The sequence below is a fragment of the Candidatus Zymogenus saltonus genome (assembly GCA_016929395.1).
Taxonomy (GTDB): domain Bacteria; phylum Desulfobacterota; class Zymogenia; order Zymogenales; family Zymogenaceae; genus Zymogenus; species Zymogenus saltonus.
Genome location: JAFGIX010000046.1, coordinates 57672 through 115342, shown reverse-complemented (window position 1 = coordinate 115342; position 57671 = coordinate 57672). Strand labels below are relative to the sequence as shown.

Sequence of the window (57671 nt, the reverse complement as noted above, 5' to 3'; positions counted from 1 at the left end):
TGTAACCAGGGACGGGAAGGTAACCGGGGGGCTGGGTCTGGACATCAGGACGGGTGGGTTCATCCATTTCACTGCCAAGGCCGTAGTCATGGCGACGGGCGGCTGGCACAAGGGCTTCTGGCCGAACACGGGGATGCGCGACCTCTCCGGCGAGGGGATCGCGATGTCGAACAGGGCGGGCGCCGACATCGGAAATATGGAGTTCATAACGTTTTGCTGCAACGTCTTTTACGAGCCGCCGATGTGGCTGGGAAGCATCGCCCCCTACATGGTAAGCCTTATATGCGGGGGGCGCCTCACCAACAGCCGCGGGGAGGATATTCTCGAGGGATACGACCCCTACGTCGTTAAGACCGGAACCATGACGGAGTGGAACAAGAGCTTTATCTCCTACGCCAGCATGAGAGAGATTCGGGATGGAAGGAGGTTCAAAAATGGCGGCGTCCACTACAGCAGGGGCGACGCATCGTGGGATTACATGAAGATGGTCGCCTCCTTTGTCTTCCCCGACTGGAGGTACAAGAGCATCGACCTCTCCCCCTGGGCAAAGATGCTCGAAAACGACGAGCCGGTGGAGGTGGGCCCCGCCGTGGAGTACTTCGAGGGGGGCATAGTCGTAAACGAGCGCTTTGAAACGGGGATTACGGGACTCTTTGCGGCGGGCGAGTGCGCCCTCGGGGCATTCGGCGCAAACCGCGTCTTTTCCGCCATAACCGAGATGCTCGTTCACGGCAAAGACGCAGGAGAAAACGCGGGAGAATACGCTATTGATTCAAAAGCCGGGGAGGCGGACGGCGGCCTTCTCGCATCGCTCATGGAAAAGGCCGAGCAACCCCTTTTGAAGAAAAAGGGCGAGAGTCCCCCATGTTTGAGGAGGCATATCCAGGAGATGGCCCATAAACACCTGGGCCCGATCAGAAACGAGGCCGAGCTTAAGGAATTCATCGGTTTTCTCGAAGACGTCAAAAATAGCCAGCTTAAAGACCTCGCGACCGCGGGAAAAAGCAGGACATACAACAAGGAGTGGCTGGACGCCCTGGAGCTCCCGAACATCGTCCATCTCCTCGAGGCGGCGGCGAGAAGCGCTCTCGCCCGAAAGGAGAGCCGGGGCGTCCACTTCCGGGAGGATTATCCCGATACGGACAACGACAGCTGGCTCGTCGAAAGCATCGTTAAGCTCAAAGACGATACCATAGAGGTCGGAAACCGCCCGGCGACCGTCACGAAAATGACGCCCCCGAAGGGGAAGATACCTTATCTTGACATGATGAAGAAGATGATGAAGGAGCACTCTGACACCGGCGGCAAGCATTAAAGGACGATTTGCAAAAAGAGGAATTAAGGGGTATATTATGACTGAGAAGAGATTAAAGGTTAAGGTTTTTCGATACAATCCCGAAGTGGATAAGGAGCCCTATTATCGGGACTATGAAATTCCGCATGAAAAAGGGATGAGCGCCATGGACGCCCTCGACTACATCTATCAGAACCTGGATTCCACCATAGCCTATTACGACCACGCCGGGTGTTCCCTCGGTATATGCGCTAAGTGTACCGGCAGGATAAACGGGGTGGCCGGACTTTTGTGCCAGACCGAGATCTTCGATGAGACAGTCCTCGAGCCGACCAACAAGGAGAGGGTGCTCAAAGACCTCGTGATGAAGAGGGATCAATGAAACAGACCGTCGTTATCTATCCATAACGGCTTTCTCGCCCCAAGCAACAGAAAACTGTTACGGTAACCAATAAGAGGAGATGTTATGAAAACCGCCGACCGATTGGAAAATTTCAGGGCCTATCTCGGCCCCGCCATGAACCAGAAGATCGCCCTTATGAAAGCCGACGGGAGGGACGTCATCAACCTTGGCCTGGGCGACCCGGACACCACGCCGCCCGATCACATCCTCAAGGCACTGGGGGAGGCGGTCGCCGACCCTGGCAACCACCACTACCCGTCCGCCTACCCGATAAATCCGTTCTACAAAGCGATAGCCGGCTGGTACAAAAAACGCTACAACGTGGAGGTCGATCCCGAAACCGAGGTCCTCTACCTCATGGGCGCGGCGGAGGGTCTCTACCAGATACCGAACTGCCTCCTCGACACAGGAGACACGGCCCTCGTGGCGGACCCCGCCTACCCCTCCTACGAGGCGGGGATCAAGATAGCGGGGGGCGAGGTGATCTTCTATCCCCTCACCGCCGAAAACGATTTCCTCCCCGACCTCGATAATATCCCGGCTGACACGGCCAAAAAGGCAAGGATGATCTGGGTGAACTTCCCGAACAACCCGACGGCGGCTGTCGCGGACGAGAAATTCTACAGGAAGCTGATCGAGTGGGCAAGGGAGTACGACGTCTGGGTGATGAGCGACAACCCGTACATGGAGATCTCCTTCGACGGATACAGGCCGGCAAGCTTCCTCTCCATCCCCGGGGCGAAGGAGGTCGGCGCCGAGCTCAACTCCATGAGCAAGTCCTTCAACTGCTGCGGGTGGCGGGTCGGGATGCTTCTCGGCAACAGGAAGATTATCGAGGGGATGGCGAAGATCAAGTCCCAGGCGGATAGAGGCATATTCTACCCCCTCCAGGCGGCGGCGACGGCTGCCCTGACCGGGCCGGTTGACTGGATGGAGGAGCGAAACAGGATATTCACCGAGCGGAGGGACGTAGTTCACGAGGCATGGACGAAGATGGGCCTTGCGATGACAAAGCCGAAGGCCACCTTCTACTGCTGGGGGAAGATCCCCGAGGGATTTAAATCAAGGGATTTCTCCATGAAACTCCTCGATGAACAGAATGTCTGGATGATACCCGGCTCCACCTACGGAGAAGGGGGCGAGGGGTATGTCCGCATCTCCAACGCCCAGCCCGTGGAGCGTCTCTCCGAGGCGATGGAGAGAATCAAAAAATTTATCTCTTAACCATTTATGTATTGCGAGCAACAGGGAGACTTGAATCAAAATAGTGAGTCTTGACAAGGCCGAAAAGATTAGGCCCCGGATTGAGGGGGCGAAAGACGTCTTGAAGCAGCTTCCGATCGGGAGCGCGGACGGAACCCCGATTTTTTCATTTCGAGTATTCACCATAGAGCCGGGAATGAGGGGCTTGTCGATCAGCCCTTCAAGGCCATGCTCCTGAAACGCCCGCTTGTACTCGTAGAACTGACTGCGGGAAACGTTGTGCATTCTGCAGACCCTGGAAACATTGCCAAGTTTTTCAGCTAATTGTAGCAATCTGAACCTCTTTTGTGCTAACTTCTTCTTTGCGGTCATAATGTCCTCCTTAAGGTATAAGGTTTTCTGGGGTTAAATACTTTTATACCCAAGAGGATGGCCGTACGCCATCCCCGAATAAATAATGTTCGGGGATGGCTTTTTTTTAAAGAATATCGTATCTCTAAACGACTAAACTGTCAGGGAAAATCGTAACTTTTTCATTCGGGGGAAAGGGGATGCACGAAACTATCTTCTTTGTCATAGGCTCACTCCTTTTTAGTCTTTACTATTTTAAAAACCTTTAGAATAGTATATAATTATTCTATTACAGGTGAATTCTAAGTTCGGTAACTTCAGTAAAGGCAAGGCTTGTTTTTATTTTTTAAATAATATGTGATCCAATCTATGCGTTATACAGTTTATAATACTCCAATTTTAAGTTATTTTCTACAAAGACTATCTATATATATTTTTAGAATCTTTGGTTGGCGTGTTGAGGGTCGATTACCGAATATTCCAAAATTTGTTGCCATTGCAACCCACACGTCCAACTGGGATTTTCTGGTCATGTTGTTCCTTGCCTTTGCGTTAAGGACTAATATATCTACATTGGGAAAAGACAGCTTATTTCGTTGGCCGTTTGGTGTGTTTTTCAGATGGTGTGGATGTATACCTGTTGATCGTTCAAAATCCAGTAATGTAGTCGAAGCAATGATTCAAGTCTTTGGCAATAGCGAAAAACTAATTCTGGTCATTACTCCCGAAGGAACGCGTAAGAAGGTAAAGTATTGGAAAACAGGATTCTATTATATTGCGCAAGGCGCTCAAGTTCCGATTGTACTTGCTTTTATCGATTATCGTCGCAAAACTGCCGGAATCGGTCTTGTGATTACACCGACCGGAGATATTGAGGCGGACATCGAGTTAATAAAATCTTTTTATGCGAACGTATCCGGGAAGTTTCCGGAAAAAGCAGGGGATGTAGAAATTGAACAAAAAAAGATAAAGAGATAAAATTGGTAGATTTGAAGATTATCAATTCATCCTACTAATTTAGTATTACCGCTTAACTCTAAAATATTTGGACCTCCCACCCCATGAACTCCGGTCATATATACTTATTTAGTTCTATTAGTTCCCGCTCCGCTCATTTATCAGGGAGATTCTTACTATCTCCGGGTGCGTGAGGATCCTAACGGGCGGCCCCCATGTGCCAATGCCGCTGGTAACATAGACCTGCATCTGGCCGATCCGGGCGTAACCGTAACTCACCTTATAGACAAAATCGGTCACGATCGTGAGAGGGAAGAACTGGCCGTGATGGGAATGACCGGCAAGCATGAGGTCGATCCCGCTTTCGGCGTATTCTTCCATTTTTGTCGGACGGTGCGTCAACAGGATCGTGGGGAGAGATGCGTCGCATTCTGCCATAAGGTCCGGGATCGACGCCGCCTTAACTCTTGACCTCGGGTCGTCGAGCCCCACGAGGTTAGCAATGCCCGGAAAGGTCACAACCTTGTTCCTCAACACAACAATTCCAGCGGACTTCATGAAAACCTCCGCTTTTTCCACCCCTCCGTGGTATTCGTGGTTTCCAAACACCGCATATACGCCATGACGCGCCCTAAGCTGGGAGAGAATTCCCGAAAAACGACCCAGACCGTCGACGCTCCCTTCAACGAGATCGCCGCCGATGAGGATTATATCGGGGTTTTCTGCATTGATTTCTTTTACGAATTTCTCCACTTGTTTCCCGTGTGTGGTCGGCACGATGTGAGAGTCGGAGACAAATATTACGGTCGTGGAATTATGGGCCTCCGGGAGTTTCGCAAGATTTACCTTTACGTTTTCGACCCTGATAAACCGCGTGTTGAGCCAGCCGAGAAAGATAATTAGGACGACGACCGCAACGGATCCGAAAAAGGCCGCTTTACCCGTTCGTTTTTGGTTTGCCTTGAACCGGGAAGGTATTACGGGCACAATGTGATCTATGAGTTTCACTACGTCCGACAACAAGACGATCAAGAAGAAATAGACCATCGCCACAACCCAGAACGAGCCGATCATACTTACAGTATTCCAAAAGGTACCGTATAGGTTATCCTCCAGGGAGTGCATGACCGGAAAGGCGACGACCAGGAAGACAAACAGGAGTCTTAGGCCGATGACCCATCTGCCCTGGCCTGAAATCGCGGTAAAACCGCGGAAATAGATGTAGGCATTCATCAAAATGTAGATCGTCATGAATTTCAAAAAAAACATGAAGGCGCTCCCTGTTTTATGGTATATCCCGTCCTTTCATCTTGGCTCTACCATTATACTATACTTTTCTGTTTCATTACTTTAGATTTGCAATATCAACCGTTTCAACTTCTTGCATAGGAGTCTATTGCGGTTCGTCTTGGAGCGCTGTAGAGCTTAAGTGGCGGGCCGATTCCATTGTTGATTTGCATCAACAATTTTAAAAACGGCGTAAGCGGATTCCAGATTAGATCGGATTTTTGAAGAGGGAGGCGTAGGCACGACCCCCCCCTCCCATAGTATGATGTAAACGGTCCTGTTTTAACTCTCCCCGCTTCAAATGCTTGTTTTGGTCTTGCTGAAGCTGTAAAGCATCTGAACGGTCTCTTTAGGGATCTCGCTTATCGGCATGCCAGTTGTCAGGGCGTGGTAATAGACGTGGGCGACCTTTTCGAGAAACGCCACGTTCTTGGTGGCCTTTTCGATAGTGGCCCCGAGGCAGAGCGCCCCGTGATTCTGCATTATGAACGCCATACAGCCGTTTGTGATGACTCCAGCCACCTTTTCCACCAGCTCCGGGGAGCCGGACAGGGCGTAGGGGACCACCTCGACAACTCCCCCCAGCGCCATGGTGATATCGTCGAAGAGGGGCGGGATCGGCTCGTTGATGACAGATAAGATGCTGGCGTACGGCTGGTGGGTATGGACCACCGCCCCCACGTCCTCCCTCGCGCGGTAGACGCCGAGGTGCATCCCCGCCTCGACGCTGGGATAGTGGCTTCCTGAGACCATGTTCTGGCCGAAGTCGACGATTGATATGTCGTCCGGCACAAGATCCTGGTATCTGCGCCCGGAAGGTGTTATGGCGATCAACTCCTCCCCTTCGATACGCACGGACACATTCCCGGCGGTGCCCAGCTCCGGCCCGAAGTATCCCTGGGATAACAGCCACTGGGCGGAATCTATGACCGACCGGCACTCTTTCAAAAATTGGGTCATTTTTCTACTCCTGAGGGGGCCGGCCGTTTTATCTGGCGGGCCGCGTTCATTCGGTAAAAGAGCTTTTTGTTCTGTTTGTAAAGGTCCTGAAACAGACTGTAATTGCGGTCGTACATCTCCTTGTACTCGGCTCTAGGCTCGTAGGTTCGGGTCACCTTGATAAAATCGGAGGCGTCCGTAAAGCTTTTTATTATCTTGAGCCCCACCCCGCAGACCACCGCGGCGCCCATGGCGCCCGCATCCTGGGGCCTCTCGATGGTCTCGATCTTCCGGCCGGTCACGTCCGCCATGATCTGGCACCAGGCCTCCGACTTGGCCCCGCCGCCCACCAGCCTGACACTCTCCCTTTTGGGGATTGCCCGCTCCACCGCCTCCAGCATCCACCGGTCGTGGTACGCGACCCCCTCCAGCACCGAGCGAATCAGCATCCTCTTTCCGGTGGTCAGACCCATGTTGAAGAACATGCCGCGGGCGTGGGAGTCCTCCCTGGGGGCGCGGTTTCCGTGGAGCCACGGGGTAAAGATCACCCCCCCGGCCCCCGGTTCCGTCTCGTCCACTGCCCTGTTGAGGAGCGTAAACAGCCGATCCTTTCTCGCCTCCGGGTCTTTCGCCGGGTGCTCCTTTAAGTATATCCCTATCTCGTCCATTGCGAGGTGATCTCGCACCCACGCCAGGCAGGCGCCCGCCGTCTCGGCCTCGGCTATGTAGCAGTAAAGCCCGGGGATGGGCCCCAGAATGGAGGCGATGAAGTTGCTTACGTCAACCTTTCGCCTGTCGAGGTTCGCGCCTACCCATCCCGATGTCCCTATGTAGATGTGGGTGTCGTGGTTTCTGACGCAGCCGGCGCCGATGGAAGTCATCGAAGTGTCCCCCCCGCCCCCGAAGACCGGGATTCCGGGTGCAAGGCCCATCTCCTTTGCGGCCCCATCGGTGAGATGCCCCACCACGTCCGTGGAGCCGACCACGGGCGGCAGGTGATCCGTATTTACCTGAAACGTGCGGCACAGACCCTCGTGCCAGCCCAGTTTTTTCGGCCTCGTGTCGTACACGAAGGTGAGGTGGGCGGAGTCGTAGGTCATCCCGTAGTTGCCGGTGCAACGCAGTATCAGGTAGTCCTTCACATCGAGCCACTTGTGGGCCCGCTCGAATATATCGTGGCGGTTGTCCTTGACCCAGTGGTATTTCCAGAGCGGATCCTTCGGCGTTGCGGCGAGCCCCCCGGTGTAATAAAGGGATTTCAGGGTCAGCGGCGCGTTCCACTTCTCTATGCGGAACAGCCCGTGGTAAAGGAACCGCTCGATCTGCTCAACGGAGCGGCTGTCCATGTATATCATCGGGTTGTGGAGCGCTTTGCCCTCCTTGTCCACGAGGATGGAGCCCTGCATCTGGCAGCTGAAGGCCATCCCGGCGATGCCATCCTTCCTGACCTTTTTTCGCTTCAGGACGATCTTCGTGGACTTGCAGAGGGCCTCCCACCACTCGTCCACCTTCTGCTCCACGCCGCCGCCCTCCGTCATGTAGAGGGGATATTCCACGACGCAGGAGTCGAGCTGTTCCACCCTCTTCTCGATTCTATAAAGACAGGTCTTGCATCCGGTTGTCCCAACGTCAAATACCAGAACCAGTGTTTCCGAACCTTTCATTTTGGATCTATCGGTCATAACGCCGCCTCCCCTCTACGTAGTCGAAAGTTTAATATCAAAACGGGCCGCCGTCAACGCTAAATATCCTTGAAAATCCGGTCGAAGCGCTCGAGGGCGTCGTCTATCACGTCGTCGGTGTCCGCCATGGAGGTGTAGAGCCGGCTTCCCGCCAGTGTCACGATCCCCTCCGCCATAAAGGCGGCCCCCATCTCCTCCATCATGTGTTTTCTATGCTTGGCTTCATCCAGAAGATTCGGGTGGTCGATGTTTAGAAGCATCACCCCCGAGGTCTCCAGGTGGCATATCGAGCCGTGGTTGAACGCCACGAAGGGAAGTCCGTGCCTCTCGATGATCTCGTTGAGCCCCTGAGCTAAGCGATCGCCCGCCTGACCGGCGACCACGTGGGCCCGGTTTTCCTCGATCGCCAGGATCGAGTAATAACCCGCGACACAGCTCAACGGATTTGCCGCCAGCGTCCCCCCCACATAAACCCTCGGCTTTCCCGCCTCCAGGCCCGCCGCCAGGGTCAGCATGATGTCCCTGCGGCCGCCCAGCCCCCCCGCCGCCGGGTAGCCCCCGGCGACGCATTTTCCGAAGATAGTGAGGTCAGGCTTTATCTTGAAGTAGCCCTGCGCCCCGCCGAGCCCAACGCGAAAGCCGGTGACCACCTCGTCGAAGATTAGGAGCGCCCCGAACCTGTCGCAGAGCTCCCTCACCCGCTGGTTGAAGTCCCGGGTGACCGGACGGGTGGCGCTCTCCGGCCCCAACGGCTCCACGATGACCGCCGCGGTTCCCCCGTCCGTCTCGTTTTTCTCCATGATGGCGGTAAGCCCGTTCGGCCCGTCGATGTCGTTGGGGAAAAACTCCTGTGTGTGCTCGATGCACTCCGGGGGAATGCCGTGCGCCTCGAAGCCGGCAAGCCCCGGTATGTGGAGGCCGTAGACCATCTGGTCGCTCCAGCCGTGGTAGGCGCCGCCCACCTTGATGACCTTCTTCTTCCCTGTGAAGTTCCTTGCGGCGCGGATCGCCGCCATCACCGCCTCCGTGCCGGAGCCTAGCATCCTGAACATCTCCACCGCCGGCATGTGTCTGCTGATAAGCTCCGCCAGCTTAAGCTCGTACTCGTGAAACAGCCCGGTAACCGGGCCGCAGTTGGTTATCAGGTCGAATACCTTTTCCCGGACCTCGCCGAAATTGCTTCCCAGGAGGGTTGGCCCGCCGGCCTGAAGGAAGTCGATGTAGCGGTTGCCGTCCACATCCCAGAGATAGGGGCCTTCCGTTTTTTCTATGGCGATGGGAAAGGGGTAGTTGAAGGCGAGGTTGTGCTGAACACCGCCGGGGATGTACTGCCGGGCCTTCTCGATCAATGACTTCGACTTCTTGCACTTATTCTCAAAATAGGCCAGATACTCTTCCATCTTGTCCCTGGGGATTGGACGCATCGGCTGATGGGTCAGTCTGTCCAATTTTGCGAGTATCTCTTCCGTATCGGGCCAGTGGGAGATTGCGTATTCCTGAGCTGTCATGGTGGGTGCCTCCTTTAAACTTGGATGGTTATTGTACGATGAAGTGCGGTATTTTCCTATTTACCCTCAATTCAATACAGTATTTCAACACGGTTGTCAACAAAAAACTGACCGGTCAGTACAATTTTTTTATTGACTATTTACTCCCGAGCCTGTATCTTAAGGTGGAAGACAAGAAGATAAACAACCACTTTAATAATACAGATGAAAGAGACGAGAGAAAAGATACTTAACGCCGCGGTCAGGGTCTTTTCCAGAAACGGTTTTCACCAGGCAAAGATGGACGACATAGCCGAGACGGCCGGCGTCTCCAAGGGAACCCTCTATTACAATTTCGAGAGCAAGTCCCTCCTCTTCTCCGCCACGGTGACCGAGGGAATGGAGGCCGTGATGGGGGAGATAAGGACGAGCCTGAAGTCCGACCTTCCCTTCATAGATCACTTCAGGAAGCTGATAGACATCAACGTGGACAGGTACATTAGATACAGTGACCTCGCTCAAATAGTCTTCAACGAGGTGAGCTCAGGCATAGACGAATCTGTGCTCAGAAACATCGAAGAGGTCCGCGGCCGTTTCATAGATCTGGTGGCGGAAGAGCTTGAGGCCGGTCAGGCCGACAACAGGATTCGGCCCTGCAACACCCGTCTTGCGGCGGTGGCTATCGTGGGGATGATGGACAATCTCTGCAACCTCCTTGTGCGCTATCCGGGATCTGTCGACCGCGGGGAGATAACGGACTTTCTCTTCTCCTTTCTGGCCGCAGGTCTTCTCACCCGCTCCGAGGCAGACAAGGCTAAAGGGAGAATCCCGGATCCGCCGATGAAGGAAAAGGCCTGAAACAAACCGGATCGCTCAGGAAATTTATATTTGATATTGGATGGTGCCCCCAGGAAGGCGGACGAGCATAGCGTAAAGACCGAGTTCCATGGAAGAAACCGCCGGCACCTGGGGGTAGTCCTCGTTTCAGATAAGTCAGCCTCCCTTCCTAATTAATCTCTTTAATCAATTCCACTGCACTGCCGGTAATGACCTTTAGGAATCGAATCCATTTAGCCCCTAATTGGCCGGTGACCAGCAAATATCATAGCTGTCGCCGCAATCGGCTTGAGCGTCCGCTATAGAGCTGTAGCAGGTATTCGAACCGCTGCAATACATGTTCATCCCGGACGGACAACAGGCGTTGTAGCTGTCACAGCAGCTCTCACCGTCATCACAGTAGCCACCGCCGCAAACAAATGTGGCAAGAAGGACGCGGTTTTCCGCCGGCCCCGATGATTCAATCTTATCCCCCTGCAAAAGATGCGTACTCACGGGAGGTTCGGCCATGAACGCAGTCGATGCAAAGGCCAGCATCCCCATCACGAACAAACAGGCAACAATTGTCTTTATCACAATTTTTTCACTTTCCTCTCTTTATTCCTCAGAATGCTCACTCTGGGATATTTGTTTTTAAAACTACAGAACGACTCAAACAGCGGGATTTTCCGCGATCTTCATCGTCTGCTCATCTACTTATTCTCTTTTTGAGGTGAGGAAAGCTCCTTATAGACAATCTTCTCCATCACCTCGACAGGAATCGCCCCCCCGATCCTTCTGCCGTTGACGAAAAGGACCGGCGTGCCCTTGATCCCAAGTTTCCTTGCCAACCTGACGTCACGCTGGATGATATAGTCCGTTTTGGGAGATCCCATATACTTCATAAAAAGAATTGAATCCGCAAGAGTTCCCATGTTGACGGTGACATCCTCCAAGGTAAAGTTGTGGTTATATTTATTATACCTTAAATAATGTTCTTCATAGTATTGGGAGAAAACACCCGCATCGGAAGCCGCAAGCATAGAGCGCGATGCGATGCATGAATTTTTATACAACGTCCGGCCCATCGATTCGTTGCACTTTATATCCAGCGGATAATTGTAATGGACGAATCTTATTTGATTATCGAACCGCTTCAGCAGGATTTGCTCATTATTATAAAGCCTGTAACAGGCGCTGCAAAGGAAATCCGTGAAGACATAAACGGTCAGGGGTGCATTCTTGTTCCCAACGACAAGGTCACTTTCGGGGAAATCGATCGCTTCGGGCGGAGCCTTATACAATTCATCAATGTACAATTGAGCATCTGTTTTTACATCCGGCGTCTTGTTTCCAAATGCGTGAGACAGAAAAAAAACGGAAGAAAAGATAAGGGTGACACAAATCATATAAAGCGCGTAGATCGCCCTTCTTTCTCTCTCGTTTTCACCTATTTTCAAGATGTTTTTCAACGTGGCGAAAAACGACACCCCCTCGGCCTTATTCGCTGTTTTGAATGAATAAATCAGAAGCAAGAAAAGAATGATGTTTATTGCATATGTTGCGACGCAATAAATGCAGAGTTCCCCGATGATAATGAGTGTGATTCCCAATCCCAGATCAATAACGAGGGCCAGGGCGCACAGAGGCAGGAGTATGACCGTAGCTTCCCGATAATATCTCCCCCCCGCGGCGTCGGCGGCAATAAGGGTGAATATAACGACAAGATAGAAAAAAAGACCGTATGCCGCGATGGGGATTCCCAGAAACAGGGCATACGGCAATTGATAAATATCAACGCACGATCCCTCCGCCTCTCCGCAGAAGGGAAGCGTTTTACCGAAATCGGGCATATAGTGGGCGGCCGTCAACACAACAGCGATGACGGCCCCCGCCCCCGAAAGCAGAAGCAATATATTGGTAACTTTCTTAATTTTCTGCATATATCCCGTACCCAATCGACCCGTCCCCACAACGATACCGGTTTATACGTAAATCCAAAAGTGTATGTCTCATGCCCGAATTTACAAGATCAAGTGAATAACGCTCCATGAGCCGGCGTGCGATCATAAAGCCCCCTGTGCAAATCAAAGGAATTATGCTCCCTTTGCCGTTTCCAAGTCAAGATTTTTGCTTCCATTATCATATCATACAACTCTTGATTGGGCAATCCGTCCATGAATTTTCCTAAATGCCCCCCGACCAAAGATCACAAAAACCGCCCGAACAACTTTCTGTAACAGGAACAAAATACTATTCAGTAATCGAAGTTGAAGCCTGATCATTCAGCAAAAAAGGGGGGGGCAAAAATTGTCGCCCTCCCCTTGAAACCATTGGTGCCGCAACCCGGAATCGATACTCCTGTATAACCGATCAACCTTTCTTCGCGTCGGGAAAGTCCGTTAAAAAATTCTGCTAATAGACGGTTGAACTTGTCCGCCTTCGTCCACATGCAGAGATGCGAAAGCCCCGGAATGGTTTTCAGCTCCCCCTTGGGCGGAAGCTCCACGAATCGCAGGGCGGAATCATCCGACAAGGCCGGGGATGACTGTATGTTCAACACCGGCATGGTCAAATGCTCGACCGGCGGATCGTAGTGCTCGTACAGTGGGAAGACACCGTTTATCATCGTCGACATTGGGTTTGGGTTTTTGCTCCACAGGTGGGCCACGACAAAACTATCGGGAGTACGAAGCAACATCAATAAAACCACCAGCCGGCCGACAAGCTTTGCGCTCGGATTGCCCGGAAAGTTCCTCCCAAACCAAAATTTGAATGGAGAAATCAAGTTGTCCATCCCGATACAGGTACATATGACAGATCGTATCCGCCGCGGGCCCGTCTTTGCCAGCGCAAACACGGCAATCGCCCCTTCGTTCAGCCGCAGAAATGGGCACGATCGATACCCAGCGCATTCAAGAGATTTCTGATCTCATCCGCGCGCTCGGCCGGGTATATCGGCCGGGCCACCGACTCACGGCGTCTATAGGTAACCACTCTGAATCTTTTCCCAAAATACTTGATATTTGGAACATGAATAACGTCAAACGGCGGCATGACGGACGCAAAGAAAAGCACTTCCCCATCCCCGCCGCTGTCGTAAACCATCGCGTTGGGCCAATCCGGTAAGTCTACGTATCGATAGCGTGATTCGAGCCAGGCTTGATCATCATCTATCCTGCGTAATATTATATCCCTGTTTTACATCTGAACTCCCTCCTTGTTCTCTTATTGGGTGACAAATATATTCCATCGCACTATCCTTACTACGCGGTCGTTGGTACGTCTTTATGATGCCGTTGAAAAATAATTATTCAAATATATTTATTTCATATGAACTAAATATATTTGTAAAAAAATTACTCCTTTATGGTCTTCTTCAAAAGACTCATCAATTGATCGACTTCAGTATCTTACAGATTTTTGATCAGCGTTTCTGCCATCTCCATATGAGATTGCTGATGCATTTTTTCCAATTCTCTTCCTTTCTCGGTAAGCCGAACCCTAAACGATCTCTTGTCGTCTTCCGAGGGCGTTTTTTCAACGAATCCAAGATCGACAAATCTCTTTATAATCGCAGTGATAGAGGGGCTGCTCAGCCCCAATTCCCGTGCAAGATCGCCAAGTCTGGGATTACCGAGTCTTGTAATCGTGCTTAAGTAATCTATCTGTTTTGCGGTGAGTCTCTTTTCCAGTATCATGTTCATAAAAGGGACGTGGCTCTCGCCGAGGAGTATGGTTAGGTCCTCTATTAATTCGACCATTTGTTTTTTCCTGTCCAATGCGCTTACCAATTTAGTTAATATGAACTAAATATGTACCAGCCCCTTTTTATGTCAATCAAAATTCCCAAGTTTTATAGCAGAAATAACATGCGTCTAAATTAAATAAACAAATAGATTACCCTAAAGTATTAATGTAAAATAGTAAATAAAGAGCTTAAAGCGGAAAAAATAAAAAAGCAGGAGCGAGGTATGTAAAATGATCAATAAGGTAAAAACTGCCGCCGAGGCAGCGAAGATGATCAGATCAGGGATGCATGTGGGCGTCGGCAGCGGCATGGAGATGAATCCTATGCCGGTAATCCGTGAGGTGATAAAAAACGGGATTAAAGATTTGACCCTGACTTCCGTCCTGACCGGGGGATACGTGGTGGATTTACTCATCGGCGCGGGCTGTGTCTCAACCGTGCAATTTCCTCAAATAGTTATGGATGAGCTCGGGCTTGCCCCCAATTTCAGGAAAAAAGCCCAGGAGGGGAAGCTCCGGCTCCTTGAAACCATCTGACCGGCCCTGCTCCTTGCGCTCCAGGCTGGAGCCAACGGACTTCCTTTCACCCCGGTGATCGGTTTGCTGAACTCCGACTACATGAAGATACGCCGGGACATCAAGGTCATAAAAGATCCTTACAGCGGCAATGAATATGCCGTCGTCCCGCCCATCGTGCCGGATGTGGCCGTTATCCACGCCTTTAAAGGGGCTCGATCCGGCGCCGTTGTTACGGACAGCTTTCGCAACGACAGACTTCTGGCCACGGCCGCGAAAAAGACGATCGCCGTTGTGGAAGAACTTGTTGACGAAAAAGATGTAGTGGCTGGCAAGTTCGGCGTTTATGTCTCCGCGATACATATCGACGCCGTTGTTCACGCCCTCAACGGCGCTCATCCAACATCGTGCCGGGACAGATATGGACTTGACCTGAAGCACTTGAATGAATATATGGAAGCTTCGAAAACGGAAAAAACATTCGAGGCTTATCTAAAAAAATATGTATTGGAACCAAAAGACCACGAAGAATATATGCAAATTGTTAATGCAGGAGGTATTAGATGAGCGGTACAGAAATTCATCCATTTGAAAGGATGATCGTTATAATATCCCGTCTGGTGAACGACGGCGAGGTCGTGGCGACGGGGACTCTATCGCCCATCCCCGCCGCCGGCGTCCTCCTTGCGAAAAACAGACACGCGAAAAATATCCTATGCATGATATATGGAGATCCCAAGCTGAGGATTACGGATGGCTTACACGAGTTCTTCGGCCTGGCGCACCGCGGCATGCTGGACCTGTTTTTTCTCAGCGGGATACAGATTGACCGGCTTGGAAATATAAATCTCTCGGTTGTGGGTGATTACGAAAACCCGAAGCTCAGGCTGCCCGGGGGCGCAGGCTCGAATATGCTCGGCATGATGGCAAAAAGGATCATACTCTTCACACTTACACACGATACCAGGCTGTTCGTGCCCAGAGTCGATTTTATCAATGCAACGGCCAAAGATGAGACGGTACCCTGGCGAAGAGGTATGCTTTCGCACATAGTTACACCAATGGCCCAGCTGAAATATGACGTAGATAGTGGAGCGGTCGTCCTTGATGCAACCCTTCCGGGCTACTCGGTCGAGGATATTAGGAACAATACGGGCTTTGACCTGGGAGTAAAAGGGCGTTATATTCCTGAAGTCGATCCCATTACTGAGGAGGAATTGTCCGTTCTGCGGGGACTAGTGCTCTCTGAATTGAGACAAATATATCCTCTCTTCTGTGATATGATATGGGGCTCTTAGTGAGAATAAATTAGACAGATATTAAAAAGGAGGGCCGACATCATCGACCCCCCTTGAAATTACTGGTGCCGCAGCCCAGAATCGAACTGGGGACACTCGGATTTTCAGTCCGATGCTCTACCGACTGAGCTACCGCGGCACGTCTGAAAGAAGAATAATAATTTAAATGGGATATTTTGTCAAGACATTTTTGTTTTTGGCGTAAAATAAAAGACTCCCTTACATATCTGTCCGTCTCCACTTTCTCCTTGTCCTGAATACAAAATGTATTATACTTGTCCCATGAAGGACAGCACCCTCATCGCGGTCTCGGTCAAGGTGGTTGAAAACGCCAGGGAGGCCCTTAACGATTTTCTCCTCACCCTCTCACCGGGCGGGATCGTGGAGGAGAGCAAGGGGAAGGGTGAGGAGTGGCTTGGAGAATCCGCCTCGATATATCTCGAAAAAGGGGAGGCCGAAGAGAAGCTGAAGAGATTGGAGGAATACCTCTCGGAGCTGACCTCTATCTGGGGCGAAAAGGCGGTGCTTCGATACGAGGTGGAGGAGATAGGGGACGGGTGGAAGTATGAGTATCAGCGCTTCTTCGAAACCAGGAGGGTAACGGATCGGATAGTCGTGTCGCCGCCCTGGGAGGATTACCTCGCGCGGGAGGGGGAGATAGTAATCAAGATACTTCCGGGGGCGGCCTTCGGCACCGGAACCCACGAGACAACGAGGCTTTCTCTTATTGCGATGGAGAGGGTATTTTCGACTGCAAAGATCGATTCCGTCCTCGACGTCGGGACAGGCTCCGGGATACTTGCCGTTGCCGGCGCGCTCCTTGGAGCCGGTCGGGTCCTCGCCGTCGATTCCGACGAGGAGGCGGTAAACTCGGCCGTGGATAACGTCATCAGAAACGGCGTTCAGGATATAGTCCAGATAAGGCACGAGACCTTCGGGGACAAGGCGGGAATTGAGACCGATGTCCTTGGGGAGAGATTCGACCTTGTCGTGGCAAATATAACCGGTGAGACGATCAGAAGGCTCGCCGCCTTCCTCTTGGCCCTGACAAATCCCGGCGGATACCTCGTGCTTTCTGGATTCCTTAAGGGAGAGGCGGATGAGATTCTCAACATTTTCAGGGACGAAAAACGCTTTTCAACGACGAAAGACTCTCTTAAGGAGTGGAGCGCTGTCACGGTTGAGAGCCGAACACTATAAACAAAAACCTTGAAAGAATTGTTGAAACGTAATAAAATATGTTGTTAAGATATTGTTGAGATATGGAAAAAGCTTATTTATTAGCTCATACTTATATTTATGAAGGGGAGGAGGGTGATATGAAAAGAAATTTATTCATCTCAGTTTTCGCTTTTTTCCTTTTAGCGGTGATTGCAACGGCGGTAATCACTCCGCAGGCGCATGCCCAGAGGGACGATTACATCTACATCAGAACGCCCGATGCCTATCTCTTGAGCGGCCCGGGGACCGAATACAGGATATTGTGCAAGATAACGAGAAGCGATCCCCTCATAGTAATATACTGGAGGGGGGACTGGTTCCAGGTCGAGAAGGTGGACGGCACACAGGGGTGGATCAACCGGGTGGTTCTAAACAGTCACGATTCCGAAAAATATCCCGTATATATCACCGAGACTCCAAACAGAACAAACGAGAGCGTACTCGACAGGCTGAAGCACGGTTTTAAGGGAAGCGGCGACGGCTCCATCACCGCATCGGCGGGGGGGAGAGGGATCGACGAAAGCGACGGATCAGGAGGCTATTATAAGGATTTCGAATCGGTGGGTTTCATGGAATCGATCGTTATTCCCGACTACGAGATACAGAATTTCATCAATGCCGGGGGTCTCAATAGATGAAGCCGAAGATAGGGGTTGCTTCGATTATCCTGATCCTTACCCTGCTTCAGGTATCCTGCATTCCCCTGCACCAGCCCAGCGTCAACGACTTGATAAACGCCGCAATTACCGCCGTGCCCGACATCCTGCCGATAACCGAGGCGGAGGAGATAAGGATCGGCAGATCTATAGCCGCAAACGTCGCGGGGCGCTACGGCGTTTTTAGGGACATGGAGCTTACCCGGTACGTAAGCCTCGTTGGAAACACCGTCGCAAGGAAATCGGACAGGCCGAATCTTCACTACTCCTTTGCCGTTTTGGACACCGACATCATAAACGCGTTCTCCTGCCCGGGCGGATACGTCTTCATTACCATGGGCGCCCTCGAAATCATAGACAACGAGGCGGAGCTTGCGGCGGTTCTGGCCCACGAGGTCGGCCACGTTTCTAAAAGACACATAATAAAGGAGATAGAAAAGAAGAAGTTCTTGAACGTGGGCGGAAAGGTCGTCGGCAACTACCTGAACACCGACCCCGAAATATTCAACAGGGCCACCTCCCACGGGACCGAGCTGCTCTTCAGAGGATATTCCCGTATCGATGAGTATCAGGCGGACAGGCTCTCCCTTATCTACACATCCAAGGCCGGATACGATCCGAACGCCCTTTTGAGCTTCCTTGAGAAGATCAAGGATAAGGGCGCCTCCCCAAACGACGAAAACGCAAGGATCAGAACGGTAAAACTCCTCTTTTCGACCCATCCCGAAGCCGAGAACAGGATCGAAAGGGCAAAGAACATCATTTCGAGACGAGAAACCGACAGTGCAAAGGGTGTCCTCTTAAAGGAGCGCTACAGCGAGAATGTGACTCCCATAGTAACCGAGTATTTCAGATACTATATCGATTACCACGGGGACGATCGCTAAACGCACAGATGACGGGCAGCAGGGGAAAGGCGGTCAGTGGGAGAATGAATAAGGGGGGGAGGGAAAGGCGGTCAACGTAACGGAAGGAACGACGGATATAGCCAAGGCGTTTTTGAACAAGGTCTTGACAATCTGATTTTAAAGATATATTGTTTTGTTTCCCAGATTTTAGAAGTTATAAATGCATCAGGGGGTATCGAAAGCTTTTCTAATCTAAAAGCGGAGAAAGAGACCATAAATTGATAGACCTTCACACCCATACCACCGCATCCGACGGAACCTTAACCCCCGAACAGTTGATCCGACACGCCCATGAGATCGGGATAAGCGCCATTTCGGTCACGGATCACGACACCACCGACGGCGTAGCGATAGCCAGAACCGAAGCCGAAAAGAGAGGCGTTTTTTTCATCCAGGGCATCGAGATAAGCGCCGAATACTCGGATCAGGGCACCATGCACATCCTAGGGTATTTCATCGACGAAAACAACGACCGGATGATCGAGGTCCTCGATTTCCTTAAACGATCGAGACGGCTCAGAAATCCGAAGATGATAAAGCTCCTGAACGAAGCAGGGATTTCGATAACGATGGAGGATGTAGTCAACGAGGCCGGCGGGGGCCAGGTGGGACGGCCGCACTTTGCCAGGACGATGATAAAGAAGGGATTCGCCTCGTCCATCAACGAGGTCTTCGATAAATATATAAAAAAAGGCGGCCCCTGTTACGTAAACAAAGAGAGGCTCTCCCCGGAGAAATCGATCGAGCTGATACTGACGGCCGGCGGCATTCCCGTCATCGCCCACCCGAAGACCCTGGGCGTTTCAGACCACGGTGATCTCAAAAAGCTCATCATCGAACTTATGGACTACGGCCTTATGGGGATGGAGTGCTACTATTTCAGCCACACCAAGGCGGAAACAGAAGGCTATATCGAGCTTGCCGAAGAGCTGGGTCTCCTCGTCACCGGCGGCACCGACTTTCACGGGGAAAACAAGCCGAACATAAGGCTCGGCGTGGGCAAGGGCGACCTGAAAATCCCGGACGATCTGGCGGAGAAGCTGAAGGCCGCCCACGAAAAAATGGTCACCGGGAAAAAAGTAGAGGGCAGAGGGTTGGAAACTGGCAAAAGAAAATAGACGGCATTATTGACCTATTCAACCATCGGAGATCTAAATCCAGCCAAGACGTGACGACATTTCTATCTTTGACACAATCTCAATGGAGGGGATCGGGATAGGCCTGGCAGATCGAGCCCTTTTAGCAGTTTTTAAACCATGTTCAATCAAAAGGACGCGGTGATTTCCTCGATACCCCTTCCTCATAACCGATTGTCATATCGTGATTGCCATACCGTGATTGATTGATATTTCCGTTGACAATTCCAAATGGTATTGTAAAATAAGTGGTTTTATTCTTCAATAAAACCGCGAAAGGGGAGATTTTGAAACTCGAGAGCACCTCCTATTGTGGAGAGATAAGAAACAAGGACATCGGGGCCGAAGTGGTTCTCAAGGGCTGGGTGCACCGGCGGCGGGACCACGGCGGCGTAATCTTTATCGACCTCAGGGACAGGGAGGGGATAGCGCAGGTCGTTTTCAACCCGGATCACGACCCGGACACCCACAAGTCGGCCCACAGGCTCAGAAACGAGTTCGTTATCGGAATCCGGGGCAAGGTCAGAGAGAGGCCGGAGGGGATGATAAACCCGAACCTCCCGACCGGGGACGTCGAGGTTCTTGTGGACGAGCTTATAATATACAACGAGGCGGCCGTGCCCCCCTTTCTTATCGACGAGTACGCCTCCGTAACGGAAAACCTGAGGCTCAAATACCGCTATCTCGACCTCAGGCGGCCGGAGATGCAGAAGAACATCATGGCTCGTCACAAGGCCGCCATGAGCGTCAGGAACCACCTCTCAAACGAGGGATTCATAGAGGTGGAGACGCCTTTCCTTACCAAGAGCACCCCCGAGGGGGCCAGGGACTATCTCGTGCCGAGCAGGGTAAATCCTGGCAATTTTTACGCCCTGCCCCAGTCCCCCCAGCTCTTCAAGCAGATTCTGATGGTGGCGGGCTACGACCGCTACTTCCAGATAGTGAAGTGCTTCAGGGACGAGGACCTGAGGGCGGACCGGCAGCCGGAGTTTACCCAGATAGACATCGAGATGAGCTTTGTTACCGTTGACGGAATAATATCGATGACCGAGGGGTTGATGGCAAACCTCTTTGACGACATCCTCGGCATAAAGATCAGCTCCCCCTTTCCGAGGATGACCTACAAGGAGGCGAGGGACAAATACGGCACCGACAAGCCGGACACCCGCTTCGGCCTCGAGCTCAATGACCTCACCGACATTCTCGAAGATGCGGGGCTCAAGGTCTTTTCGGAGGCGGTCATCTCCGGTGGCGTCATAAAGGCGTTGATGGTTCCGGAAAGCGCCTCCCTCACAAGGAAGGAGCTCGACGACACGGTCGGGTTCGCCCAGGACAGGGGGGCCGGAGGTCTCGCCTGGGCAAGGGTCACCGAAAACGGGTGGCAGTCCCCCATAGCGAAGTTCTTCGCCCCGGGGTCGATAAAGGCAGTGGAGGAGAGAACGGGAGCGAAGATCGGCTCAACAATCTTCTTCGTGGCCGACGACCCCGATATAGCAGACGCCGTCCTCTCCGACCTCAGGCTTAAGATGGGAAGGCGGTTTGACCTCATCGATGACAAGGCCTTCAACTTCCTCTGGGTCGTCGAGTTTCCGATGTTCGAGTATTCGAAAGAGGAGAAAAGATACGTCTCGATGCACCACCCCTTTACCTCTCCCCTCGATGAGGATATGGATAAGTTAGACATAAAGGCAAACGGCGATCCGAAGGGCGTCAGGGCCAAAGCCTATGACATTGTCCTCAACGGAAACGAGATCGGCGGCGGAAGCATCAGGATCAGCAATCCTAACTTGCAGAGGGACGTCTTCAAGTCCCTCGGTATAGGGGATGAGGAGGCCGAGGAGAAGTTCGGCTTTCTGATGGAGGCGCTCTCCTACGGCGCGCCCCCCCACGGCGGGATCGCCCTCGGCTTCGACAGGCTCGTCATGCTCCTATGCGGCGCAGAAAACATCAGGGATGTGATCGCGTTCCCGAAGACCCAGAGGGCGACTTGCCTGATGACCGGTGCCCCGACAGGCGTCGATAAAAAACAGCTTACGGAACTGGGGCTCAAGCTGAGCATCGCGGCTCAAAAGCCCAAACAGGATGGATAGTATTGATATGGGAGAGACGCTGGCGGAAAAAATATTGGGCCTAAAGGTCAAGAAAAGAGTCAGGCCCGGGGAGATAATCGTTGTGGATGTCGACCTCGCCCTTGCCCAGGACGGCACCGGCCCGCTGGCCATCAGGAGTATAAAAGAGCTGAAGGAGGGAAAGATGAGGCTTCCCCGGGAGGCGATATTCTTCATCGACCACGCCGCCCCCAGCCCCAGGAGGGAGCTCTCCAACGACCACATCTTCATCCGCGACTTCGCAAAAGAGTCGGGGGCGACCGTCTCCGATGTAGGCGACGGCGTCTGCCACCAGATAATGGCGGAAAAATACGCCTGCCCGGGCGATATAGTGATCGGGGCAGACTCCCACACGGTGACGGCGGGGGGGCTATCCGCCTTCGCCACAGGGATGGGATCCACAGACGTTGGCGTGGGGATGGCAAGAGGAAAGACCTGGCTTAGGGTACCGGAGACGATGCGGATAGAGGTGACCGGAAGGCTCCAGAGGGGCGTCTACCCTAAAGACCTGATCCTTCACATAATCGGGAAGATAGGGGCGGACGGCGCCACCTACATGGCCCTTGAGTTCGGCGGAGAGACGATAGACGAAATGGAGATGGCGGGGAGACTGACGCTTGCCAACATGGCGGTCGAGGCCGGGGCCAAGGTCGGGCTTGTCGGATCGGACAATATAACGAGAGAGTACCTCAAATCGAGGGGAAGGGAGGATTGCTACAGGGAGCTCTCCCCCGACCCGGACGCCCAGTACGCCGGGGTGGTGAATGTCAATGCCGGAGAAATCTCCCCCACAATATCGTTTCCCCACACCGTAGACAACACGAAGACCATTGAGGAGGTTAAGGCTAAAAGCGACATCAAGGTAGATCAGGTCTTTATAGGCTCCTGCACCAACGGGAGGATCGAAGACCTGAGGATCGCGGCGTCCATATTGAAGGGGAAAAAGAAGGCCCCAGGCTTGAGGCTCATCGTTGTTCCCGCCTCCCGTGAGGTCTTTACAAACGCCCTAAACGAGGGGCTGATCTCGGTCTTCAACGACGCAGGGGCCGCCGTAATGGCCCCGGGCTGCGGTCCGTGCGTGGGCGTTCACGAGGGCGTCCTCGGCGACGGGGAGGTCTGCTTATCAACGCAGAACCGCAACTTCGAGGGGAGAATGGGAAACCCGAAATCCTTCATCTACCTGGCGTCACCCGCAACCGCCGCCGCGACCGCCGTCGAGGGAAAGATAGCCGACCCTAGAAGGTATATGTAGGAATATGTAATCCCTTACCCCTGCCCTCAAGCCGCGACAATTCACCCTCTATCAGGCCGTCCAATCGAAAACCCCACCACAAAGACAGATTTTATTGAAACATAACCTTCGTCCTGCGGCGGGTTCTCGTCTTTAATATCGACAATTCAAGTCCTTGAAAATCAGTTAAAAACTACGCCTTACACAACTGTAGGAAAGAGATCCCTAACGGACGTCTACCATTCCCTGCTCTTTTTTAACTACCATAGTGAATCAGACCTCTCATTCCCCTTGATTTTTGAACCACAGAACGGTATAATTATTATCTAATTACTACAATAACCCGACTATGATAGAGATCTTCCACCACCTCTTTATCGGTACAGACACCGATTACGAAACCATCGTAAAACACCACAACGGCTGGGCGGTCGTACACGCATCCCGGGAGCCGTATCATCTGGAGCTGAACGAATACGGCGACGGCGAGTTCGCCAAGCACTACCCAGACTGGAAGGTCGCCAGGCGGGATAACCGCCTCTTCCTGAATCTCGCCCAGGATCAAGATCCGGACGACATCCCGGACGACCTTCTGGAAACCACCCTCGAGTTCATAAACGAGAGCCTCGAAAGCGGGCTCAAGGTCCTGATCCACTGCACCAACGGGACGTCCCGGGGCCCTGCTATCGGACTCCTTTACCTCGGCTCATTCACCGATAAGTTCAAGGACACAAACCTGGGCGAGGCGGAGTACGTCTTCAAGAAGGTCTATCCGGGCTACAAGCCGAGCCGTGGCATAAAGCGGTTCCTGCGCCGCTCCTGGCACAGGTACTCGAAGGACTGAGGGGCCCCCCGATCAAACGAGCAGAACGATTCCTTATTTCCTTTTTCCCAAATACTTTTAAAAATAGAAAAAGTAATCAGAAGGCAACATTAAACTTGAATTGCTATTATCTGTTGCAATTCCATTTATAAGATGTTATACAAATAGAAATGGTCGGATTTTTTTAAGCCACGTTACATGGTTGGATTTTATCCATTTAAGCATACCTCACTCCTGAGATTTGTGATCAGATATATTCGGGAGACCAGTTAGAATATCTTTATGGCTTTATGGTTTGGACAGATAAAATATTTGGGAAATCATAATGTTGAAAGTATGCAGAAATCCGAAATGTCCCGAATACGGGCACGTTGAAAAAGACCCCGATGCCAAATACTGCGGCCACTGCGGTACCGAGCTGATGGAAAAAGAGAAGAACCCACCTCCTCCTGAGCAATTCGATGACTTCCCCCGTCAAAAGCTCAAAGAGATCATCAAGAAGTATGGAACCTCGGTAGTCAATAATCAACAAAGACTTGAACAAATTGTTAGGGGTTCTCTTGGCGGTTATCAAAGAGAAATCAATATTCTTGTGCTCACACTGAGGGAGGGGATAACCGCGGAGATTCTGTCATCAAAGGAATACATGCTTGACAGTGAACTGGCATCATATTATACAGACCTGTTGGTATACGATCATTCCTTGATTGAAGAGGGGGCGCGCTGGGCGGTGGAGTCCTGGACTTTCGCCTTGGGGATAACCGAAGAAGCAAAAGAGAGAGGTCACGATCAAAAAGATAAGGTTGATGCAGATAAACCCGTGAAAGAAGAAGCTGTATCGGGCAAAGAGCATGTATCCACGAGCAATGTTCCAAAGTGGATTGAAGCGTGGGAGAAGGAAGAAAAAGAGAAATTGAAGAGCACAACCTTGGCTACTAAAGATTCATTACGGGAAAATACTGATAAAAAGAAAGAACGGAAAAACTCGACCGCTAAAACCGAAGTGAGTGATGAACCAGTTTATAAAAGATTTAATATAAAAGGATTACTTATAGCTGGTGTGATCATATATATTATCATATTTATATTTTTTATTTTATTGAATTCTTTGTAATAATGAGAAAATGCGATAATCCAGATTGCCCCAGATATGGGCAGGTTGAAGAAGACCCGGAAGCGAAGCACTGCGGCCACTGCGGAAGTGAGCTTGTAGAGGAAACGGACCCTATCTCTACCAATAAGCTCAGGGACTTCCCACGCGAGAGGCTCAAAGAGATCATCAGGTACTATGGAATTCAGATAATCGAAGATCGAGGCAGGTGTGAAGAGCTTATTGCGAAAGACCTCGGCAAATACCGAAAAGAACTTAATATACTTATTCACGCCCTGAATGATGAAATGCCGAGTATTCTTATGTCGAAAGTTGGAAAGGGCCCTATTGAAGCCCTGATTCCCGAGCTGGCGGAGAGGCTGGCGGATAACACCGGCCTCTCCGAAGAGGCGTCAAGCTGGGCGGTGGAGTCGTGGGCGGTGGCCTTGGGGATTATACCAGAAGCGGTTATAATAGAAGAAAATTTTGAATAAAAAACGATAAAAGTAAAAAGCGAGCATAAAGAAAAAAACACCTTCCCAAGGGCTTGTTAAAATGGAAGTTCCATATAGGTAGTTTGATTAATTCCTCTCCCACAGTAGCAGACGGTGTGGTTTACTTCGGGAGCAGGAATAAACATCTCTATGCCGTGGATGCGAATACAGGGGAGGGAAAATGGAAATTCATGACTGTAAGTAATATAGATTCCTCCCCCGCGGTGGTGGACGGCGTCGTCTATTTCGGAAGCGACGACGGTTATCTCTACGCACTGGAGTAAAGAGAAACGGTTAAAGAGGTTCCCTCAGCCTTTTTCACATCTAATAACACTATTTTCCCCGCAAATCCCTCTCTGTCCCGCACTTCACATTGCAGACGATGTCGTCCCCCGTAACGTAATCCCCGGTCTTTTCATCGAAATAGGCCTCGTAACTCCACTCGACAATGCAGACCTTCCAGCCGTTTCTGAGGATATAGTAGGACGAGCTGGGGCCGTCCGCCGAGAAATTTTCGTCCACCCTCCACCCGGCGTTGTACAGGGCGCCCCCCTCTTCGGGATACGTTTCGTTCATTGGACTGGATCCCTCCTTCATCAACGACCACTTCGACTTGAAGACGATCTCGCAGCCTTCGTAGGCCTTGCCGTCAAACTCAAATTTAGCGGGGCTGACGGTTAGTTCCAGATGTTCGATTTTTTCAAGCTTTTGATGGAATGGAGAACATATCTTCTCCTCCGGCTCGGCCGCGATCAAGACCGCCGGCAGAAACAGCAGAAGCACAATGGCAATTTTCTTCATAATTGAATCCCCCCTATCTTATAAAATCAAAACTTCCCGTTATTCAAAAAAATTATTCCCCGATCATCACTCCCGCTATCTCCTTTACGATCTTGGCCGCCGCGGCGGCCGTAATCCCCGATCCGTCCCGCCTCGGGTTCAGCTCCACGACGTCGGCGCCCACTATCTCGGCGTCAATCGAGTCGATGAGGTCGATCGCCTGCCTTGTCGTCATGCCGCCCGGCTCGTGGTGGGAGACGCCGGGGGCAAAGGCGGGGTCCAGGACGTCCATGTCGAACGAGACATACACCGGCCTCCCGCCGAGGTCGAGCCGATCCAATTTTGAAACGCCACCAGCCTCCCCGATCTCGGATATCCTGACAACCTCGACCCCGAAGCGCTTAACCTGCTCCCTCTGGTGGTCGTTCATCGTCCGAACGCCGATAGTTATCAGGCGGGAGGCAAGCCGCTCCTCCATAATCCTGGCGAAGGGAGAAGCGTGGGAGTAGATGTTTCCGCCGTAGGAGTCGTAGATGTCGGCGTGGGCGTCGAGGTGAACAATCGTAAGAGCGTCGATTTTTTTACCGAGCGCCCTTATGACCGGATAGGTCACGAAGTGGTCGCCGCCTAAAAAGATAGGTTTTTTGCCCCGTTCGTTGATTGCGGACACGGCGCCGCCGATCTTCTCGATTGTCTCCCTAATATCCTCCCTCCTGCGAAAGGAGAGATCGCCCAAATCCCCCATCGCTCCCTCTCGGCCGAGGTCTACCCCGCTCTCCGTCATGAGGGTTGTGGCGTCGGAGAAGAGGGCCCTCCTGATCTCCTTCGGCGCCGAGGCCGCCCCCCTCATAAAGGACGAGTTTTTGTCGTGGGGAAGACCCAAAAGGGCCACCAGAAAGTCTCCGACCTTAAGCTTCTTTTCGATATCCTTCACAAGCTTCCCCCCAATATACCGGCTTTTGAAAAACGTCTCCAACTCCTTTTATTACAATAGCCTTCCGCCCCAAATCAATTTCTCTAAATCACACCCACCATTTTACATACTATTTTTAAAATATCAACATATTACATAATTTAAAATTTAAAATACAACTATTTTAATTACTTAACTATAAATTAAATTACTTGATTATAATTATATTATAAGTTATACTTCAGTTGGAGGCCCGATTTACTATCTGGAGGAGGCTTCGGTTTCAGGGCTAATGCCGTTCCTTTTTCAAGGATTGGTCGCATCTCGACCGCAAAACGAGAGGCAAAAATGAAGTTTTTAGACGCCAACGAGATCACGATACTGCAGCTTCTGGCCGACAACAGCAAGGCGTACAGCGTCCCGATATATCAGAGGCCATACGTCTGGAACGACGAGCAGTGGCAGGAGCTTTTCGACGACCTGACCAACCTCTCGCCGAACGACGTTCACTTTTTGGGATCGATGGTCGTCGTCCCGGACAGCCGGCAGGACCTCAACATCAACTACTTCCAGATCGTCGACGGGCAGCAGAGAATGGCGACGATCCTCATCTGGCTCTCCGCCCTTAGGGACATCTTCCTCGAGAAGGGGAGCAACAGGGTGTCGGACTTCATCGCCAACTACTTTTTCATCGATCTGATGCACGAAGAGGACTTCGACAAGGTCCCGAAGCTAAGGCTGGGCCACCACGACAACGATATCTTCCGCCGGATTCTGGAGGGGGAGCCGGTCCCCGATTCCGACAAGCTCCTGGATAAATGTTACGCCTTTTTCAAGGAAGAGACCATAAAGTACTCGAAGCCGGAAGAGATATACACGAAGCTCTTAAACAAGATATCGGTCGTCCATATAAACGTCTTCAGCCATCTCAACGCCTTCAGGCTTTTCGAGACGCTGAACGACAGGGGGCTCGAGCTCTCGTCGGTCGACCTTATAAAAAACTTCATCCTGATGAAGGTCTCCGGGGAGAGAGACATCTTCGATAAAACAATAGTCATGTGGAACGACATGTACGAGAAGGTGAGGGAGATCGAGCCGGTCTCCTTTCTCAGGAGGTCGATCCTCTCCGAGTACCGCGGGAAGGTCTCGGAGACGAGGGTATACGAGAAGATCAGGCAGCTTCTTGAGAGCGAGGAGCCGAAGGCGGTTTCCGACTTCGCGGCCTGGCTGAACGAAAAGGCGGCCGTCTACAAAAAGATCGTCGATGCAAACTTCGAGTCGAGCGTTATAAACGCGCTGCTTGTAAATCTAAAGCAGATCAAGGTCGCCCCGTGCTATCCCCTTCTGATGAAGGTCTTTACCCGCTACAACGCCGAGGGAAAAGAGATACCGGAAGAGGATATAATAGGGATATTGAACGACACAGAGTCGTTCTTCATAAGGTGGGGGGTCTGCCGCCGTTATTCCGGGAACCTCGACAGGTTCTTCAACAATCTCACCGTGGAGCTCTCCGAGAAGAAGCCGTCTGAATATAGAAACTATATAAGGGAGGCGCTCAAGCGGGAGATGGCGGAAAACGGCGTGGATGAAGAGGCGTTCAGGGAGAGATTCATATCGAGCCCCTTCAATCCGAACGATTCGAGGACAAAATATATCCTCTTTAAGCTCTCAAATCCCGGGGAGTTTAAGAAACCCGCCGATCTGAAGGACGTCCAGACCGAGCATATCATGCCGAAGCGGCTTACAAACGGTTGGCGGTCGGCCCTCTCCAACTCGGGCAAGGGGGATGAGGAGGTCTCGATGCTCCACCGGGAGTACCTGAACAGGATCGGCAACCTGACGCCCATCCGGGGCGACTGGTACCTGAAATACTCCAGCAAGCCGTTCAACGAAAAGAAGATGGAGAGACACTACAAGGAGTGCGAGTTCTCCATAACGAGGGTTCTCAACGAGAGGTACGACAAAGGATCGTGGACGTTTAAAACGATCGAGGAGAGGTCGAGGGAGCTCTTCGATATTGTGGAAGAAAACGGCCTGTGGCGGATTTAATTTTTTCAGCCGATTCCCCTTAAACCTGCGAGGCCGTCCCACTTCCAGGCAGTCCTTACTTCCCCCCAACCCTATAAAGACACCACGCCTTCAATCAATAAATGGACTGCCGACTTAAACCAAGACCCGACCGCGGCGACCGGCGTTATCCGCCGTACTTGTCGAGGCCGGACTGGATCACCGCCTTGACCTTCGACATCAGCTTGTCGATGGTCTTGATCGAATATTTGCGAGTGTCGATAGGCTTGTGGACTATCATCTTCGTCCTGCCTGGGAGGAGGTTAAGCGTCCTGTTCGGGAGGATGTTCTTGGTTCCTATTATCGTCAACGGAAGCACCGGGAGCTCGAGGTCAAGGGCCATCCTGAACGCCCCTTTCTTGAACTCCATCAGCTCCCCCGTTGTGCTCCTTGTCCCCTCGGGGAAGAACACGACCGACGTGCCGTCGACTATCTTCTCCTTCGCCGCCTCCAACGACGCCAGGGCGGCCTTCTTGTTCGACCTGTCTATAAAGATAAATCCGACCTTATCGCAGGCAAGGCCGAAGACGGGAACCTTTCTCAGCTCCTGCTTCATCACCCACTTGAAGTCTATGCCGATCCAGCCGTAGAGGACGAAGACGTCGAAATGGCTCTGATGGTTTGATACGATCACGTAGGACTGTTTTTTGTCGATATTCTCTTTTCCGATCACCCTCACGAACATCGGCGTCATGTAGCTGTTGAGCCTGGACCAGACGACACCGCACAGAATGCTGACGAATTTATCGTTGACCGACAACGTAATGAGAACCACGGCGATGGAGCCGAAAAAGAGGGTGGATATGATAAGGAACGGAAAATACACGAGCCACTTGTAAGGCTGATAGATAATTTGAAGGACTTTTTTCATTTTTCAACCTCGACAGTTCTTGAGTTTTTTGGCCTTTCCAATATAATTTGTTAGCTTCATAGTCAAATTCTTTTAATTATCTCGGATTCAACAGGGAGTTTCCGTCGTTGACGGCCCTGTCAAGGATAAGGTCAACCACCTGAAGGCCGTTCATCATGCCGCCGAAAATTCCGTAGGCGAACTTCGGCTGGTAGAGATTCCTGATCGGGGTTTTCATCGGCAGCCGCTTCGGACCGAACTGGTCCACGGTGGTCGCCATATCGAAGATGCTCCCGGTGGGGGAGCCGCTGTAGCGGGCGTAGGTAGCCGGGGTCGATATATCCTTCTCGACGATGCATTTGGAGAGCTCCGGGATGAAGTGCTTCTCCACTATCTTGATGAAGAAGTCTCCCATCTTCTCCTTTTCCTCGACGTACCTCTTCCTGTCGTTCTTGCGCCACTCGCTCCACTTTCCCATGGGAAAGGGGATGACGTTGATGGTGATAGTGTTCTTCGCGCCGGTGGTCAGTGAGGGGCAGACGACCGCGGCGTGGTAACAGTCCTCCGAAAAGGCGTTTTCCCCGGCGAGAAAGCCCTCGTAGAGCCTCTCCATGGAGCCGAGCCCGGTGGAAATGACGTTGAAGGGGTAATCGAGGTCGAGCTCCTTGAGGTCTACGCCGTCGTCGAGGCCCAGCGCCACGTTGAAGGATGAGGGGGACATGAGGGTGTTTTCGAGGCGCTTCACGTACTTCTTCGGGAGAAACTCGTCCCCAACAAGTCCTCTCATCGCCACCATCGGGTCGATCGTGGTGACCACACTCCCCGCCCTGATAATTGTGTCGTCCCCCTTTACCCTGATCCCCACGACTTTTCCGTCCACCACCTCAATCTTCTCCACCGGAGACGAGAGCCTGATCTCGCCTCCCCGCTCCTGGAAGAGGCGGCTCATCAGGGCCGGAAACTCGTCGAAGTAGCCGACCGTCCTGAAGGAGTTGGTCATAGACGCCAGCATCGCGCCCGTCGAGATTATCGAAGATGTCTTGTCGGGAGGGATTCCGGAGAAGGCGTTGAAGGTTTCCAAGACCTCCCTCAGCTTCGGATTTATGATGCCGATCTTGTCAAGGAGGTCGGCGTAGGACCGGTTGAGGTTTGCCACAACCTTCGGGGCCGCAAAGGGGATCGCGATCATGTCCGTTATGCGGGGAAAGGCCTTGAGCTTTCTCACCTGGGCAAAGAGGTCAGTGGAGTAGTCGATGAACCTTTCGACCTTGTGGGCGTCCTCCGGAAAGATGCTCATCAGGTACCTTGCGAAGCTCTCGGCCCCAACGGGGATGCGGTACTCGTCCACGTCGTCGCCGTGAACGACGAGGCTCCTCATATACGTCCCCTTGAATTTCCTCAGCTTCAGGTCGATATCGAGGTATTCGAGGATATCGATGACGTCCGGAAAGAGCTGGGTAGTCTCGAAGACGTAGTCGCCCCGCTGATACGCCGTAACGTAGCCCCCCGGGTAGCCGTTCTTCTCAACGATCAGGGTCTTCTTCCCATCGGTGTTCTTGAGCCACATCAGGCCCGCAGTCAGGCCGGTCACGCCGGCGCCTATGATGATCAGATCGTAGTCGTCCCCCCCCGAATAATTCGACTTTATGCCGTCCTTTGCGAGCTTGATCTTTTTCGCCATCTACTTCCCCGAAATAAATTGAAATTTTGAAAAGCCCAGGCTTGAATATCGAAATTTTCCGAAATATTGGCCCTGCCCTACTCGACCAGATCCCTGATGAACCTGGAGAGCTGCTTCAGGTTCCTGCACTCCCTCGCCTCCGAGACGTAGGGGAGAAACTCCGGCATGTCGGAGTCTCCGCTTCCCCACCAGGACTCAGGCTCGTTGTTGAGCCAGTAGACCTTCCTCGCCTTCCCCTTTATCTTGTCCAGAACCCAGGAGTTGTGCGCCATGTAGTTGTTCCTGGCGTCCCCGATTATGATGACCGTGGTCCTCCTGTTCACGATGTCGAGATAGTCGTTGTAGAACCTGAGGAGGACATCTCCGTAGTCGGTGTAGCTGTAGAAGTTGATCCCCGCCTCGTAGACTAGCTTTCCTATCGCCTCGTTTATCTCATAGCGGTTGAAGACGTCGGTCACCTCGCCGAGGTCGGAAACGAAGACGAAGGAGCGGACGCGGTCGAACTGGTCCTGGAGGGAGTAGAGGAGGTTGAGCATGAACCTCGACGCGTTCCAGACCGAGCGGGATACGTCGCACAGCGTGATGATCTGGCCCTTGTTCTTTTTCTTCTTCTTAAAAAAAACCCTTATGGGGACGCCCCCGTACTGCTGGGCGATCCTCAGCGTCTTCTTTATATCGAACCTCCCCCGGCGCCTGTGGCGGTCCCTCAAGGACAGGGCGTCCTTGATCTTCTTGACCATCTCCTTTATGCTATCGCGCATCTCCTCGATCTCTTTTTCGGTGAGCTCCGAGAAGCTCCTATCGCCGAGGCCGTTAGGCAGGTCGGTCTCCCTCTTCTCGCCCCTGTGTTTTCGCTCCTCCCTTTTTATGAGGTCCCTTATCAGCTCCCTCATCGCCTCCATCCGCTCCTCGAAAATCGCCCTTATATCATCCCCCTCTATCCCGTCCCCCATCGCACCTTTCTCCGCCAGGAGGTCTATCAGCTCGTCGAGCTGGCGGTCGAGGCCGAATCCCCCCATCCGGGTCAATATCCTCGAGTAGAAGTAGCCGGTCTGGATCTGGTAGCGGATGTCGGAGAGACCCGCCTCCTCTGCGGAAGCAAGCACCATCTCCATCATAGAGGCGATGTCGCCCTGGATCATCCCCTTGAACTGGTCGGTGAACTTGCCGTTGACCAGCTCGTCCATCAGCTGCTGGAGCCTCTCCTCCACGGGGCTCATTTCTAATCTGGCCGCCTCGATTATCGACATGGGGGAGAAATAGGCCTCAAACAGCTCCTCGAAGGCCGGGATATCCCTGCCGTCCTTAACGAGGGTCGCGCGGAGCGCCGCCTTGAATGCGCCCCTGTCGTCTGTGCCTACCACGGAGACGCCTGTGAGCGCGTCCATCGACTCCGAGATCGATACCCTCGCCCCGCGGAACTTGAGCCCCTCTATGAAATCGAGGATTGCGGATTTCATTTACTCCCCCTCAAGGAATACGGTATTCCCCTATCTTGACACCAAAAAAATCACTTCCCTCCAAATTCAAGTGCGCAATAACCGGGACGACCAAAAACAGGATCAATTCACGATCCCGGGCGACTCTAAAATCATCTTCATGTTCTTTTTCGCCATCTCTATATCGGACTGATACTTCAGGATGAAGTTCAAAGACGACTCGATTGTCCCGGCGTCCAGCGTCTTGATGTTAAGAAGCAAAAGCGCCTTCGCCCAGTCGAGGGTCTCCGATATGGAGGGGAGCTTCTTGACGTCGAGGTCCCTCACCGCCCGAACCGTCTTGACCACCTGGTCGGCGAGCTTCTCGGTAATCCCGGGGACCTTGAGCATAATTATCTCCTCCTCCCTCTCCTTTGACGGAAAGTCCATGTAGAGGTGGAGGCAGCGCCTTTTGAGGGCGTCGGACATATCCCTTGTGTTATTGCTCGTGAGTATCACCTGGGGGATGTGGTTCGATTTGATCGTCCCGATCTCCGGGATGCTCACCTGAAAGTCGGAGAGTATCTCGAGGAGAAAGGCCTCGAACTCCGGATCCGCCTTGTCTATCTCGTCCACCAGAAGCACAACCTGCTTTTCGCTCATGATCGACTTGAGAAGGGGCCTGGGGAGGATGAACTTCGTGGAAAAGAAGGCGTCCTCCTCCATCCCTATCCTCTCAACCGCGTCGGAGAGCGTCTTCGTGCCGGACAAGACCTCCCCGATCTTCTCCTTGAGTATCTGGGTGTAGAGGAGCTGCTTTGCGTACTCCCACTCGTAAAGGGCCTTTGCCTCGTCCAGCCCCTCGTAACACTGGAGCCTGATAAGCTCTAGTCCCTGGGACTTCGCCAGCACCTTTCCCAGCTCCGTCTTGCCGACGCCCGCCGGCCCCTCAACCAGTATCGGCTTTCCCATCATTATCGAGATATAGACGACCGTCGCCACATCCCTGTCGACGATGTAAAGCTCACCCTTAAAGCTTTCGATTACATCTTCTATCGACTTCAAGTTTGACATGGATATTCCCTCCAGGGGGCTTTTAAAGATAATCGTGCCCCCCAATTAGATGATAAACAGAGTGCAACTTCCCTAAAAAACATATTAATAAATAAAAGGCGCTCCAGTCAAGAGAAATCGGAAAAAATGGGTCTTAAGGAGGGGCCTAAAATCCCCTGAACACGGGCCGAACATATATATTTTCTTGAGATCGAAGGAAAAAAGTCGTTAAAAATCGTTTTTTCGCCCCCTTTTGTTGTATAATACCGAAAAAAATGAAAGGACTGCCGGATGAAACGCTCCGAGATCAACTCGATACTGAGGGAGAGTATCGACTTTTTCAAGAGGGAGAACTTCAACCTCCCCCCCTTCGCATGGACGAGGCCTAATGAGTGGAAGGCGATGCGCGAAAGGGCACAGGGCATAATCGAGGCTCGTCTCGGCTGGGACGTCACCGACTTCAACCTGGGTGACTTCGTAAAGACCGGGATACTACTTTTTACCTTGAGGAACGGCGCGCCGAACGAGGGCCTAGGAGGGGAGGAAAGACCGTCCTTAAAAACGTCTTTGAAAACATATTGCGAGAAGATAATCCACATGCGAGAGGGGCAGACCTGCCCCACCCACTACCATAGATCCAAGATGGAGGACATCATCAACAGGAGCGGGAAGACCCTCTGTTTTACGCTCCACATGGCGGGGGAGGACGGAAGGTCGTATTCCGAAGAGGGCTTTACCATATCGAGAGACGGCGTCGAGACACCGTGCGAAGCCGGGGAGATAATTAAGCTCAATCCCGGGGAGAGCATCACGCTGCCCCCATATCTCTACCACTCCTTCTGGGCCGAGGGGGGCGATGTGCTTGTGGGTGAAGTGTCGAGGGTGAACGATGACGAGACGGACAACTTCTTCTACGTCCACATCCCCCGCTTCACCGAGATCGAGGAGGATGAGGAGCCGCTGTATCTCCTATGTCACGAGCTGAAGAGGTTTCTGGATTAGGGGGAGTCGCCGGTTTTGATTCACAAAGGTGGTCCGATTTCGGTTTCCGGACTGAATAGCGATCCGCTTCGGTGCGCTCCAAAGACTTGGAAAACCGCCCTCCCCTTTCTTCACCCCGCGGGGGGAGGCAACCTCTGCACACCTTTACCTGCAGCGCCGATATAATCCACAGTGATCCTATCCGCCCAATTGTTCAAATATCATCTCAAGATTGACGAAGGACCCGTGACTCTTGACCGAAAGTGAGGGACAGCCAGCCCCGGACGTTCACTTCTTCTTGAGAAGCCACTCGAGAAACAACCCCAGCGCCAGGAGGACCACGCCCGCGATGATAAACGTCGCCGACCTCCCGACCTCTATTTTCAAGACGGAGGCAAAGCGGGTAAAAAAGTTGATGGTGAGAAAAATGGCGCCCAACGTTATAAACGTCCTGTCCTTTTTTAACGCCCCGAAGACTACCGTCCCGATGTTCACCATGAAGAAGAGTATCGTAAAGAGGAGTATCTCCCTCGATCCCTCCGGCGGAGAGGGCCACAGCTTCGGGTCCCTGCCGAAAAGGGAGAGCATCCAAAATGAGCTGTTCATGAAAAAGAAGCCGATGAAGTAGTATATCCTGTCGAAGTGCTCGTATCTCTTGAGTCTCTCTCCAAACCGACCGAAAAGCTGGTCGTGGAGGAGGCCGACCAATATGACAATCGGGCTCGCTATTGCGATGTAGAGGTGGCTCCTTACCCCGCCCTTGATGAAAGGGAGCCACGCCCAGAACCCCCCGCCCACGCTGGCAAGGTAGGCGAAAAGCGAGAGCAAAGCCACCACCAGTATAAGCCTGTTATCGTAGAAGTAGGAGAGCGTGAAGTAGACTGCGGTGGCGATCAAGATGATGTATGAGAAGCCGGGAAGGGGCGCGCCGAACATCTTGTTTATGGACATGACATCGAGGCCCATGAGGACGGCGCCGGCAAGGAGGACGAACCCGCCGAATACGGGCGATTTGCCGCTCTCCCCCTCCTCTTCTTTCCCATCCCCGCGCTGCAGCCTGTTCCCCCAGAAAAATCCCCCGAGGGAGAGTACCGTGAGGATTACGGAAAAGAAAAACCACCAGCTGAAGATGTGTTCGAAAAAGAAAGAGACAAGCCCGAAGGCGAGGATAATCCCGCCCAGAATCATTATGTAGCGGATCGCCCGCTCACCGCCCTTGCTTCTTTTCTTTTCCGTAACCTTGTGAGTCGTTTCTTTTGTCATAACACACCGCCGATTATTTTTGAGATGCAAATCGCTTTTTTAAAACCGATTGCTTTTTTGCCCCCGGCCCGGGAGACGCTGAATCCCCCGATTACCGTATCCCCTAAATACCGCTCCTTATCGCTCATTTTTTGTATTGCCGTCAATCCTAACGGTGATCTCGGCCCTGATCCCTTTATCGACGCCGAAAAGCCTGGCCTCGACCTCTCCCACGGGATAAAGCCCCTCGATGAAGCCAAACCTCTTCAAGACCGACATGTCATCCTCCGATGACGGGTAAAGGCGCGCCGAAAGCTCCTTGAAGGCGGAAGGACAAGTCTTCATCGACTCCCATATGGGACCCGGCCTAGCCGTTAAGGTAATCCCCCGTTCCCTCTCCCTGAACTTCGACAAGATCGCCTCCTTAAGGGACAACCTGACGCTCCTTCCCTCCTCCATCCTCTCAATAAGCGCCTTAAGCGTATCGGCGCTGCTCCCGACAAAGAGCATTTTGTTGTAAAAGGTAAAGACCAGAAGCTCCGGCCCCAATGTTCCAGTCTCCACGATCGAGTAAAACTTCGGATCTCCGGTCTTGCTTTCGATTATTGCCCATCCGTTCTTCTCGGACACCTTGCTGATGACCTTTATCGCACCCGGCGGGGACTTGCCCCAGGCGACAAGGCCGGGACAGTTTCCGTCGCCTTCAACCACGGCCGCAGCAAAACCGTCAAATACCAAGTCAGATAGAGCGGAGAGCATAATCCCCTTTGAGGGAAAAGACCCCTTAAACACACCTTCCGGAAGGATCGACAAGTCATGCACCTTAACCAGTACCAGCTCGTCTTCCGTGATTTCGGGTTTTGGGAGGCCACCAGAGAAAAAACCGGCCCTCGATTTGCCGATTCCCCGATTATTGCCCCCCCTCGTCTCCAGCTCAACCACTATTTCACCGGCATTTAAATCATCTCCGCCTGTTTCATCAATGCGGGCGCCGAAGAGAAGGAGGTCGAACGAAAGATTGCTCTCGATCTCGGAAAGCACCTTCGAGGCGACCGGTGTCTCTCTCATCTCCTTGGAGTCGACAAATCCGAAGATACAAGGCCTTTCAAGATTATCCACCTTTCCCCTCGCCGAAATAAATCTCTCGTCCTCGCAAAGTCCCCCCCGCTTGCCTTCAAGGTGTCGGTCCGCGGCGATGTAGAAAAGCTCTTCTTTATCCGCGAGGATCAGCAGGTCGCCGTTAATCGTGTATACGATCTTATGGATGTCCCGGCTCTCCTCCCCATCACTGTCTATAACTATCTCCTTAACCTTAAGCCCCCGATACTTCGACTCCGTGACATATCGCTCCCCCGCAAAGAAGGTCGCCAGCCGCTCCATGAAGAGTATCTCCGGGTAGACCCTGGAGACAACTAGGTAGTCGAGTCTTTCTTTATCGGTTTCATCCATGTAAAATCCAACGGCGGACTCAAGCCCCATGAGATACATGACTATATCGAAGCTTATGTCCCTCCCTATATCCCCCTCCACCCCCCCGATCTCACGGGAGAACTCGTCCAGCACGGGCAAGGTAAGGAGGGAGGCGTATCCCCTTTCCCTGTAGTAGTCGGATCCCTTGAAAAGGTTCCAGGCGTCCCTAAGCCCCCGGGACTCGACGAATATCGTCTCCCCCCCGGGGAATACCCGCTCCACCTCGGTTATGGTGTAAGTCGGTTTTTCTGGCCTCAACAGCCTGAACAGGATTAGGGCCGAAAGGGCGATCCCGATTAATACCAAAAAGGAGAGAAATAGCCTCTTTGCCATACCGTCTTAACCTATAATGTTTGGATAAACCTAACGACGCGGGAATACAAATCTCCCGCCCGTTCCATCAGCTCAAAATAAAGGGTCTCCCCCGAAGTTTCTTCAGAAAACTCCGGGAGAGACCAAGTATGCTTATTCACGCTGCACGATCTTATTCGGCCGGGCCTATGACAAGGGTGTAGCGGGCGTCATTGTCGACGTCCTCCCTATCCAGCACAAAGGGCCTGTAGGTCACCGTCCTCCAGAGGTCAAACTGATCGTCGTAGTGGGGACTCATGAAGTTCCCCGAGATCCCGACGGGGATAACCCTCAGCGATTTTTTCATGTCCTGAAGGTCTATGATATACCTCATCGACGCGCCGTGGTAGATCTCCCAGGGGCTGTTCAGGCGATAGGGTTGGGGATCGACCGTTGCGATGCTCCCCCCCATTGGGGACGGCCCCACGTTCATAAAAAAGCCCATCAGCTTCGATTTTTTACCGAAGGCGTGATACATGGTGACGGTGTGAATCTCCCCCCACTTCCAGTCGTCGACGTTTTTTCCCATCTCCAATTCAAGATACGCCACGGCCTCCCTGAAGCTCTTCACGATGACGTCGTTTAAGCCCTCCACCTTATCTACGGTTGCCGGGTCGTCGAACCAGACCGACTCGCCCTTCGCGATCTCGTTTCTCAGGGTGTTCAGGACTACGTAGTTGTTCTTGAGGTACTCTTCGTAGAAGTCGTCCCCAATCCTGTTCTTGAAGGTGTTTTTGATCATGTTGTTTACGGTGGCGTGAAATATCGTCGACGCCCTGCTTGACGGTGTCGCCACGAAGTCCCACTCCTTGAGCTCGTTTAGGGCCGCCGTCTCTGTTTCGGTTAGCTTGACGCTGCTCAAAGCCTCGATAATGAGGATATTGGGCACCCAGTCCCTCGCCAAAACCACGAGGAAATCGGCGTGCATCTCCTGAAAGTCGGAAACGCCGAGCTTCTCTTTCTCCTCAATCATCTCTGAGATCCTTACGTACCTGTCCGGCACGGCGTAGTAGTTTGATATTACATATGGGTAGTCGTCCCCGACGTGCTTGTTGTTGGCCGTGACGATCCACCCCATGGACGGATTTCTGAGATGGGGCTGAATCTTCGTCGGGACGTATCCCCCCCACTCGTGGTTGCCGTCCCAGCCGGGAACCGGCAGCATCCCGTCAAAGCCCGTGCGGATCGGAATCCCCACCGACGCCCAGTAGCCCACGTTTCCCTGGTCGTCCGCGTAGATGATGTTCTGGCCGGGGCACTTGAAATACTCCACCGCCTTTTCCATGTCGTCTATGCTCTCGGCCCTGTCAAAATAATACATCGCCACGGGAACCTTGTTGAGCTCCGACGCCGTCCAGCGCATGGAGAGGGAGTGGCCCTCCTTCTCCTCGTAGTTGTTGACCTCGTCGATGATCGGGCCATGGCGGGTGAGTTTTACGTCGAACTTGACGTCATCTTTACCTTTTACCGCTATCGTCTTTTCCTGAACCTCCATATCCAGCCACTTCCCCATATACTGGTACTGGTTCGGGTTTTCGGGGTTTATCTTTTCAATATAGTAATCGGCGTCGTCCGCCATGACGTTGGTGAAGCCCCAGGCGACGTGCTCGTTCGCGCCCACAACGACGAGGGGGATGCCGGGGACCAAGACCCCCGACACGTTAAGATCGGGCGCAACAAGATGCGCCTCATACCAGATGCCCGGCGCCGCAAGCCCAAGGTGCATATCGTTTGCCAGAATCGGCATTCCGGTCTCCGACTTGACACCCGAGATGAGCCAGTTGTTGCTGACGCCGCCCCCCTCGGTTCCCAAGACCTCCCTGGCGAGGTTCATGGTCTTGAGGAATTCAAGGGAAGCGGTGCCCTTCGGTATTATTGTCGGCGCCCCGCTTACGTAGTCCGGAAAGAGGAGCTTCGCCTCATCCTCTCCCAGCTTTTCGATTATGGCGAGGTAGAGCATCTCCTTTCCGAAAGAACCGTTAAGGTCCCATGCCATAAAATAGTACGGAGCGATACAGTCGGAGGGCACCCAGTGCTCCGGCTCGTAACCGAGGAGCTTGAACTCTACGGTTAAGGGACCCTTGTGGTTGTCCAGGAAGTAATTGACACCCTCGGAAAAGGCCTCCAGGTTCGATTTTACCTCCTCCGGCATCTCTTCGTACATCCCCTCGACCGACTTTGCCGCGGTAATCGTTATGAAGAGCTTGTCTACCGGAACCAGAGATTCCCCCAAAATCTCCGAGAGTTTGCCCCTGATGGCGCGCCTTATCATGTCCATCTGAAACATCCTGTCCTGGGCCATCGCGTAGCCCAGGGCAAACGAGAGATCCCTCTCGTTCTCCGCATAGATGTGGGGCATCCCGTAGGAGTCCCGGATGATCTCCACCTTACCCTTTACCATCTCCGTCTTAATCTCCCCGTTGTACTCGGGAAGGGTCGATTTGAGATAGCCGTATGCCCCCACAAACACGATAACCACAAGAGCGAGAACAATAAAGACCAGCCACTTTACTACCTTCATAATTTCCTCCAATAAAAAAATGTGCCTAAAAAAAGCCTATAACTATAATCCCATTAAATTTCTATGCCGTCATTCCCAACTTGATTGGGAATCCAGATAGATATTTTTCTGGATTCCCGTTTACACGGGAATGACAGAATAGATGCTTAACTGGATTCCCGTTTTCCAAGGGAATGGCATTATACAATTATTTCCTCTTTGACCAGAAAACTATACCGTCATTCCCAGCTTGACTGGGAATCCAGAATAATATCACTCCTCCTACTTCAGCGGACTTTTTATATAACCCCATTTATCGCCCTTCTCCACGGGAGCCAGCCCCTCACTGAAATTCCCTACTTGATCAAACTGCGGCCCTATGACCATCCTCCCGGACTTGTCTATAAAGCCCCATTTAACACCGAGCACCACCGGCGCCAGACCCTCGGAAAAACCCCAGCCGTTACCAAACTGCGGACTTATTACCTGTCTCCCGGCCCTGTCTATATAGCCGTACTTTTTGCCGATTATCACCGGCGCCAGCCCCTCGCTGAAATTGAAAGCGGCTTCAAGATTTGGAGCTACGGCGTACTTCCCGGTCTTGTCTATGTATCCCCACTTGCCCCCCGTCTCCACAGCCGCAAGGCCCTCGCTGAAACCCTTTGCCCATTCAAACCGCGGATTCACAAGGTACCTTCCCGTCTTGTCCACGTAACCCCATTTGCCCCCCATCTCCACCGCCAGAATTCCCTCGCTGAAGTCCATAACCTCATCGGTATAGTCAAACTGCGGTTCTATGACGATCTTCCCGGTTTTATCTATATAGCCGAACCTTTCCCCAATCCTTATGAGCGCCATACACTCGTCGAAAGAGTTTGCGTATTCAAACCTTGGACTCAAGACAATCGCAAACTTTCCGGTCTTATCTATATAACCATCCTTATCCCCCAACCGCACACGCGCCAGACCGCAGCTGAAGTTCTCGGCATAATTGAACTGGGGGTTTATAATATATATTCCGGTCCTGTCTATGTATCCCCACTTGCCCCCTGTATTTACCGCCGCAAGTCCCTCGCTGAAACCCCAAACCTCGTTAAACTGCGGCCTTGCCACATAGTTACCGCTCTTGTCTATGAAGCCGCACTTGCCCCCCGTTTTTACAACGGCCAGGCCTTCGTTGAAACCGGAGGCCTCGTCAAACTGCGGATTTATTACATACTTCACCTCCCCGGCGCCGGAAAGCATGGGCGCAAGGGTAAAGGCCGTTGCCAAGACAAGAATCGACAAAAACAAAAACCTCTTCATGATTTCCTCTTGCAAATAAGATTACCCGATAAAGCTTATAATTGTTCTTAAAATGTTTTTCTGGATTCCCGCTTTCGCGGGAATGACAGAATAGTTGTTTCACAGGATTCCCGTTTCACAAGGAAACAATATACCGTCATTGCCAACCCAATTGAAAATTTATATCGTCATTCCCAACTCGATTGGGAATCCCGATAGAAATCACTCCCCCTACTTAAGCGGGTGCTTTATGTAGCCCCACTTCCCCCCGACCAATACCGGCGCCAGCCCCTCGCTGAAGCTCCCGGCGTCTTCTTCGAACTGCGGCTCTATGACGTATTTGCCGGTCTTATCGATATATCCCCATTTGCCGTCTATTTTCACCGCCGCCAGCCCCCCACTGAAATCCCTCACGGCGTCAAACTGCGGCTTTACCGCCTGTATACCATTCTTGTCGATGAAGCCGACCCGATCTCCGATCACCACAACCGCCATCCCCTCCTTGAAGCTCCTGGCGTTGTATTCGTACTTCGGGGCGATAACATACTTCCCGGTCTTGTCGATGTAACCCGCCCTGCCCTTGACCTCCACCTTCGCCAGCCCCTCGGAGAAGCTCTCTGCCTGGTCAAACTGGGGATTTATAACGCAGCTTCCCGTTTTGTCGATGTAGCCGAACTTCCCCGCAAGCTCCACCACCGCCATCCCCTCGCTGAAGTCCCCGGCCCAGTCGTACTCGTTCCTTATTACGAAGCCGCCGGTCCTGTCGATAAACTCCCACCGAAACCCCGTCATGACCCTCGCCAGTCCCTCGCAGAAATCGGAGGCCCCTTTAAACTTCGGCTCGATGACGTAATTCCCCTTCTTGTCGATGTAGCCCCATTTCCCCTCGATCTTCACCCACGCCAGCCCCTCCTTGAAATCCCCGGTCTTGTCGAAGATCGGCTCGATTACCTCCTTCCCCTTTTTGTCGATGTATCCGTACTTCTTGCCCGCCTTTATCCTCGCCATGCCGTCCTTGAAATCACAGACCCATTCAAACTGCGGCTTTATGACGACCTCTCCGCTCTTGTCGATGTAGCCCCATTTAATCAATTTGCCGCCTATCTTCACAAAGGCCAGCCCTTCGCAGAAGCCTCCGGCCTTGTCGAATTGCGGGGCTATCACACACTTCACGGTCTCGGCTTCGGAGAACAGGGGTGTAACCGCAAGGGCGGTCAACAAAACAACTGCAGTAAAAAACAGTGTTCTTTTCATTTTTTAAACCTTGATTTTGCTAAGAAATGCGGCCCGAACCTTATTGTATAGGGGACATTCTAAAATCATAGCCGCCGAAAGTCAATAATTATTCCATAAATGTAAAATCACCCGTTCACTTTCTTGTCTGGATAAAACTACGACAAATCACTCCCCCTTTCTCTCAAATACTCCCCAAAAACAAACTGTTTTGAATATCCCGTTTCCCTTGACACATTAAGCTACGGGGAGTATAATTCCATTTTTACAGATGATTAATCGAAAAGAACGTCCGAATATGCCGAAAGACCCGCAAAATCAATCACCGAATCAATCACCGAAGCAATCACCGAAGCAATCACCGAAGCAATCGCCGGAGAGATTTTACATCAACCTCTGCCTCCACTTCCACCAGCCCCACTTCCAGCTTCAGGCGGTCAGGGACGAGGTCTTTGCCAACTGCTACTACCCTATGATTGAGATGCTCGAGGGGAAGGGGGGAAACGTCGACGGGTTGAAGCTGAACTTTCATATATCCGGCCCCCTGATAAACTACGCCTCCCGCCGCGAGATGGATTTCCTTAACCGGATGAAGACCCAAGTGGACACCGGCAAGGTGAAGATCGTCGGGGGACTTATAGACGAGTCGTTCCCCCAGCTCTCCTCCAGGATGGACGATACCCACTTCCAGATGGTAAGATACGGCATCGCCACCGACAGGTTCTTCGGCGTTCCGGCAAGCGAGTGGGACGGCTTTCACATCGTAGAGAGGGAGGTGGGAGAAATCCTCCTCTACCAGCTCTCTACGGGGATGGAGGATCTGGGGGCGCTTCCCATCTACTACCTCGACGTGGAGACCTTCTTCACCTCCGATATCGCCTCCTCGGACGAGGAGGGGAACCTGAGCCTCAAACACTTCGGGGTGGTCGACCCCGCCCTCCAGTCCACCATGCCCTACTTCAAGGAGGATGCCCTTTTTACGGTGTACCGTGATGAGATAATGGGAAAACCCTTTTTCGTGGCCCCCATCCACAGCGAGCTGCGCTATTTCCTCCTGAAGAGGCGCCCCATCTTCGGCCCTGACCCCACCTTTACGCCTACTGAGTACCTTGATATGATTCGCAGAAAGGCGATGGTGGCGGCGGACCTCATAAAGAAAAAATCGAACAAGGACACGCCCCCCCTCATGTTCATCTTCAACGACGCGGAGCTCTTCGGCCAGTGGAGCAAAGACCCTGCGGCCGACCGGGAGTGGATGGAGGAGTTCTTCAGGATCGTTGCCGAATCTGAGGACACATCCTTTACCACGTTGAGGGAATATTTCGAGAGGTACGGCTACATAGACACATACCCGATGAAGACAAGCACCAGCTATCAGGAGTTCGAGAGCTGGACGATGAAGCGGGGAATCAGGGGAGTCACCTTCGGCGACCCGAAGCTGAGAAGGGTAATCTCGTGCCTGAGGGACCTCGAAAAGGCCCAGGAGCGGGTGGAAAAGGTCGTCCTCGAGCGGGTGACGAAAGAGCTCGAGAACAAGGGAGGCAGCTCCCACATCCTTATGTCGGAGATCACGCCGAGGGTCCTCTCGGCCAGGAACAGGTACGATTTTATCAGGATATTTCTGGCGGAGTATTACGACGAAAACATCCTGAAGGCCTACGACCTGATCCACACCATAAGAAACATCACCTATCAGGAAGACCCCCGCTGGGCCTCCCGACATCCGAACTTCGGCTCATGCACATATTACGACCTGACGGGCCTCGCCTACATCGCAGTTGCGGACAGGCTTGCGGACTACCTCCTCTCCGAGATCACCGAGACATGGGGGCTGTTTCCCCGGACGACCATGGAGATCGTGGACTGGGACTACGACGGAAACGACGAGGTTGTCATCAACACCGACCAGCAATACCTTGTCATATCGAAGGTCGCGGGAACGGTCATCCACCACCAGATACACTCCCCCTACTTCAAGGGGATGAACTTCAAGAAGATACTCGCCTCCGCCGAGACCCTCGTAACGGAGATGCCGATGTTTCCGGCAACCGGCTTTTACAGCCAGTGCCTCATCCACACGGAGCCGGACAGCGAGCTGAGGGTCTTCCTCGAGGACGATTCCCGGGTCGAGTACTGCCGCGACGCCTACAGGGCGAACCTCGCATTCAAGAACGACTCCGGAGAGCTTACCATAGCGGCCTCTTTCGACTACGAGATATTCGAGCTTACAGACTACTCGGTGAACGGGGAGAAGCTCACGGTCACCGTCGAGGCCACCCAGGACCTCGACTTCGGCGACGGAAAGAGGCTTCCCGTATCCCTCAAGAAGACCTTTATCATATTCGACGACGAGTTTCACGTCAAGTTCACCGTGACCAAGCTGAAGGACGAAAAAGACCCGATTTGGGACAAGGTCCTGTTCATGCCGGAGCTTGTGAACTCCGTCACCCCCGCCGACGACATCGACGGGGTGCTCGAATCTTTCGTCAAGATAAACGGAAGCGACATAGAAAAAAAGATAGCCCTTAACTATCAGGTAACCGATTTCCCGAAAAACGGCGGCTTTGCCCAGAGGGACATCACGGAGACCATTTTCCTGCCGGATGAGCTCAAGTACGTCCTGACGATAAAGACCCCCCTATACGGCAGCTTCTACGACATCCACACCTATCGATTCATGGACAAGACCTCAAGGCTGATGGAGGACATGGCGATCTCCCCCGCAGTTCACCAGTTCTACAAGGACTTCGTCTTCGAGGACCACTCCCGTCTGGGTTACCACCAGTCCGGGGCGAAGATAACCCCGATCTTCAAGCTCTCGAAATCGGCCTCAACGGAATTTACGATCTCCCTTACGAGGGAGATCGTTGAAATAGGCTCCAGCCCAAACATCAGAGAAGGGGGAATATCCCTTATCAGTTACAGCGGGAGGTAGAGTTGAAGCGCTCCCGACCTCGACGGACGGCACATGTCGCCTTTCTCTGGCACATGCACCAGCCCTCGTACAAAGACCCGAAAACGGGAAGGTTCCTCCTCCCCTTCGTCAGGCTCCACTCGGCGAAGGGGTATTACGATATGGTTCGCCTGGCTCTAGAATACCCGGAGATGAGGATGAACATAAACCTCGTTCCGTCCCTCATCTCCCAGATTGCCGACTACACCGAAGAGCCTTTCGACTCAAAAAAAGACTTTTATGTCGACCTCGCGCTCAAAAATCCGGCCGATCTGACGCTCCAGGAGAGGGTATTCATCATCAGGAACTTCTTCATGAACCGCTGGGAGACACAGGTCAATCCGTATCCCCGTTACCGGGAGCTCCTGGTCATCCGGGGGAACAACCCTGACGGGGAGAATCCGGAAATCCTCGCCTCCCGGTTCTCCGACCGGGACATAGCAGACCTCCAGGCCCTCTTCAACCTGACGTGGTGCGGTTACTTCATGAGGAGGCAATACGACGGGATAAAAGGGCTCATTGAGAAGGGAATGGATTTCACCGAGGGGGACAAAAAAACCATCATCGAGGCCCAGATCGATGTGATGAAAAGCCTGATCCCCCTCTACAAAAGGGCCTCGGACGAGGGGATGGTGGAGCTTACCACAAGCCCCTATTATCACCCGATCCTCCCCCTTCTCATCGACACGGATTCAGCCATGAGGGCGATGCCGGACGTATCGCTGCCGGGTAGGTTTTCGAGCGTCGAGGACGCAAGGGATCAGGTTGAGCTGGGATTTCGATACTTCGAGGAAAAGGTGGGGATAAGGCCCAGGGGGCTGTGGCCCCCGGAGGGCTCAGTCTCCCCGGAGATTATTCCCGTCATCGACTCCCTCGGGATTGAGTGGATGGCAACGGATCAGGATGTCCTCCTCAACTCCCACATTGAGGGGGGCAAGGGGGACAAGAGGCCCGACATCTATGCGCCTTATAAAGCCACCCACGAGGGGAGCAGCGTGAACGTCGTCTTTCGGGACAGGAGGCTTTCGGACCTTATAGGCTTCTCTTATGCCAGCAACGACCCGGAGAAGGCCGCCGCCGACTTCATAAGGCAGATAAACAGGATCGTGGAAAAGAGGGGGGGCGCCCCAACCCTCATATCCGTGATCCTAGACGGCGAAAACCCGTGGGAGGGGTATATGGACGGCGGCGAGGGCTTCTTAAGGGGAGTATACGAGGCGCTGACGGGAAGGGACGGATCGATCCCTGCCTGGCCCACGACGATCGGGGAGTATATCGACAAGAACCCTCCTGCAAAGACCATTGACCGCCTCCACTCCGGCTCCTGGATAAACCACAACTTCGGGGTCTGGATAGGACACCTGGAGGACAACAGGGGGTGGGACATGGTCTCCCTTGCCAAAAAACACCTCGTAGAGATCGAGGAGAAAGGCGGGATTGATGCCCTGCCGGAGAGTTTAAAGGCCGCCAGGGACGCCCTCTATACCGCCGAGGGGAGCGACTGGTTCTGGTGGTTCGGCGACGATTTTCACACCGATCTCACAGACGAGTTCGACTCCCTATTTAGGGAAAACCTCAAGAGCGTCTTTCGCCTGACGGGAGCGGAGCCCCCGGACATCCTCTCCTACCCCATATCGGGAAAGGCGAGGGATTTCGATGTAATCCCACCGGTCGGATTCATAGAGCCGAACGTCAACGGGAAAATAGACGACTTTTACGAGTGGGCGGACGCAGGGAAGTACGAGTGCAACCCAATCATGGGCACCATGTTCGGCGGGAGGTCGATCGTGGAAAGCCTCCACTTCGGTTTTTCCCTCGAAAACCTTTACGTAAGGCTGGACATCGTGGACACCGCCCTCTTGGACGAGGGGTTCGGGGTGGCGTTTCACGTCAGGGGCGAAAGGTTGTTCAAGATAGAATTCCCGCTGAGGAGGGGTATGGATAAATACAGGCTCTCCTCCCGCATTGACGATGGGGAGTATCAAATAATAGGAGAGGCTGACACCGTCGGGGTCGACTCGGTGGTCGAGTTTTCCGTCAAGTTCTCGTCCCTGGGCCTCAAGGAGGGAGACTCTTTCGACTTTTACCTCAAGATCACGACGGACGGCATAGGGTTGGCCCGCTATCCCCGGCGGGGGGTACTCACCCTCAAGGTTCCGGGGAAAGACTTCGAGATGATAAACTGGAGCGCTTAGATGGGAGTAAATCTGATAATCGGGATTCACAACCACCAGCCGGTGGGGAATTTCCCCTGGGTCATCGAGGGCGCCTACGAGCGCTCCTACAACAAGTTCCTTGATCTTTTGATCAAGCACCCGGAGATAAGGCTCACAATCCACAACACCGGGCCGCTTCTGGACTGGATCGAGGCCAACAGGCCGGAGTATATCGAGAAGCTTAAAACCCTCGCAGCGAGAGGGCAAGTGGAGATAATGGGGGGTGCCTATTACGAGCCGGTAATCCCGATCATCCCGGAGATCGACGCCGTAAGGCAGATCGATAAGATGTCGAGTTATATAAAGAAAAACTTCGGCAGACACCCGAACGGGATGTGGCTGGCGGAGAGGGTCTGGGAGCCGACGGTGCCCCGCATAACCGGCCCGGCGGGGATAAAATATACCCTTCTCGACGACACCCATTTCCGCTATTCGGGCTTGTCTGGCGAAGAGCTCTTCGGCTACTACATAACGGAAAACTCTGGACATACGCTGGCGGTCTTTCCCATCGACAGGGGCCTGAGATACGCCATCCCCTTCGAGGATGTGGAGGAGACGATCACGAGGCTCAAGGAGGTCGCCGAGTCGAAGCCGGGGGCCGGCATTGTATACGGCGACGACGGGGAGAAGTTCGGGGTCTGGCCCGGGACATACGAGTGGGTCTTCGACGGGGAGTGGCTCGAAAAATTTTTTGCGGCCCTGAAAGAAAACTCCAACTGGATAAACCTGATGACCTTCTCCGAGTATATGGAGAAATACCCGCCTGCGGGGAGGGTCTACCTCCCCACGGCCAGCTATCAGGAGATGACCGAGTGGGCGCTTCCCCCAAGGGCGATCCTGAGCTACAAGGGAGTGATGAAAAGGGTGGAGGATTCGGGATTTAGGGAAGAAGCCCGGCCGTTCATCAGAGGGGGATTTTTCAACAATTTTTTGGCCAAGTACCCGGAGTCGAACAACATGCACAAGAGGATGCACCACGTAAGCAAAAAGCTACAGTCTCTGATTGCCGACGCCGCCGATGGAAAGAAGGCCGTCCCTAAAAAGGAGCTTACAAAAGCCTACGATTACCTGATGGCCTCCCAGTGCAACTGCGCCTACTGGCACGGCCTCTTCGGGGGGCTTTATCTTAACTACCTCCGCCACGCCGTCTTCGAGAACCTCATAAGGGCGGAGAGGCTCATCGACTCAAAAGACCTCCCTACGCTGGAGGTCACCGACATAAACGCCGACGGCATGGACGAAATCCTTATCGGGACCGAGTTGTTCACCGCCTACATCTCCCCGGCGGAGGGGGGAACCCTCTACCACCTCGACCTCAGGGACTTCAACTTCTGCCTCACTAACACCCTCTCCCGCAGGTTCGAGGCCTACCACGAAGAGGCGAAACAATCGATAAAAGACGAGGGGTCGGAGGGGGACGCCCCGGCCTCCATCCACGACAGGATCGTCGTCAAGGAGGAGGGGATATTCGACCTCCTCACCTACGACAGAAACAGGAGATACTCCTTCATCGACCGGGTCTTCTCCGCACCCCCCACGGTCGAGCAGCTTGTCAAAGAATCGTACGTGGAAACGGGCGACTTCTCCGGCGGCCTCTACAAAGTCGAGAAGTGCGGCGCCGGGAAGGAGTCGGTCAAGGTCTCCCTAAAAAAGAGGGGAGAGATTAAAATATCTCAGGAACCGTTTCCTATCGAGATAAAAAAGGTGTATAATGTGGATGTCGGGGGGCCGTCGTTTAATGTAAAATACAGGCTGACAAGCTTAGGCGGCGGGGAGTTAAAGCTCTTCTTCGCCCCGGAGCTGAACTTCACACTGCTGGGGGGCGAAGACCCGATGCGGTATCTTACGCATCCTGGCGGCGAAAAGATTCTCTTAAGGGAGCGGGGCGAGATAAAAGGCGTAGACCGGTTCTCCCTCGTAAACGAGTACGACGGTTTTGAGGTCTCGATACAAACGGCAGAGCCCGTGGACCTCCTCTACTTCGGCGTGGAGACGGCGTCCCAGTCGGAGGGGGGGCTCGAGAAAACCTATCAGGGGAGCGCGCTGATGCCGATCTTTCCGGTCACCCTTCGGCCGGGGAGGGAGTATAATCTGGGCGTTACCATTTCCGTTTCAAGGCTGTCTGGAATGAGAAAGGGGGAAACAAAAAATTGAAAGAAAGTAAAAAAACTAAAGCCGGTGGGGCATTTACCTTCGTCCTCCACTCTCACCTGCCATACGTCCTGTTTCACGGACAGTGGCCCCACGGGACCGACTGGCTATTCGAGGCGGCGGCGGAAACCTACGTCCCGCTGCTCAACGTCTTTAACCGCCTCGTTTCCGAGGGGATTATGCCCAAGGTAACTATCGGGATAACCCCGATATTAGCCGAGCAGCTTGCCTCCCAGATATTCAGGGACAGCTTCACATCGTATCTCGAAGACAAGATCGAGACCTCCAAAAACGACGTCGAGGACTTCGGCAGGAGGGGGGAGCTCGGCCTCAAACATATCGCCGAGGGATGGAGGGTGTTCTACACTGAGATCCTTACGAGCTTCAGGGACAGGTATAAATCCAACATAGTGGGGGAGTTTGCGAGGCTCCAGGATGAGGGGGCGATAGAGATAATCACCTGCGCCGCCACTCACGGCTATCTCCCACTTTTGGGATACGACAGGGCCGTTCGGGCCCAAATTCGATTGGGCGTAGAGAGTTACAAAAAGCATTTCGGGAGGCCCCCCTCCGGCATCTGGCTTCCGGAGTGCGCCTATCGGCCCTCCTACTTCTGGGAGTTCCCGGTGGAGGGGATGGGGCAGGGATACAAGAGGGCGGGCGTCGAGGAGGTCTTGAGCGAGGAGGGGATCGACTACTTCATCATCGACTCCCATCTCCTCGAGGGGGGGAAGGCGATCGGGGCCTACCTCGACCGGTTCGGGGGACTGAGGGAGATATGGGAGCGGTTCGCCTCGGAGTACAAGGAGACAAAGGTGGACGAACCCCGCACCCCCTACGAGCCTTACATGGTCGTATCCCCCGGAGGAGACACTACGGACAAGGGGGCCGCGGTCTTCACCCGGGATCCTAAGACGGCCATAGTCGTCTGGAGCGGAGAGCACGGCTACCCCGGGGACGGCAACTACCTCGACTTTCACAAGAAACACTTCCCAGGCGGAAACCGCTACTGGAAGGTCACCGGCCCGAAGGTGGATCTCGGAGACAAGGAGGTATACAATCCGGACATCATCCCGGAGAGGGTAAAGGAGAACGCCTCCCACTTCGTGAGTCTCGTTAAGGGAACGCTGAAAAATTTCAGGGACAATTTCGGCAGGCCGGGGATAATCACCGCCCCCTACGACACGGAGCTGTTCGGCCACTGGTGGTTCGAGGGGCCGAACTTCATATACCACGTGCTGAGAGAGATCTCGGAAGACCCTGACGTCGGGCTCACGACCCTCTCCGAATACTGCAGCGATCACCCCCCGGAAAAGGCGATCTCCCTTCCGGAGGGGTCTTGGGGCGAGGGGGGATTTCATTGGATATGGTTCAACGACTGGACCCGCTGGACGTGGAAGCATATCTACGAGGCGGAGTGGAAGATGATCGAGCTTGTGGACACCTGCGTTGACACGAAAGACCCGGGCCTGAAAAGGGTTTTGAACCAGATGGGGAGGGAGCTTCTTCTTATGGAGAGCTCCGACTGGCAGTTTCTGATCTCCACATGGGCGGCCAGGGACTACGCGGAGATGCGCTTCTCGGAGCACTTCAACGATTTCAAGAAGCTTTTGAGGATCGCGGAGTTGATAGTCGGAGGCAATGAGCCGACCACCGGGGATTGGGAGCTTCTTGGGGATCTTGAGAAGAAGGACACCCCGTTTCCCGATCTCGACTTCTCCCTATGGGAAGAGAAAAAAGGAGGGGATTAATGCCGGAGCTGAGGAAAGACCCGATAGTGGAGAGGTGGGTAATCATATCCACGGAGCGGGGAAAGAGGCCCATCGACTTTATGGAGGAGAACAACGAGCGAAAGGGGGGATTCTGCCCCTTCGATCCCGGAAACGAGGACAAGACGCCCAGGGAGATCATGGCGTTCAGGGAAGGGGGAACCGCCCCGAACAGTACCGGCTGGTCGCTGAGGGTTGTCCCGAACAAATTCCCGGCGCTGGTCGTGGAGGGAGACCTCGACCGGAGCGGAGACGGCCTCTACGACAAGATGAACGGCGTGGGCGCCCACGAAGTCATCATCGAGACGCCCAACCACGACGAGGACTTGGCCGATATGCCCCTGAACAGGGTCACCGACGTGATGGTCGCCTACAAGGAAAGGATAAGCGACCTGAAGAAGGATTTGCGCTTCCGCTTCGTCATGGTCTTCAAGAACCAGGGGAGCGTCGCGGGGGCGTCCCTGGAGCACTCTCACAGCCAGCTTATCGCGTTGCCGGAGGTGCCCAGCAGGCTGGAGAGGGAGATAGAGGGGGCAAGGCGCTACTACTCCTACAAGGAGCGGTGCATCTTCTGCGACATTGTCTCCCAGGAGCTCTCCCAGAGGGCAAGGCTGGTGTCGGAAAACCCGATATTCGTTGCCATAGCCCCGTACGCGCCCCGCTTCCCCTTCGAGACGTGGATACTGCCGAAGAAACATATGCCCCGCTACGAGGAGGGCGACAGAGAGACGTATGAATCCCTGGCGCAGATAATGTCGGAGACGCTGAGACGGCTCAAAAAATCCCTGAAAGACCCCCCCTTCAACTACATCCTCCACACCTCGCCCTTCAACGACCCCCACACCGGCGACGTGAGCCAAATCTATCACTGGCACATCGAGGTGATGCCGAGGGTGACCAAGGTCGCGGGCTTTGAGTGGGGATCGGGCTTCTACATAAACCCCACACCCCCTGAGGACGCCGCCCGCTTTTTGAGGGAGGTACAGTTATGAAGATAGCTATCGTATCTCCCGAGGCGGTTCCCTTCGCCAAGACGGGCGGCCTTGCGGACGTCGCCGGGGCGCTGCCCGCAGAGCTTTCCGAGATGGGACACGAGGTCAGGCTCATCATACCGAAATACAAGTCCGTCGTTGAAAAGGGATTCGAGTTGAAGAGGGTCAACGGGGAACTGTCAATCCCCCTGGGGGAAAGGACGGAAAAGGGGGGCGTTCTCGAAACGGCCCACAACGGCGTCAAAGTTCTCCTTATCGAGAACGACTGGTTTTTCCTGAGAGACGAGCTCTACCGGGACGCCAAAACTGGGGCCGACTACCTTGACAACGCGTCGAGGTTTGTCTTTTTCTCCCGAAGCGTCCTCGAGGCCTTAAAGCTCACCGATTTTAAGCCGGACATAATCCACGTCAACGACTGGCAGACGGCCCTGATCCCCCTTTATCTGAAAAGCCTGTACAGGGACGACGCCTATTTTAACAAGACATCTTCGGTGCTGACCATCCACAACCTCGGCTATCAGGGACTCTTCTGGCATCACGACATGCCCCTTGTCGGCGTTGGCTGGGAGCACTTCACCCCGGAGGGGATCGAGTTCTACGACAAGATAAACTTCCTAAAGGCGGGGATAGTCTTCGCCGACGTGATAAACACCGTGAGCGAGAGGTACGCCGAAGAGATACAGACGGCGGATGACGGGTTCGGCCTCGACGGCATCTTGAGGAAGAGGGAAAAAGACCTCTTCGGGATCGTAAACGGTATAGACACCGAGGAGTGGAACCCTGAGACGGACAAACTCATCGCCAAAAACTACTCGGCAAAGGACACCTCGGGGAAGGCCGAGAACAAAAAGGTCCTCCTGAACGAATTTTACCTCCCCGAGAAGATGGACACCCCATTGATCGGGATAATCTCCCGGCTGGCCGAGCAAAAGGGCTTCGACATCCTCGCGGAATCGATGCAAGAGCTCATGTCGATGGAGCTTATGATGGTAATCCTCGGCACCGGGGAGAAGAAGTTCCACGAGCTTCTGACCACCCTCGGAAAGAAGTACCCCACAAAGCTGGGCGTTAAGCTTGCCTACGACAACCGCCTGGCCCATCTCATAGAGGCGGGATCAGATATGTTCCTCATGCCATCCCGTTACGAACCGTGCGGACTGAACCAGATGATGAGCATGCGCTACGGCACGGTGCCGGTGGTAAGGGCGACCGGAGGCCTGGATGACACCATCATCGAGTTCAACGAGAAGGACGGGAAGGGAAACGGCGTCAAATTCGCCGACTATGACGCCCCCTCCCTGACGGCCGCCGTAAAGAGGGGGCTTTCCCTCTTCGGGAAGGGCAACCTCTGGGGAAAGATGGTGAAAAACGGCATGGCGGCCGACTTCTCCTGGCGGGCCTCGGCAAAAAAATATGAGAAGCTGTACATGAGGGCGATAAAGAAGACCTCCCTTGCCGATTCGGCAGTATAGAAGGACTTACCTTTAAGAGAAAGGCACCAAGATGACGGACATCCGGTCCCTTAAGATTGCCGGGGCCTTGCAGAGATTTCCCGAGCCCGTTTTTGTCACGGACGGCGAGGGATTCGTCCTGTATATCAATCCCGCATCCGAGAATCTGATCGGATACTCGTCAAGCGAGATCCTGGGACTCCCCCTGTTCAGGTTTGTGTCGGAGGGGGACAAGGGAGTCCTCAAAGATTCTCTTTTAAAGGTCATCTCCGAGGAAGGCCCTTCGACCATTAGCCTCCTCCTTTTAAAGAAGGACGGGGAGGAGCTACGGGTAAGCTTTTCCCTCTCCCCGATATTCGCCGACGAGGGGGAGGAAGAGGGGGAAAGGGCCTGTCTCTTCTTCGCAAAGGGGGTTTCACCCATTACTCTTTCCGCCACGGATAAAAGCCTGTTTGACTTTCTGGTATCCACCCTCAACGCCCTCAAGGAGGGGATAGTCGTCACCGACCTGAAGGGTGTCATCTTATATGCCAATCCGAGGATGGAGTCTATCTTCGCCTCCACGCCCAATGGGCTGTCAGGATTGAACATCAGGGCCTTGCTCGTCTCCGATGGAGGGGATGATCTCTTCTCGAAGATCATAGATAGAGAGAGAGGGGGCGGCTGGGAGGGAGAACTCGTTGCGCTGAAAAGGAGCGGTAAAAAGGTCAACATCAGGATTGCAACCCTAATCGTCAGGGACAACAACGGAAATATATCCTTTATAATATTTCTGATCCACGATATAACAAAAGAGATGGAGATGCGAAATGAGATGATCCACATCAACAAGGAGCTCTCCGTCCTCTATGCAATATCCACCACCCTCTCCGAATCGATAGAGCTCGATGAGCTGCTGAACATAAGCCTTTCCAAGGTGCTGAAAGTTATGGGGATGGATAAGGGGATTGTAAGGATCGCCGATATGGAGAGGGAGGATCTGGCGCTGAAGGCCCACATGGGCATCTCCCCCGAATACATCGAGAGATACGAGCATATGCCCATGGAGGGGAGCGTCTCGGGAAGGGTGGCAAAAACGGGGGTCCCGTATCTGGCAGACAAAGAAACCGACAGCGATCCCGAAAAGGATGTGGCCCTGATGCAGGAGGGGCTTCGCCAGGTTATCATAATACCGCTCCGTTCCAAGGACAGGACTCTGGGCACGATGTCCGTGGGGGGCTACAACCCCCGCACGTCGACCTTTCAGGACATAAAGCTCCTCACCTCCATCGGGAGCCTCTTCGGTGTGGCAATAGAAAACTCCCTCATCTTCGAGAGGGCGGATATGCTCGCAAAGGAGAAGGCGGTCAAGGTCGTTGAGCTGACTCTCCTCTCCGACCTCTCCCACGCCCTCATGACAACAATAGAGCTGGACAGACTACTCTATATCGTCCTTACAACGGTGACCATGGGCGAGAGCTTCGGATTCAACAGGGCCGCCCTCTTTCTCGTAGACGAGAACGAAAAGGCAATCGTGGGAAGGATGGGGGTAGGGCCGATAAGCATGGAAGATGCCGGGAGGATATGGTCGGAGCTGGAGAGGGAAAAATACCAGCTTCAGGAGCTGGTCGAAAGGGGATTTAAGGAGCACGGATCGGCCGATGCGATTCAAAACAGGATCTTGAGGAAGATAAATATACCCCTGAGCCGCAGCGATGACGTAATTGTAAAATCGCTCAAGGGAAACAGGCCGATAATCGTCCGCGACATAGAGAACAATCCCCACGTGGACAAAAGGATGACCAGAATCCTGATGGGGGACAGGGAGTTCGCCTGCGTCCCGATCGTCGCCATGGAAAGACCCCTGGGAGTGCTTCTGGTGGACAACGTCTTTAACAGAAAACCGATTGTCGAGGAGGACGTAAATCTCCTGTGGGCGTTCGCAAACCAGGCGGGACTCGCCATCCAGAACTCGATGATGTACACGAACCAGGCGAAGATCAACCGCGAGCTTAGAGAGGCCCAGGCCAAGCTCCTCCAGCAGGCGAAGCTGGTGGGGCTAGGCGAGATGGCCACGGAGGTAGCCCACGAGATAAGAAACCCTCTCGTCTCCATCGGTGGATTTGCAAGAAAGCTCTCGGAGCAGGCAGGGGAGGACAACAAACTCAAAATGTACAGCGACATTATAGTGAAAGAGGTTTTGAAGCTCGAGCACACCCTTCTGAATATCCTGTCTCTGCCGAAGGACATACCGCCGAGCTTTGAGGAGGTGGACCTGAACTCCATCATCCACGACACACTGAACCTCGTAGAAGACGATCTGATGCCCAGGGGGATCGAGATGGAGATTCACCTCGAGGAATCTCTCCCGATAATCGAGGCGGACGGTGCCCAGATGAGGCAGGTATTTTTGAACCTCTTCTACAACGCGATTCAGGCGATGAGAAACGGGGGGAGCCTCGGCGTTGCCACCTCCGCCGAAGATATCTCCGGCAAAAAATACGTAAAGGTCGTAGTCAGCGACACCGGAGAGGGGGTCCCCGCGGAGATAATAGGAGAGATCTTTAAGCCCTTCTTCACCACGAAGAGCTCCGGCACGGGATTGGGTCTTGCAATAACCCACAAGATCGTCACAAGCCACGGCGGAAATATTGACATTATCAACAAACCCGAGGGCGGCGCGTCCT

Annotated in this window: 46 protein-coding genes and 1 tRNA gene (2 of these 47 cut by a window edge); 27 read left to right on the top strand and 20 right to left on the bottom strand. The window is 53.2% G+C overall.

Annotated elements, in window-relative coordinates; translation table 11 throughout:
• From JW984_09185 to JW984_09170, 4 genes are all read left to right on the top strand, one after another.
• Positions 1 to 1315 carry the 3' portion of an FAD-binding protein gene (locus JW984_09185; GenBank protein MBN1573353.1) on the top strand. Its footprint begins 461 nt before the window's first position, so only the last 1315 of its 1776 coding nucleotides appear in the window; the start codon falls outside the window, past its left edge; it ends in the stop codon at positions 1313 to 1315.
• A 37-nt stretch (positions 1316 to 1352) separates the two neighbouring features.
• Positions 1353 to 1676: a hypothetical protein gene (locus JW984_09180; protein ID MBN1573352.1), complete on the top strand. Its 324-nt coding sequence runs from the start codon at positions 1353 to 1355 to the stop codon at positions 1674 to 1676.
• 84 nt (positions 1677 to 1760) lie between these two features.
• Complete coding sequence (locus JW984_09175; GenBank protein MBN1573351.1) at positions 1761 to 2921, top strand: aminotransferase class I/II-fold pyridoxal phosphate-dependent enzyme; 1161 nt, start codon at positions 1761 to 1763, stop codon at positions 2919 to 2921.
• Between the two features lie 699 nt (positions 2922 to 3620).
• The gene (locus tag JW984_09170) at positions 3621 to 4229 is read left to right on the top strand and encodes a lysophospholipid acyltransferase family protein (protein ID MBN1573350.1); all 609 of its coding nucleotides are present in this window, start codon (positions 3621 to 3623) and stop codon (positions 4227 to 4229) included.
• A 117-nt stretch (positions 4230 to 4346) separates the two neighbouring features.
• Here JW984_09170 and JW984_09165 read toward each other — a convergent pair whose 3' ends face one another.
• From JW984_09165 to JW984_09150, 4 genes are all read right to left on the bottom strand, one after another.
• Positions 4347 to 5477, bottom strand: a complete 1131-nt coding sequence (locus tag JW984_09165) for a metallophosphoesterase (protein MBN1573349.1) — start codon at positions 5475 to 5477, stop codon at positions 4347 to 4349.
• A 315-nt stretch (positions 5478 to 5792) separates the two neighbouring features.
• A complete protein-coding gene (locus JW984_09160; GenBank protein ID MBN1573348.1) occupies positions 5793 to 6455 on the bottom strand; it encodes a class II aldolase/adducin family protein in 663 nt (220 codons plus the stop codon).
• Complete coding sequence (locus JW984_09155; protein MBN1573347.1) at positions 6452 to 8098, bottom strand: FGGY-family carbohydrate kinase; 1647 nt, start codon at positions 8096 to 8098, stop codon at positions 6452 to 6454. The genes JW984_09160 and JW984_09155 overlap by 4 nt, the downstream gene beginning before the upstream one ends.
• Before the next feature lie 77 nt (positions 8099 to 8175).
• Entirely contained in the window at positions 8176 to 9624 is a 1449-nt protein-coding gene (locus JW984_09150) for an aminotransferase class III-fold pyridoxal phosphate-dependent enzyme (GenBank protein ID MBN1573346.1), read from the bottom strand.
• Positions 9625 to 9828: 204 nt separating this feature from the next.
• On the opposite strand from JW984_09150, the gene JW984_09145 reads away from it, so the two are divergent.
• A complete protein-coding gene (locus JW984_09145) occupies positions 9829 to 10461 on the top strand; it encodes a TetR/AcrR family transcriptional regulator (GenBank protein ID MBN1573345.1) in 633 nt (210 codons plus the stop codon).
• 671 nt (positions 10462 to 11132) lie between these two features.
• Here JW984_09145 and JW984_09140 read toward each other — a convergent pair.
• From JW984_09140 to JW984_09125, 4 genes are all read right to left on the bottom strand, one after another.
• Positions 11133 to 12362 (bottom strand): thioredoxin domain-containing protein, encoded by a 1230-nt coding sequence (locus tag JW984_09140; protein ID MBN1573344.1) that lies wholly within the window; start codon positions 12360 to 12362, stop codon positions 11133 to 11135.
• Between the two features lie 338 nt (positions 12363 to 12700).
• Positions 12701 to 13120, bottom strand: coding sequence for an alpha/beta hydrolase (locus JW984_09135; GenBank protein MBN1573343.1), 420 nt, complete (start codon positions 13118 to 13120; stop codon positions 12701 to 12703).
• Positions 13121 to 13296: 176 nt separating this feature from the next.
• Positions 13297 to 13527, bottom strand: coding sequence for a hypothetical protein (locus JW984_09130; GenBank protein MBN1573342.1), 231 nt, complete (start codon positions 13525 to 13527; stop codon positions 13297 to 13299).
• A gap of 305 nt (positions 13528 to 13832) precedes the next feature.
• The gene (locus JW984_09125; GenBank protein MBN1573341.1) at positions 13833 to 14183 is read right to left on the bottom strand and encodes a MarR family transcriptional regulator; all 351 of its coding nucleotides are present in this window, start codon (positions 14181 to 14183) and stop codon (positions 13833 to 13835) included.
• Positions 14184 to 14400: 217 nt separating this feature from the next.
• Here JW984_09125 and JW984_09120 point away from each other — a divergent pair, with 217 nt between their 5' ends.
• Genes JW984_09120 through JW984_09110 form a run of 3 tightly spaced genes read left to right on the top strand, consistent with a single transcriptional unit; the run spans position 14401 to position 15983 of the window.
• A complete protein-coding gene (locus JW984_09120; protein ID MBN1573340.1) occupies positions 14401 to 14706 on the top strand; it encodes a hypothetical protein in 306 nt (101 codons plus the stop codon).
• A gap of 54 nt (positions 14707 to 14760) precedes the next feature.
• On the top strand, positions 14761 to 15252 hold the full coding sequence (locus JW984_09115) for a hypothetical protein (GenBank protein ID MBN1573339.1): 492 nt from the start codon (positions 14761 to 14763) through the stop codon (positions 15250 to 15252).
• Complete coding sequence (locus JW984_09110; GenBank protein MBN1573338.1) at positions 15249 to 15983, top strand: hypothetical protein; 735 nt, start codon at positions 15249 to 15251, stop codon at positions 15981 to 15983. The genes JW984_09115 and JW984_09110 overlap by 4 nt, the downstream gene beginning before the upstream one ends.
• A 63-nt stretch (positions 15984 to 16046) precedes the next feature.
• Here the strand turns inward: JW984_09110 and JW984_09105 are convergent.
• A tRNA-Phe gene (locus JW984_09105) sits at positions 16047 to 16122 on the bottom strand.
• A gap of 125 nt (positions 16123 to 16247) precedes the next feature.
• Here JW984_09105 and JW984_09100 point away from each other — a divergent pair.
• From JW984_09100 to JW984_09055, 10 genes are all read left to right on the top strand, one after another.
• Positions 16248 to 17183: a 50S ribosomal protein L11 methyltransferase gene (locus JW984_09100; protein ID MBN1573337.1), complete on the top strand. Its 936-nt coding sequence runs from the start codon at positions 16248 to 16250 to the stop codon at positions 17181 to 17183.
• A gap of 119 nt (positions 17184 to 17302) precedes the next feature.
• Positions 17303 to 17842, top strand: coding sequence for an SH3 domain-containing protein (locus JW984_09095; protein ID MBN1573336.1), 540 nt, complete (start codon positions 17303 to 17305; stop codon positions 17840 to 17842).
• The gene (locus tag JW984_09090; protein MBN1573335.1) at positions 17839 to 18747 is read left to right on the top strand and encodes a M48 family metalloprotease; all 909 of its coding nucleotides are present in this window, start codon (positions 17839 to 17841) and stop codon (positions 18745 to 18747) included. The genes JW984_09095 and JW984_09090 overlap by 4 nt, the downstream gene beginning before the upstream one ends.
• A 239-nt stretch (positions 18748 to 18986) precedes the next feature.
• The gene (locus JW984_09085; GenBank protein MBN1573334.1) at positions 18987 to 19886 is read left to right on the top strand and encodes a PHP domain-containing protein; all 900 of its coding nucleotides are present in this window, start codon (positions 18987 to 18989) and stop codon (positions 19884 to 19886) included.
• 302 nt (positions 19887 to 20188) lie between these two features.
• Positions 20189 to 21994 carry an aspartate--tRNA ligase gene (gene aspS, locus JW984_09080; GenBank protein ID MBN1573333.1) on the top strand — a complete coding sequence of 602 codons (1806 nt, stop codon included), beginning with the start codon at positions 20189 to 20191 and terminating at the stop codon, positions 21992 to 21994.
• Positions 21995 to 22001: 7 nt separating this feature from the next.
• On the top strand, positions 22002 to 23264 hold the full coding sequence (locus JW984_09075; GenBank protein MBN1573332.1) for a 3-isopropylmalate dehydratase large subunit: 1263 nt from the start codon (positions 22002 to 22004) through the stop codon (positions 23262 to 23264).
• A gap of 328 nt (positions 23265 to 23592) precedes the next feature.
• Positions 23593 to 24087, top strand: a complete 495-nt coding sequence (locus JW984_09070; GenBank protein ID MBN1573331.1) for a dual specificity protein phosphatase family protein — start codon at positions 23593 to 23595, stop codon at positions 24085 to 24087.
• Between the two features lie 304 nt (positions 24088 to 24391).
• Positions 24392 to 25180, top strand: coding sequence for a zinc ribbon domain-containing protein (locus JW984_09065; GenBank protein ID MBN1573330.1), 789 nt, complete (start codon positions 24392 to 24394; stop codon positions 25178 to 25180).
• Positions 25181 to 25182: 2 nt separating this feature from the next.
• Positions 25183 to 25650: a hypothetical protein gene (locus JW984_09060; protein ID MBN1573329.1), complete on the top strand. Its 468-nt coding sequence runs from the start codon at positions 25183 to 25185 to the stop codon at positions 25648 to 25650.
• A gap of 53 nt (positions 25651 to 25703) precedes the next feature.
• The gene (locus tag JW984_09055; GenBank protein ID MBN1573328.1) at positions 25704 to 25934 is read left to right on the top strand and encodes a PQQ-like beta-propeller repeat protein; all 231 of its coding nucleotides are present in this window, start codon (positions 25704 to 25706) and stop codon (positions 25932 to 25934) included.
• A gap of 49 nt (positions 25935 to 25983) precedes the next feature.
• On the opposite strand, the gene JW984_09050 is transcribed toward JW984_09055, so the two are convergent.
• Entirely contained in the window at positions 25984 to 26451 is a 468-nt protein-coding gene (locus tag JW984_09050) for a hypothetical protein (protein MBN1573327.1), read from the bottom strand.
• 52 nt (positions 26452 to 26503) lie between these two features.
• Positions 26504 to 27280 carry an agmatinase gene (speB, locus tag JW984_09045; GenBank protein ID MBN1573326.1) on the bottom strand — a complete coding sequence of 259 codons (777 nt, stop codon included), beginning with the start codon at positions 27278 to 27280 and terminating at the stop codon, positions 26504 to 26506.
• A gap of 411 nt (positions 27281 to 27691) precedes the next feature.
• Here speB and JW984_09040 point away from each other — a divergent pair, with 411 nt between their 5' ends.
• Complete coding sequence (locus tag JW984_09040) at positions 27692 to 29392, top strand: DUF262 domain-containing protein (GenBank protein ID MBN1573325.1); 1701 nt, start codon at positions 27692 to 27694, stop codon at positions 29390 to 29392.
• A gap of 145 nt (positions 29393 to 29537) precedes the next feature.
• Here the strand turns inward: JW984_09040 and JW984_09035 are convergent, their stop codons facing one another.
• The 4 genes from JW984_09035 to JW984_09020 form a co-directional block, all read right to left on the bottom strand.
• Entirely contained in the window at positions 29538 to 30281 is a 744-nt protein-coding gene (locus JW984_09035) for a 1-acyl-sn-glycerol-3-phosphate acyltransferase (protein ID MBN1573324.1), read from the bottom strand.
• A gap of 76 nt (positions 30282 to 30357) precedes the next feature.
• On the bottom strand, positions 30358 to 31941 hold the full coding sequence (locus JW984_09030) for an NAD(P)/FAD-dependent oxidoreductase (GenBank protein ID MBN1573323.1): 1584 nt from the start codon (positions 31939 to 31941) through the stop codon (positions 30358 to 30360).
• A gap of 77 nt (positions 31942 to 32018) precedes the next feature.
• Positions 32019 to 33401 carry a VWA domain-containing protein gene (locus JW984_09025; protein MBN1573322.1) on the bottom strand — a complete coding sequence of 461 codons (1383 nt, stop codon included), beginning with the start codon at positions 33399 to 33401 and terminating at the stop codon, positions 32019 to 32021.
• Between the two features lie 102 nt (positions 33402 to 33503).
• Positions 33504 to 34433 carry a MoxR family ATPase gene (locus JW984_09020; GenBank protein MBN1573321.1) on the bottom strand — a complete coding sequence of 310 codons (930 nt, stop codon included), beginning with the start codon at positions 34431 to 34433 and terminating at the stop codon, positions 33504 to 33506.
• 270 nt (positions 34434 to 34703) lie between these two features.
• Between JW984_09020 and JW984_09015 the strand changes: the two genes are divergently transcribed.
• Positions 34704 to 35414 (top strand): D-lyxose/D-mannose family sugar isomerase, encoded by a 711-nt coding sequence (locus JW984_09015; GenBank protein ID MBN1573320.1) that lies wholly within the window; start codon positions 34704 to 34706, stop codon positions 35412 to 35414.
• A 267-nt stretch (positions 35415 to 35681) separates the two neighbouring features.
• Here the strand turns inward: JW984_09015 and JW984_09010 are convergent, their stop codons facing one another.
• From JW984_09010 to JW984_08990, 5 genes are all read right to left on the bottom strand, one after another.
• Entirely contained in the window at positions 35682 to 36656 is a 975-nt protein-coding gene (locus JW984_09010) for a hypothetical protein (GenBank protein ID MBN1573319.1), read from the bottom strand.
• Positions 36657 to 36773: 117 nt separating this feature from the next.
• On the bottom strand, positions 36774 to 38438 hold the full coding sequence (locus JW984_09005) for a hypothetical protein (GenBank protein MBN1573318.1): 1665 nt from the start codon (positions 38436 to 38438) through the stop codon (positions 36774 to 36776).
• A gap of 151 nt (positions 38439 to 38589) precedes the next feature.
• The gene (locus JW984_09000; GenBank protein ID MBN1573317.1) at positions 38590 to 40977 is read right to left on the bottom strand and encodes a penicillin acylase family protein; all 2388 of its coding nucleotides are present in this window, start codon (positions 40975 to 40977) and stop codon (positions 38590 to 38592) included.
• 261 nt (positions 40978 to 41238) lie between these two features.
• Positions 41239 to 42261: a WG repeat-containing protein gene (locus JW984_08995; GenBank protein MBN1573316.1), complete on the bottom strand. Its 1023-nt coding sequence runs from the start codon at positions 42259 to 42261 to the stop codon at positions 41239 to 41241.
• 210 nt (positions 42262 to 42471) lie between these two features.
• On the bottom strand, positions 42472 to 43494 hold the full coding sequence (locus JW984_08990) for a WG repeat-containing protein (GenBank protein MBN1573315.1): 1023 nt from the start codon (positions 43492 to 43494) through the stop codon (positions 42472 to 42474).
• 277 nt (positions 43495 to 43771) lie between these two features.
• Here JW984_08990 and JW984_08985 point away from each other — a divergent pair, with 277 nt between their 5' ends.
• The 7 genes in view from JW984_08985 to JW984_08955 are tightly spaced (at most 31 nt apart) and all read left to right on the top strand, a layout consistent with a single transcriptional unit that may run on beyond the window.
• The gene (locus JW984_08985; GenBank protein ID MBN1573314.1) at positions 43772 to 46408 is read left to right on the top strand and encodes a hypothetical protein; all 2637 of its coding nucleotides are present in this window, start codon (positions 43772 to 43774) and stop codon (positions 46406 to 46408) included.
• A 2-nt stretch (positions 46409 to 46410) separates the two neighbouring features.
• Entirely contained in the window at positions 46411 to 48621 is a 2211-nt protein-coding gene (locus JW984_08980) for a hypothetical protein (GenBank protein MBN1573313.1), read from the top strand.
• Positions 48622 to 50796 (top strand): DUF1926 domain-containing protein, encoded by a 2175-nt coding sequence (locus tag JW984_08975; protein MBN1573312.1) that lies wholly within the window; start codon positions 48622 to 48624, stop codon positions 50794 to 50796. It begins immediately after the preceding gene.
• Positions 50793 to 52544, top strand: coding sequence for a DUF1957 domain-containing protein (locus tag JW984_08970; GenBank protein MBN1573311.1), 1752 nt, complete (start codon positions 50793 to 50795; stop codon positions 52542 to 52544). The genes JW984_08975 and JW984_08970 overlap by 4 nt, the downstream gene beginning before the upstream one ends.
• Positions 52544 to 53554 (top strand): galactose-1-phosphate uridylyltransferase, encoded by a 1011-nt coding sequence (galT, locus tag JW984_08965; protein MBN1573310.1) that lies wholly within the window; start codon positions 52544 to 52546, stop codon positions 53552 to 53554. The genes JW984_08970 and galT overlap by 1 nt, the downstream gene beginning before the upstream one ends.
• Positions 53551 to 55026: a glycogen synthase GlgA gene (glgA, locus tag JW984_08960; protein ID MBN1573309.1), complete on the top strand. Its 1476-nt coding sequence runs from the start codon at positions 53551 to 53553 to the stop codon at positions 55024 to 55026. The genes galT and glgA overlap by 4 nt, the downstream gene beginning before the upstream one ends.
• Positions 55027 to 55057: 31 nt before the next feature.
• On the top strand, positions 55058 to 57671 hold the 5' portion of the coding sequence (locus JW984_08955) for a PAS domain S-box protein (protein MBN1573308.1). 41 nt of this gene lie beyond the right edge of the window; 2614 of the gene's 2655 nt are visible here — the first part of the coding sequence; the start codon lies at positions 55058 to 55060; the stop codon falls past the right edge of the window.

Coding starts and splice junctions, on each gene's coding strand:
- JW984_09180 (MBN1573352.1), top strand. CDS start 1,353: ATGACTGAGAAGAGATTAAAGGTTAAGGTTTTTCGATACAATCCCGAA.
- JW984_09175 (MBN1573351.1), top strand. CDS start 1,761: ATGAAAACCGCCGACCGATTGGAAAATTTCAGGGCCTATCTCGGCCCC.
- JW984_09170 (MBN1573350.1), top strand. CDS start 3,621: ATGCGTTATACAGTTTATAATACTCCAATTTTAAGTTATTTTCTACAA.
- JW984_09165 (MBN1573349.1), bottom strand. CDS start 5,477: ATGTTTTTTTTGAAATTCATGACGATCTACATTTTGATGAATGCCTAC.
- JW984_09160 (MBN1573348.1), bottom strand. CDS start 6,455: ATGACCCAATTTTTGAAAGAGTGCCGGTCGGTCATAGATTCCGCCCAG.
- JW984_09155 (MBN1573347.1), bottom strand. CDS start 8,098: ATGAAAGGTTCGGAAACACTGGTTCTGGTATTTGACGTTGGGACAACC.
- JW984_09150 (MBN1573346.1), bottom strand. CDS start 9,624: ATGACAGCTCAGGAATACGCAATCTCCCACTGGCCCGATACGGAAGAG.
- JW984_09145 (MBN1573345.1), top strand. CDS start 9,829: ATGAAAGAGACGAGAGAAAAGATACTTAACGCCGCGGTCAGGGTCTTT.
- JW984_09140 (MBN1573344.1), bottom strand. CDS start 12,362: ATGCAGAAAATTAAGAAAGTTACCAATATATTGCTTCTGCTTTCGGGG.
- JW984_09135 (MBN1573343.1), bottom strand. CDS start 13,120: ATGTTGCTTCGTACTCCCGATAGTTTTGTCGTGGCCCACCTGTGGAGC.
- JW984_09130 (MBN1573342.1), bottom strand. CDS start 13,527: ATGGTTTACGACAGCGGCGGGGATGGGGAAGTGCTTTTCTTTGCGTCC.
- JW984_09125 (MBN1573341.1), bottom strand. CDS start 14,183: ATGGTCGAATTAATAGAGGACCTAACCATACTCCTCGGCGAGAGCCAC.
- JW984_09120 (MBN1573340.1), top strand. CDS start 14,401: ATGATCAATAAGGTAAAAACTGCCGCCGAGGCAGCGAAGATGATCAGA.
- JW984_09110 (MBN1573338.1), top strand. CDS start 15,249: ATGAGCGGTACAGAAATTCATCCATTTGAAAGGATGATCGTTATAATA.
- JW984_09100 (MBN1573337.1), top strand. CDS start 16,248: ATGTATTATACTTGTCCCATGAAGGACAGCACCCTCATCGCGGTCTCG.
- JW984_09095 (MBN1573336.1), top strand. CDS start 17,303: ATGAAAAGAAATTTATTCATCTCAGTTTTCGCTTTTTTCCTTTTAGCG.
- JW984_09090 (MBN1573335.1), top strand. CDS start 17,839: ATGAAGCCGAAGATAGGGGTTGCTTCGATTATCCTGATCCTTACCCTG.
- JW984_09075 (MBN1573332.1), top strand. CDS start 22,002: ATGGGAGAGACGCTGGCGGAAAAAATATTGGGCCTAAAGGTCAAGAAA.
- JW984_09070 (MBN1573331.1), top strand. CDS start 23,593: ATGATAGAGATCTTCCACCACCTCTTTATCGGTACAGACACCGATTAC.
- JW984_09065 (MBN1573330.1), top strand. CDS start 24,392: ATGTTGAAAGTATGCAGAAATCCGAAATGTCCCGAATACGGGCACGTT.
- JW984_09060 (MBN1573329.1), top strand. CDS start 25,183: ATGAGAAAATGCGATAATCCAGATTGCCCCAGATATGGGCAGGTTGAA.
- JW984_09050 (MBN1573327.1), bottom strand. CDS start 26,451: ATGAAGAAAATTGCCATTGTGCTTCTGCTGTTTCTGCCGGCGGTCTTG.
- speB (MBN1573326.1), bottom strand. CDS start 27,280: ATGAGGGGGGCGGCCTCGGCGCCGAAGGAGATCAGGAGGGCCCTCTTC.
- JW984_09040 (MBN1573325.1), top strand. CDS start 27,692: ATGAAGTTTTTAGACGCCAACGAGATCACGATACTGCAGCTTCTGGCC.
- JW984_09035 (MBN1573324.1), bottom strand. CDS start 30,281: ATGAAAAAAGTCCTTCAAATTATCTATCAGCCTTACAAGTGGCTCGTG.
- JW984_09030 (MBN1573323.1), bottom strand. CDS start 31,941: ATGGCGAAAAAGATCAAGCTCGCAAAGGACGGCATAAAGTCGAATTAT.
- JW984_09025 (MBN1573322.1), bottom strand. CDS start 33,401: ATGAAATCCGCAATCCTCGATTTCATAGAGGGGCTCAAGTTCCGCGGG.
- JW984_09020 (MBN1573321.1), bottom strand. CDS start 34,433: ATGTCAAACTTGAAGTCGATAGAAGATGTAATCGAAAGCTTTAAGGGT.
- JW984_09015 (MBN1573320.1), top strand. CDS start 34,704: ATGAAACGCTCCGAGATCAACTCGATACTGAGGGAGAGTATCGACTTT.
- JW984_09010 (MBN1573319.1), bottom strand. CDS start 36,656: ATGACAAAAGAAACGACTCACAAGGTTACGGAAAAGAAAAGAAGCAAG.
- JW984_09005 (MBN1573318.1), bottom strand. CDS start 38,438: ATGGCAAAGAGGCTATTTCTCTCCTTTTTGGTATTAATCGGGATCGCC.
- JW984_09000 (MBN1573317.1), bottom strand. CDS start 40,977: ATGAAGGTAGTAAAGTGGCTGGTCTTTATTGTTCTCGCTCTTGTGGTT.
- JW984_08995 (MBN1573316.1), bottom strand. CDS start 42,261: ATGAAGAGGTTTTTGTTTTTGTCGATTCTTGTCTTGGCAACGGCCTTT.
- JW984_08990 (MBN1573315.1), bottom strand. CDS start 43,494: ATGAAAAGAACACTGTTTTTTACTGCAGTTGTTTTGTTGACCGCCCTT.
- JW984_08985 (MBN1573314.1), top strand. CDS start 43,772: ATGCCGAAAGACCCGCAAAATCAATCACCGAATCAATCACCGAAGCAA.
- JW984_08975 (MBN1573312.1), top strand. CDS start 48,622: ATGGGAGTAAATCTGATAATCGGGATTCACAACCACCAGCCGGTGGGG.
- galT (MBN1573310.1), top strand. CDS start 52,544: ATGCCGGAGCTGAGGAAAGACCCGATAGTGGAGAGGTGGGTAATCATA.
- glgA (MBN1573309.1), top strand. CDS start 53,551: ATGAAGATAGCTATCGTATCTCCCGAGGCGGTTCCCTTCGCCAAGACG.